58 protein-coding genes (1 of these 58 running past the window's edge) are annotated in these 57370 nt (G+C 27.9%); 57 read left to right on the top strand and 1 reads right to left on the bottom strand.

Annotated elements, in window-relative coordinates; all coding sequences use genetic code 11:
- The 16 genes from BUA90_RS03940 to BUA90_RS03865 form a co-directional block, all read left to right on the top strand.
- On the top strand, nucleotides 1–423 hold a 423-nt coding region (locus BUA90_RS03940), incomplete at its 5' end, for a zinc ribbon domain-containing protein (RefSeq protein WP_143146265.1).
- A gap of 94 nt (nucleotides 424–517) precedes the next feature.
- Nucleotides 518–1195: a response regulator gene (locus BUA90_RS03935; protein ID WP_072966091.1), complete on the top strand. Its 678-nt coding sequence runs from the start codon at nucleotides 518–520 to the stop codon at nucleotides 1193–1195.
- 163 nt (nucleotides 1196–1358) lie between these two features.
- Nucleotides 1359–2525, top strand: coding sequence for an NAD(P)-dependent malic enzyme (locus tag BUA90_RS03930; RefSeq protein WP_072966090.1), 1167 nt, complete (start codon nucleotides 1359–1361; stop codon nucleotides 2523–2525).
- Nucleotides 2526–2578: 53 nt separating this feature from the next.
- The gene (locus tag BUA90_RS03925; protein WP_072966089.1) at nucleotides 2579–3892 is read left to right on the top strand and encodes a 2-hydroxycarboxylate transporter family protein; all 1314 of its coding nucleotides are present in this window, start codon (nucleotides 2579–2581) and stop codon (nucleotides 3890–3892) included.
- Between the two features lie 220 nt (nucleotides 3893–4112).
- Nucleotides 4113–5261 carry an MGDG synthase family glycosyltransferase gene (locus BUA90_RS03920; RefSeq protein WP_072966088.1) on the top strand — a complete coding sequence of 383 codons (1149 nt, stop codon included), beginning with the start codon at nucleotides 4113–4115 and terminating at the stop codon, nucleotides 5259–5261.
- 209 nt (nucleotides 5262–5470) lie between these two features.
- The gene (locus BUA90_RS03915) at nucleotides 5471–5875 is read left to right on the top strand and encodes a DUF7793 family protein (RefSeq protein ID WP_072966087.1); all 405 of its coding nucleotides are present in this window, start codon (nucleotides 5471–5473) and stop codon (nucleotides 5873–5875) included.
- A gap of 194 nt (nucleotides 5876–6069) precedes the next feature.
- A complete protein-coding gene (gene trmB, locus BUA90_RS03910) occupies nucleotides 6070–6714 on the top strand; it encodes a tRNA (guanosine(46)-N7)-methyltransferase TrmB (RefSeq protein WP_072966086.1) in 645 nt (214 codons plus the stop codon).
- Between the two features lie 38 nt (nucleotides 6715–6752).
- Nucleotides 6753–7253: a YqeG family HAD IIIA-type phosphatase gene (locus BUA90_RS03905; protein WP_072966085.1), complete on the top strand. Its 501-nt coding sequence runs from the start codon at nucleotides 6753–6755 to the stop codon at nucleotides 7251–7253.
- A gap of 182 nt (nucleotides 7254–7435) precedes the next feature.
- A complete protein-coding gene (locus tag BUA90_RS03900) occupies nucleotides 7436–9130 on the top strand; it encodes a phosphoenolpyruvate carboxykinase (ATP) (RefSeq protein WP_072966084.1) in 1695 nt (564 codons plus the stop codon).
- 41 nt (nucleotides 9131–9171) lie between these two features.
- Complete coding sequence (locus BUA90_RS12375; RefSeq protein WP_159429994.1) at nucleotides 9172–9459, top strand: hypothetical protein; 288 nt, start codon at nucleotides 9172–9174, stop codon at nucleotides 9457–9459.
- Between the two features lie 113 nt (nucleotides 9460–9572).
- Nucleotides 9573–9920, top strand: a complete 348-nt coding sequence (locus tag BUA90_RS03890) for a PilZ domain-containing protein (RefSeq protein ID WP_072966082.1) — start codon at nucleotides 9573–9575, stop codon at nucleotides 9918–9920.
- A gap of 57 nt (nucleotides 9921–9977) precedes the next feature.
- Nucleotides 9978–10919, top strand: coding sequence for a phosphoglycerate dehydrogenase (locus BUA90_RS03885; protein WP_072966081.1), 942 nt, complete (start codon nucleotides 9978–9980; stop codon nucleotides 10917–10919).
- Between the two features lie 17 nt (nucleotides 10920–10936).
- The gene (locus BUA90_RS03880) at nucleotides 10937–11686 is read left to right on the top strand and encodes a phosphatase (protein ID WP_072966080.1); all 750 of its coding nucleotides are present in this window, start codon (nucleotides 10937–10939) and stop codon (nucleotides 11684–11686) included.
- Nucleotides 11687–11786: 100 nt separating this feature from the next.
- Nucleotides 11787–12707: a DMT family transporter gene (locus tag BUA90_RS03875; protein ID WP_072966079.1), complete on the top strand. Its 921-nt coding sequence runs from the start codon at nucleotides 11787–11789 to the stop codon at nucleotides 12705–12707.
- A 113-nt stretch (nucleotides 12708–12820) separates the two neighbouring features.
- The gene (rlmN, locus tag BUA90_RS03870) at nucleotides 12821–13861 is read left to right on the top strand and encodes a dual-specificity RNA methyltransferase RlmN (protein WP_200793477.1); all 1041 of its coding nucleotides are present in this window, start codon (nucleotides 12821–12823) and stop codon (nucleotides 13859–13861) included.
- A gap of 140 nt (nucleotides 13862–14001) precedes the next feature.
- Nucleotides 14002–14412, top strand: a complete 411-nt coding sequence (locus BUA90_RS03865) for a hypothetical protein (RefSeq protein ID WP_072966077.1) — start codon at nucleotides 14002–14004, stop codon at nucleotides 14410–14412.
- Nucleotides 14413–14472: 60 nt separating this feature from the next.
- On the opposite strand, the gene BUA90_RS03860 is transcribed toward BUA90_RS03865, so the two are convergent.
- Entirely contained in the window at nucleotides 14473–14715 is a 243-nt protein-coding gene (locus BUA90_RS03860) for a hypothetical protein (RefSeq protein ID WP_072966076.1), read from the bottom strand.
- Between the two features lie 134 nt (nucleotides 14716–14849).
- On the opposite strand from BUA90_RS03860, the gene BUA90_RS03855 reads away from it, so the two are divergent.
- The 41 genes from BUA90_RS03855 to BUA90_RS03650 form a co-directional block, all read left to right on the top strand.
- Nucleotides 14850–16121, top strand: coding sequence for a M14 family metallopeptidase (locus BUA90_RS03855; protein ID WP_072966075.1), 1272 nt, complete (start codon nucleotides 14850–14852; stop codon nucleotides 16119–16121).
- 135 nt (nucleotides 16122–16256) lie between these two features.
- The gene (locus BUA90_RS03850) at nucleotides 16257–16670 is read left to right on the top strand and encodes a universal stress protein (RefSeq protein WP_072966101.1); all 414 of its coding nucleotides are present in this window, start codon (nucleotides 16257–16259) and stop codon (nucleotides 16668–16670) included.
- A 181-nt stretch (nucleotides 16671–16851) separates the two neighbouring features.
- Entirely contained in the window at nucleotides 16852–18567 is a 1716-nt protein-coding gene (locus BUA90_RS03845; RefSeq protein ID WP_072966074.1) for a 5'-nucleotidase C-terminal domain-containing protein, read from the top strand.
- 138 nt (nucleotides 18568–18705) lie between these two features.
- Nucleotides 18706–19671: a tRNA modification radical SAM protein MnmL/YtqA gene (gene mnmL, locus BUA90_RS03840; RefSeq protein ID WP_072966073.1), complete on the top strand. Its 966-nt coding sequence runs from the start codon at nucleotides 18706–18708 to the stop codon at nucleotides 19669–19671.
- A gap of 150 nt (nucleotides 19672–19821) precedes the next feature.
- The gene (locus BUA90_RS03835; RefSeq protein ID WP_072966072.1) at nucleotides 19822–20505 is read left to right on the top strand and encodes an HAD family hydrolase; all 684 of its coding nucleotides are present in this window, start codon (nucleotides 19822–19824) and stop codon (nucleotides 20503–20505) included.
- A gap of 43 nt (nucleotides 20506–20548) precedes the next feature.
- Nucleotides 20549–21358: a GTP diphosphokinase gene (gene yjbM, locus BUA90_RS03830; RefSeq protein WP_072966071.1), complete on the top strand. Its 810-nt coding sequence runs from the start codon at nucleotides 20549–20551 to the stop codon at nucleotides 21356–21358.
- Nucleotides 21359–21407: 49 nt separating this feature from the next.
- The gene (locus BUA90_RS03825) at nucleotides 21408–22097 is read left to right on the top strand and encodes a metallophosphoesterase (protein WP_072966070.1); all 690 of its coding nucleotides are present in this window, start codon (nucleotides 21408–21410) and stop codon (nucleotides 22095–22097) included.
- 116 nt (nucleotides 22098–22213) lie between these two features.
- Nucleotides 22214–22540: a DUF1904 domain-containing protein gene (locus BUA90_RS03820; RefSeq protein WP_072966069.1), complete on the top strand. Its 327-nt coding sequence runs from the start codon at nucleotides 22214–22216 to the stop codon at nucleotides 22538–22540.
- Between the two features lie 26 nt (nucleotides 22541–22566).
- On the top strand, nucleotides 22567–23124 hold the full coding sequence (locus BUA90_RS03815) for a DUF6648 family protein (RefSeq protein WP_072966068.1): 558 nt from the start codon (nucleotides 22567–22569) through the stop codon (nucleotides 23122–23124).
- 181 nt (nucleotides 23125–23305) lie between these two features.
- Nucleotides 23306–23866, top strand: a complete 561-nt coding sequence (locus tag BUA90_RS03810; RefSeq protein WP_072966067.1) for a GNAT family N-acetyltransferase — start codon at nucleotides 23306–23308, stop codon at nucleotides 23864–23866.
- A gap of 48 nt (nucleotides 23867–23914) precedes the next feature.
- Nucleotides 23915–24619, top strand: a complete 705-nt coding sequence (locus BUA90_RS03805; RefSeq protein WP_072966066.1) for a PrsW family intramembrane metalloprotease — start codon at nucleotides 23915–23917, stop codon at nucleotides 24617–24619.
- A 265-nt stretch (nucleotides 24620–24884) separates the two neighbouring features.
- The gene (locus tag BUA90_RS03800; RefSeq protein WP_072966065.1) at nucleotides 24885–25529 is read left to right on the top strand and encodes an HAD family hydrolase; all 645 of its coding nucleotides are present in this window, start codon (nucleotides 24885–24887) and stop codon (nucleotides 25527–25529) included.
- A gap of 130 nt (nucleotides 25530–25659) precedes the next feature.
- Entirely contained in the window at nucleotides 25660–27021 is a 1362-nt protein-coding gene (rlmD, locus tag BUA90_RS03795) for a 23S rRNA (uracil(1939)-C(5))-methyltransferase RlmD (protein ID WP_072966064.1), read from the top strand.
- A gap of 226 nt (nucleotides 27022–27247) precedes the next feature.
- Nucleotides 27248–27841 carry a helix-turn-helix domain-containing protein gene (locus tag BUA90_RS03790; RefSeq protein ID WP_072966063.1) on the top strand — a complete coding sequence of 198 codons (594 nt, stop codon included), beginning with the start codon at nucleotides 27248–27250 and terminating at the stop codon, nucleotides 27839–27841.
- Nucleotides 27842–27867: 26 nt separating this feature from the next.
- A complete protein-coding gene (locus tag BUA90_RS03785) occupies nucleotides 27868–29385 on the top strand; it encodes a class I SAM-dependent DNA methyltransferase (RefSeq protein ID WP_072966062.1) in 1518 nt (505 codons plus the stop codon).
- Nucleotides 29375–30592 carry a restriction endonuclease subunit S gene (locus BUA90_RS03780; protein WP_159429993.1) on the top strand — a complete coding sequence of 406 codons (1218 nt, stop codon included), beginning with the start codon at nucleotides 29375–29377 and terminating at the stop codon, nucleotides 30590–30592. Before BUA90_RS03785 ends, BUA90_RS03780 begins: the two co-directional genes overlap by 11 nt.
- A 113-nt stretch (nucleotides 30593–30705) precedes the next feature.
- Nucleotides 30706–33963: a type I restriction endonuclease subunit R gene (locus BUA90_RS03775; RefSeq protein ID WP_200793476.1), complete on the top strand. Its 3258-nt coding sequence runs from the start codon at nucleotides 30706–30708 to the stop codon at nucleotides 33961–33963.
- Nucleotides 33964–34013: 50 nt separating this feature from the next.
- Nucleotides 34014–34724 (top strand): hypothetical protein, encoded by a 711-nt coding sequence (locus BUA90_RS03770; protein WP_072966060.1) that lies wholly within the window; start codon nucleotides 34014–34016, stop codon nucleotides 34722–34724.
- Between the two features lie 176 nt (nucleotides 34725–34900).
- A complete protein-coding gene (locus BUA90_RS12225; RefSeq protein WP_120240133.1) occupies nucleotides 34901–35059 on the top strand; it encodes a DUF3800 domain-containing protein in 159 nt (52 codons plus the stop codon).
- Between the two features lie 99 nt (nucleotides 35060–35158).
- Nucleotides 35159–35422, top strand: a complete 264-nt coding sequence (locus BUA90_RS03760; protein ID WP_072966059.1) for a hypothetical protein — start codon at nucleotides 35159–35161, stop codon at nucleotides 35420–35422.
- Between the two features lie 218 nt (nucleotides 35423–35640).
- Nucleotides 35641–36927 (top strand): DUF4830 domain-containing protein, encoded by a 1287-nt coding sequence (locus BUA90_RS03755; RefSeq protein ID WP_094756711.1) that lies wholly within the window; start codon nucleotides 35641–35643, stop codon nucleotides 36925–36927.
- 175 nt (nucleotides 36928–37102) lie between these two features.
- On the top strand, nucleotides 37103–37267 hold the full coding sequence (locus tag BUA90_RS12370) for a hypothetical protein (RefSeq protein ID WP_159429992.1): 165 nt from the start codon (nucleotides 37103–37105) through the stop codon (nucleotides 37265–37267).
- A gap of 112 nt (nucleotides 37268–37379) precedes the next feature.
- Complete coding sequence (locus BUA90_RS03750; RefSeq protein WP_072966057.1) at nucleotides 37380–37727, top strand: hypothetical protein; 348 nt, start codon at nucleotides 37380–37382, stop codon at nucleotides 37725–37727.
- 230 nt (nucleotides 37728–37957) lie between these two features.
- Nucleotides 37958–38149: a hypothetical protein gene (locus BUA90_RS03745; RefSeq protein WP_242945029.1), complete on the top strand. Its 192-nt coding sequence runs from the start codon at nucleotides 37958–37960 to the stop codon at nucleotides 38147–38149.
- A gap of 1542 nt (nucleotides 38150–39691) precedes the next feature.
- Nucleotides 39692–39958 carry a hypothetical protein gene (locus BUA90_RS03730; RefSeq protein ID WP_072966054.1) on the top strand — a complete coding sequence of 89 codons (267 nt, stop codon included), beginning with the start codon at nucleotides 39692–39694 and terminating at the stop codon, nucleotides 39956–39958.
- 152 nt (nucleotides 39959–40110) lie between these two features.
- Entirely contained in the window at nucleotides 40111–41847 is a 1737-nt protein-coding gene (locus BUA90_RS03725) for a glycoside hydrolase family 13 protein (RefSeq protein WP_072966053.1), read from the top strand.
- A gap of 133 nt (nucleotides 41848–41980) precedes the next feature.
- Nucleotides 41981–43270 carry a maltose ABC transporter substrate-binding protein gene (locus BUA90_RS03720; protein ID WP_072966052.1) on the top strand — a complete coding sequence of 430 codons (1290 nt, stop codon included), beginning with the start codon at nucleotides 41981–41983 and terminating at the stop codon, nucleotides 43268–43270.
- Between the two features lie 89 nt (nucleotides 43271–43359).
- Nucleotides 43360–44649 carry a carbohydrate ABC transporter permease gene (locus BUA90_RS03715; RefSeq protein ID WP_072966051.1) on the top strand — a complete coding sequence of 430 codons (1290 nt, stop codon included), beginning with the start codon at nucleotides 43360–43362 and terminating at the stop codon, nucleotides 44647–44649.
- On the top strand, nucleotides 44649–45518 hold the full coding sequence (locus BUA90_RS03710) for a sugar ABC transporter permease (protein WP_072966050.1): 870 nt from the start codon (nucleotides 44649–44651) through the stop codon (nucleotides 45516–45518). The genes BUA90_RS03715 and BUA90_RS03710 overlap by 1 nt, the downstream gene beginning before the upstream one ends.
- Nucleotides 45519–45597: 79 nt before the next feature.
- The gene (locus tag BUA90_RS03705; protein WP_072966049.1) at nucleotides 45598–46602 is read left to right on the top strand and encodes a LacI family DNA-binding transcriptional regulator; all 1005 of its coding nucleotides are present in this window, start codon (nucleotides 45598–45600) and stop codon (nucleotides 46600–46602) included.
- 120 nt (nucleotides 46603–46722) lie between these two features.
- Entirely contained in the window at nucleotides 46723–48681 is a 1959-nt protein-coding gene (locus BUA90_RS03700) for an amylo-alpha-1,6-glucosidase (protein ID WP_072966048.1), read from the top strand.
- A gap of 41 nt (nucleotides 48682–48722) precedes the next feature.
- Nucleotides 48723–49454: a site-2 protease family protein gene (locus tag BUA90_RS03695; protein ID WP_072966047.1), complete on the top strand. Its 732-nt coding sequence runs from the start codon at nucleotides 48723–48725 to the stop codon at nucleotides 49452–49454.
- Nucleotides 49455–49508: 54 nt separating this feature from the next.
- Nucleotides 49509–49964 carry an ankyrin repeat domain-containing protein gene (locus BUA90_RS03690; protein ID WP_072966046.1) on the top strand — a complete coding sequence of 152 codons (456 nt, stop codon included), beginning with the start codon at nucleotides 49509–49511 and terminating at the stop codon, nucleotides 49962–49964.
- Between the two features lie 311 nt (nucleotides 49965–50275).
- Nucleotides 50276–50629 carry a hypothetical protein gene (locus tag BUA90_RS03685; RefSeq protein WP_072966045.1) on the top strand — a complete coding sequence of 118 codons (354 nt, stop codon included), beginning with the start codon at nucleotides 50276–50278 and terminating at the stop codon, nucleotides 50627–50629.
- A gap of 20 nt (nucleotides 50630–50649) precedes the next feature.
- Nucleotides 50650–51096: a hypothetical protein gene (locus BUA90_RS03680; protein WP_072966044.1), complete on the top strand. Its 447-nt coding sequence runs from the start codon at nucleotides 50650–50652 to the stop codon at nucleotides 51094–51096.
- Between the two features lie 317 nt (nucleotides 51097–51413).
- The gene (locus tag BUA90_RS03675) at nucleotides 51414–51668 is read left to right on the top strand and encodes a TM1266 family iron-only hydrogenase system putative regulator (RefSeq protein ID WP_072966043.1); all 255 of its coding nucleotides are present in this window, start codon (nucleotides 51414–51416) and stop codon (nucleotides 51666–51668) included.
- Between the two features lie 59 nt (nucleotides 51669–51727).
- Nucleotides 51728–53224, top strand: coding sequence for a [FeFe] hydrogenase H-cluster radical SAM maturase HydG (gene hydG, locus BUA90_RS03670; protein WP_072966042.1), 1497 nt, complete (start codon nucleotides 51728–51730; stop codon nucleotides 53222–53224).
- Complete coding sequence (locus tag BUA90_RS03665) at nucleotides 53199–53507, top strand: hypothetical protein (protein WP_072966041.1); 309 nt, start codon at nucleotides 53199–53201, stop codon at nucleotides 53505–53507. The genes hydG and BUA90_RS03665 overlap by 26 nt, the downstream gene beginning before the upstream one ends.
- Before the next feature lie 259 nt (nucleotides 53508–53766).
- Nucleotides 53767–55020 (top strand): serine/threonine transporter SstT, encoded by a 1254-nt coding sequence (gene sstT / locus BUA90_RS03660; protein WP_072966040.1) that lies wholly within the window; start codon nucleotides 53767–53769, stop codon nucleotides 55018–55020.
- A gap of 532 nt (nucleotides 55021–55552) precedes the next feature.
- The gene (locus BUA90_RS03655; RefSeq protein WP_207647559.1) at nucleotides 55553–56884 is read left to right on the top strand and encodes a M14 family zinc carboxypeptidase; all 1332 of its coding nucleotides are present in this window, start codon (nucleotides 55553–55555) and stop codon (nucleotides 56882–56884) included.
- 34 nt (nucleotides 56885–56918) lie between these two features.
- Nucleotides 56919–57370, top strand: the 5' portion of a protein-coding gene (locus BUA90_RS03650) for a flavodoxin family protein (protein ID WP_072966038.1). It continues 34 nt past the right edge of the window; the window shows 452 of its 486 coding nt (coding positions 1–452); the start codon lies at nucleotides 56919–56921; its stop codon lies beyond the right edge, outside the window.

Raw genomic sequence — 57370 nt, 5'->3', positions numbered from 1 at the left:
AAATTAAATAAAGCTAACAAACAAAACTTCATACAAATACCATTTGGGAAGCTAATAAGGTATATAGAATACAAAGCAAAAGACTATGGAATAAAAGTAAAATATGTAGATGAAAGTTATACTTCTAAAGTAAGTTGTTTTACAGAAGATATAAAAGTAATACAAGAGCTTTTACAATATAACCTTGATTTAACTAATGCATTGGGTGGGAAGCGAGTTAAACGAGGTTTATTCAAAGATAAAGTTATAAATAAAATAATCAATGCAGATTTAAACGGAGCAAGGAATATATGTTTACTAGGCAGTAAAAAAGCACAGCAGAAATACAAAGTAGGAGGTGAAAACCGTTGGCTTAATTTAAAGCTGTGCAATCCCATAAAAGTAGAAAGCGACTTCGAGTTATGCAGGTTTATAGCCTCATAATAGAAGTATCGGATAAGATCTATAAATCTATAAAGATTTATAGGTATGCGTTGCTTTCTATAAGGTTTTTATAGATATAAGTCAACGGTTTAAGATGATTAAAGTTTTAATAGTAGAAGATGACCCAATGGTAGCTGAATTAAATAAGAGATATGTTGAGAGTGTTGATGGTTTTAGTGTTGTCGGTATAGTATCAGATGGTGAAGAAGCTATGGATTTTTGCAAAAAAAATAAAATTGATTTGATTATATTAGATATATATATGCCGAGGCTTGACGGTATTAATTTTTTAAAGGAACTCAGAAAAAAATTTATGATGATAGATGTTATATTAGTTACAGCTTCAAGGGAAACTCAAAATATTGATGCAGCACTTAAATTAGGTGCTGTAGATTATTTGATTAAGCCTTTTGAATATGAGAGATTAAAAAAAGCATTAGAAAATTATGTTGAGAGATGTAAAGTTTTACATGGTACTAAGGCAGTTAAACAGGAAGAAATAGATGTTATAACTAAGGCCTGTAAAAAGAGTGAAAACAATAGTTTAAAAAAAGGATTACATAAAAAAACACTTCAAAGAATTCGTGAATTTATGAAAAAACATCAAAATGAATATCTTACAAGTGAAATTATCGCTGAAGATATAGCTTTATCGAAAGTTACAATTAGAAGATATTTGGAATATATGGAAAGTATTGGTGAAGTTGAGATTGAAGTGGAATATGGGTCTGTAGGTCGTCCGTCGCATTTATATAGATATATTGGAGAATAATTTATAGGCTGAATAAATATGTATTTGTAAAAATTGTTAAAAAAAAGTCATAAATATTTTTATTTACAAAAACATTTAGAATAATTTCTAAATGTTTTTGTTTTTTTAATATAGGTTAAAATTTTCATATAAGATAGTCAAAAATTAGAAAGGATGATATTAGATGAGTTATTCAGAAAAAAGTTTAAAGATGCATGAAGAAAAAAGGGGTAAGATAGAAGTTATATCTAAGGTAAAAGTTACAAATAAAGATGAGTTAAGTACAGCATATACACCTGGCGTTGCAGAACCTTGTAGAAAAATTCATGAAAATAAAGAAAATGTTTATAAATATACTTCTAAAGGAAATTTAGTTGCGGTAGTTTCTGATGGAACAGCAGTATTAGGTTTAGGAGATATTGGACCTGAAGCAGCGATGCCTGTAATGGAGGGAAAGGCAATATTATTTAAAGAATTTGCAGGTATAGATGCATTTCCTATTTGTTTAGATACTAAAGATGTAGATGAAATAGTAAAGACAGTAAAATATTTAGCACCTACTTTTGGAGGAATAAATTTAGAAGATATATCATCACCTAGATGTTTTGAAATAGAGAAAAGATTAAAAAGAGAATTAAACATACCAGTATTTCACGATGATCAGCATGGTACTGCAATAGTTGTTTCAGCAGGACTTATAAATGCATTAAAAGTAACCAATAAAAATATGGAAGATATTACTATAGTAGTTAATGGACCAGGTGCAGCAGGTACAGCTATTGTAAAAATGCTTATAAATCTTGGTGCAAGAGACATCATTGTATGTGACAGAGAAGGTATAATTTATGAGGGAAATGATAAGTTGAAAGGACATAAAAAAGAGCTTTCTAAGATAACAAATAAAAATAAGAGAAAAGGAACTTTAAAAGATGCTATGAATGGAGCAGATGTATTTATAGGTGTATCTGCTGCAAATATTGTAAGTGAAGATATGATAAAGTCAATGAACAAAGATGCAATAGTGTTTGCAATGGCTAATCCAGTACCGGAAATAATGCCTGATTTAGCTAAAAAGGCTGGAGCAAGAGTAGTTGGTACAGGGCGTTCAGATTTTCCAAATCAGATAAATAATGTCATAGCTTTTCCAGGAATTTTTAAAGGGGCGTTAGATGTTAGAGCTAGACAAATAAATGAAGAAATGAAAGTAGCAGCAGCTTATGCAATAGCAGGGATAATAAGTGATGAAGAACTTAATGAGGACTATGTTATACCAAATCCATTTGATAAGAGAATAGTAGAGAGAGTAGCTAAGGCAGTAGCAAGAGCAGCAAAAGAAAGTGGTGTATGTTAAAAAATTTGAAAGCTGTATTTTAGAAGCCGAAAACATTTAAAGGAGGAAGAAAAATGGTTGGTGCAGTACAGAGGAAAAAAGATATTAATAACTTGGAAAATCAAGGATATAAAATTATGGGAATGTCAATACCAGTATTTGCACTTGTTACATTTGTAGTTTTATTGGCAACTTATATGGGTGTGCTTCCTAAGGGAATGATTGGAGCATATCCAATTATGATGGTAATAGGAGCTATATTTAATGAAATAGGTAATCACACGCCTATAATAAAAGATTATTTAGGTGGAGGACCAATTGTAGTTATATTTGGTTCAGCTGCTTTAATTACCTATGGTATATTACCTAAAGCTACTGGTGAAATTGTAACAAACTTTATGAAAGGACAAGGATTTTTGAGTTTTTATATAGCAGCACTTATTACTGGAAGTATATTAGGTATGGATAGAAAATTATTAATAAAAGCAGCTATAAGATATTTACCAGCTATTATTGCTGGAGTGGCAGCTGCATTAGGATTAGTTGGATTAGTTGGTGGATTAATAGGATTTGGTGCTAAAAAGGCAATACTTTATATAGGATTACCTATAATGGGTGGAGGTATGGGAGCTGGTGCTGTACCGTTATCAAAAATATTTGGAGAAGCTTTAAAAGTAGACCCAAAGGAAATGCTGTCTGTAATGATTCCAGCTCTTGCACTTGGAAATGCATTATCTATAGTTGTTGCAGGTTTATTAGATAAAATAGGTAAAGTTAAAACAAATCTTACTGGAAATGGGAAATTATTAAAAGGAAATGTTGAAGAAGTTAAACAAGAAGAAAAGATAGAAAAAATAGATTATAGAAATTTAGGAATTGGACTTTTATTATCAACTACTTTCTTTGTTTGGGGCAAAATATTAGCTAAATTTATTCCTATACATTCATATGCTTTAATGATAATATCTGTTGCTGTAGTTAAAGCTATAGGTATAGTTCCAAGAAAATATGAAGTAGGAGCTTTTCAATGGTTTAGATTTATAATGGTTAATTTGACTCCAGCACTATTAGTTGGTATAGGTATAGCATATACAGATTTAAATGCAGTTATCGGCTCATTTAATTTACAATATATTTTATTAGTTACAGTTACAGTAATAGGTGCAGTACTTGGTTCTGGTATTGTTGGAAGCTTGCTTGGATTCTATCCAATTGAATCAGCAATTACAGCTGGATTATGTATGGCAAATATGGGAGGAACAGGAGATGTAGCTGTTTTATCTGCATCAAAACGTATGAATTTAATGCCGTTTGCTCAGATTTCATCTCGTATAGGAGGAGCTTTTATGCTTATACTTGCAACTGCCTTACTAAGTTTATTTGGATAAATCCCTCTTTAATATAGATTTTGAAAAGAACTAACAGATATTTTAGGTGCTGTTAGTTCTTCATTTTTTGCTTAAAAAGATTAATAAAAATTTTTTTATCAAATATTAACCAAATTATATAATTAAAGGTGTATAATATATATTAGCTAGAAATAAAAATGAGAAAAAAAGGAAACCCTGTTTTAAATATATAAATATACATTAGAGAGGGGTAAGCATAGTGCGTAAGATACTTATATTTACAGCATCAACAGGAGGAGGACATAATCAGGCAGCTGCTTCATTAGAAGAATTATTAAAATCAAATGGATATAGTGTGGTAAAGTTAGATGCTTTAAAAGAGACGAATAAATTATTGGATTCTTTTATATCAGATGGATATAGAATATTGGTAAAAAAATTTCCTAAAACTTATAGGGAATTATATAAGTTGAGTGATAGGAGAAAGGTAAATTTTAAAATAACTCGTATAATTACTAAGTTTTTACGTAATAAAATATATCAAATCATACAAAAACATAATCCAGAAGTGATTATTGCTACACATCCTTTTTTGGTTAATGTAATTGGTGAATTAAAAGAAGAAGGGAAGATTTGTATTCCATTTATATCAGTAGTTACAGATTATAAAATTCATCAAACATATGTGCATAGTAGTGTAGATGCATATATTACAGGAAGTTATTATACAAAACTTAGCATGATGGAAAGGGGAATACCAAAAGAAAAAATATACCATTATGGTATTCCAATAAGAAAAGAATTTTTTGTTTCATCAATAGATAAGAAGAAAAATAAAAAAGATGATTTTACTATACTTTTAATGTGTGGTAGTATAGGACTTAAAGCGATGGAAAAAGTTTTAAAGAGGCTAGTTAAGAGTAAAAATAGAATTAAGATAATTGCAGTATGTGGAAATGATGTAGATTTAAGAATTAGAATAGAACAAAAATATATGGATAAATATGAGGATAAAGAAATAATAGTATATGGATTTACTAATAAAATACCAGAATTAATGGATATATCCGATATTATTATTTCTAAACCAGGAGGACTGACAGTTTCGGAGTCAATAGCTAAGAATATTCCTATGGTAATACCATATGTAATACCTGGACAGGAGGAAGAAAATGCAGATTTTCTAGTTCATACAGGAGCAGGTATAAGAGTGAAAAAAATAAAAGAAATAACAGATGTTATAGACAATTTAATTGAAAATCCGAGTTTATTAAGAGAAATGAAAAAGAATATAAAGAAATTGTCTAAGACTTATTCAATGGAAAGTATAGTAGAGATAGTAAATAAACTTATAGAAGAAAACAAATATAATACTAAAAATTATAAAAAAGAGAGAGTTATATCTTAAAATGGCAAGTCTCCTATGGTAGCAAGTTACTGTAGGAGATTTATTTTTTATTTTATAAGAAATATTAAAAATGATTTAAGAAAAATTTAAGATAAATTACTTAGGTGTTTTATAGAAAGCTATTAAAAATTATTGTAAAATATTAATAAAATATTAACAGACATTCTTCGACAAATTACAACATTACAGTATATAAAAGGTGATGTGTTATGGAAATAAAAGATATAAAAGGAAAATATATTATAAGATTAAATCCAAAAAGAAATTTAGTTTATGAAACTTGTATAGGGTATTGGAAACCTGAGGATGTAGAAAGATTACATAGAGAATATATTAAAAAAATTATTCCCATATTTAAAGGAAAGCAGTGGGCAAAATGTTGTGATTTAAAAGCTTATAAAACTTCGATGATTACTCAAGATATAAAAAAATATGCTAATTTGTGGACTAAGAATGGATATGTTGCTTGTGCAGTAATAATAGATGATTCAGATATTTATAAATCAGTAATAGAGCTTCAAATGAAATTGAGTGTAAAAAATATGCCATTTAAATTGAAATTTTTTACAAATATTAAAGAAGCTGATAAATGGCTGAAAAGTGAAGGTTTTTAGAAAGAGATAAAAAGCAGTAAAACGCTTTTTTTTTTAGTTATAGGAAAAAATATTTGTAAGATTTAATGCATAAAAAGTATAATATAGATATGTGATTGCAAAACTTAATATTGGATTTTTTGTTATATTTGAATGTAAAATTTAATTTGATAAAGTTAATAGAAGATTAAAATATATTGAGAGGATGACATGTATTGAGGTTAAGATATATAAAAAATGCAAAAGAAAAGATGGAAATGCATGATAAAGTTATAACAAACCCCGAACAATATAGATATAGCTGGAATGATATATTTGGTAATGACAATCCTATTCACGTAGAATTTGGAGCAGGGCGTGGAGGATTTATTGTAAAAATGGCAGAAAAATATCATGATATAAATTATCTAGCTTTTGAAAGAAATTCAAAAGTAATAATAAAAGGATTAAATAAACTGCCGGAAAAAGTGCCATCAAATTTTTATTTTGTTCATTCTGATATTAGAAAAATAGAAGATATTTTTAATGAAAGTTTTATAGAGAGAATATATCTTAATTTTTCTGACCCGTGGCCAAAAGAAAGACATAGTAAGAGAAGACTTACTCATAGAAGATTTTTAGAATTATATAAAAAGATATTAGTTCCAAAAGGAGAAATTCACTTAAAAACTGATAATGATATGCTTTTTGATTTTTCGTTAGATGAATTTAAAGAGATGGGCTGGGAAATAGTTATGGTTACAAGAGATTTGCATAATAGTAAGTTTGTGGATGGGAATATTATGACAGAGTATGAAGAAAAATTTGTTAAGAAAGGTCAGCATATAAATAAATTGATAGCAATTTCACCTAAGAAATAATAATAAAAATTTAAATTACTGGATTGAGGTGGCACAAGATGAAAAATTTATTAATTCCTAAATTATACGTAGATTCAATATTTGATATAAATTTAGATGAATTGAAAAAAAGGGGAATAAAAAATTTAATAGTAGATATAGATAATACTTTAGTAGCATGGGACAAAAAAACTGCACCTAGAAGTGTTATACAATGGTTTGATGAAGTTAAGAAAAAGGGATTTAATATTTGCTTAGTTTCTAATAATACTGAAGATAGAGTTGTCAAGTTTACTGAAAATATAGAAATAGCAGCATTTCACAGAGCTAAAAAACCTTTTAAAACTACATTTTATAAAGCTATGAATTATATGAAAGCAAATAAGGAAAATACTGCTGTAATAGGTGATCAAATTTTTACTGATATTCTTGGAGGGAATAGAGTTGGACTCTATACTATTTTAGTAGTGCCTATTGAGAGCAAAGAATTTTGGTGGACACAGCTTGTTAGGAAAATAGAAAGATTTATTCTAAAAAAAATAAAAAAAGGTTATAATTAAAAAATATTTATTTGGCTAGGAGAATTGTCCTAGCTTTTATTTTTTTGCAATAAAAGTATAACACATATATTAATAATATGTAATATTACTTTTTGAATACAAAAAAATATGTTAAAATATAGCTGCTAAAGGTCAATAAGTATGTTATAAATAATTCATTATTTTGTTGGGGGGATTTTTAAATGGCAACTGTAGGTGCTTTTAATAGCTTGAAAATAGGGAGCACAAATCCAATTTTTTCACAAATTAGAACGACCATTGAGACAGCATTTTATAGAAATAATGTAGCATATATAAATACTGTTAAAGAAGCATATAATCTTGCTGTCAATTCGCCAGGTACAATAATAACTGATATGTCAATTTTTAAGCCTGAAAAAATAGGACTTGATAAAGATGCTAAAGTACTTTTGTTTAATGATGGAGAAGTAACTGGAAGATATGCAGCTGCTAGAAAAATAATTAGACAGACAGATACAAATAAAGATGAATATGCTGCTTTATTAAGAGAAGCAGTATATAATACAAGATATAAGAAAATGTATCATGCTACTGCTGTAGTAGGACTTGATAGGGATTTTATGGTAAGAGCTCATTTGCTAATTCCTAAGGGACATGAAAATATATTATATAATTGGCTTTTAAACTTTCAGTATTTTAATGAAGAATATATTGAAATGTATAAACATTCTAAACTTATACAGGGTGAAGGTGATATATACATTTTTTCAGACCCTGATTGGAGAGATGAAAGACATCCTTTAGGACTTACATTGTTTGAGCCACAGAAAAATTGTGCTGCAATCCTTGGGATGAGGTATTTTGGAGAACATAAAAAGGGAACTTTAACATTGGCATGGAGTATTGCAAATAGAAACGGATATATATGCTGTCATGGAGGACTTAAAAGATATAATTTAGATAATGGTAAAAAATTTATAGTAGGTGTATTTGGACTGTCGGGTTCTGGAAAATCGACATTGACTCATGAAAGACATAATGATAAATTTGACATATCTATACTTCATGATGATGCATTTATAATTTCTACTGAAAATAAAACTTCTATAGCTCTTGAACCTTCATATTTTGATAAAACACAGGATTATCCAAGCTCATGCAAAGATAATAAATATTTACTGACTGTACAAAATTGTGGAGCAACTATGGATGAAAATGGAAAAATAGTATTGGTTACGGAAGATATTAGAAATGGAAATGGAAGAGCAATAAAATCAAAATTATGGACAAAAAACAGATTAAATAAATTTGATGAACCTATAAATGCAATAATATGGTTAATGAAAGACCCTAGTTTACCACCAGTACTTAAAATCAATAATCCGATACTTGCAGCTACAATGGGAGCTACACTTGCTACAAAAAGAACATCAGCTGAAAGATTGGCTAAGGGAGTAAATAAAGATTCTTTAGTAATAGAACCATACGCTAATCCATTTAGAACTTATCCATTGGCTGAGGATTATGAGAAATTTAAAGATTTGTTTAAAAATAAAAAAGTTAACTGTTATATATTTAATACTGGTTTTTTTATGGATAAAAAAATATCAAAGGAAATTACTATTGAGCTGTTAGATAGTATAGTAGAAGGGAAAGCTGATTTTGAGAAATGGGGTAATTTTTCAGGTATAGAGATTGTTAAAATTAAAGGTTTTATACCAAATTTATTAGATGAAAATTATGTAAGTGAATTAATAAAAGGAATAAAATATAGAATTAATTTTATTTCAGATTTGAATTATAAGGATAATGGAGTTGATAAATTACCTGAGGAAGCGATAGATTGTTTAAATAATTTAATTAAAGAAATAATTGAGGTTAATAAAGTTGAGTATAAATTAAAAGTTGCATTATAAATTAGCCATTAAATATGTTTCCACCGGTTTCTAATTTAATTATGAAATCAATTGTAGTAGTAGGATTAATATATATAACGAGTTTGATGTTTTCAATTGTGCGTCTTGTGCCAGGTGAAAATGACAAGTCAAATGGGATTTCAGATTTAATAAGTATATTGAGTAGAGAATATAATTCAGCTAGTTTTACTGATTTGGAGCATAATAAATTGATGAAAATTTCTGATGCCAATAGAGTATGTATATTTTTAGAAAATTTAGACATATTCATCCCTCTTTATATCTTTATAATATATTTTATGATAAATTTTACATTGTTGATATTTTAATAGTAGATAAAAGCATTTAAAACTTATCTATATAATTTATAGTTTGTTTATTTTCTTGATAAAATGTATAATTATATAATAATAGTAAATTGGAGTAAATAAGGGGGAGTATAATGGAGGATAAAAGAAAGTTTAAAAGATTACCTGTAAATATTAATTTAAATATTAAGTCATTATATAAGTGCGGAGATAAGACTTTAAATGATATTAATGAAGATGTTACAGTTATAAATATTTCTAGGTCGGGTATAGGATTTATTAGCAAGAGAGAATTTCCTATTGGATACTATTTTAATGCTAAAGTTACAATTGATGAAGAAAAAATATTTTATAGTGTACTCAAAATAGTGAGATGTCAGAGAATAAATAATGGTTTTACAGTTGGCTGTGAATTTGTCGGATTAGCTGATATATTGAGTGAAGTTGTTGAAGATTATGAACATGAAATTTTTAGTAAATAAAGTTACTGCTTTGCAGTAACTTTATTTTTAAAAAAATTAACTGAAAGGAAGTTTATTATGAAAGTACTTTTTACATATGATTACGGCACAGAAAAAATGAATTCTATAAAAAAATTGGGTTATGATGTAAAATATATCTATGAAAGAGAAATAATAAATTCAAAAGAAATAGAAGACATAGATATATTAGTTTGTTATAATCCATTTAATAGATTAGATATTACAAAACTTTTAAATTTAAAATGGATACAATTATCAAGTATAGGTATAGATCAAGCACCTATTGATTATATAAAAAAGAAGGGAATTATTTTAACAAATAATAAGGGTGGGTACAGTATTCCAATGGGTGAATGGATTGTACTAAAAATATTGGAAATTTATAAAGATAGCAGATATTTTTATGAAAGACAAAAAGAAAAGAAATGGAAAATTAATACTGGTTTATTAGAATTATATGGTAAAGTAGTAGGTTTTTTAGGAACAGGAACTATTTCTATAGAAGCAGCTAAAAGACTTCAAGGATTTGGAGTTAAAATTTATGGTTTGAATACAAATGGTAGGAATATAAAATATTTTGATAAATGTTTTTCTTTATCTAATCTTGACGATTTTTTAGCAATATGTGATATTATTATTTGTGCAATACCATATACAGAAAAAACACATCATTTAATGAATGGAGAAAGATTGAGCAAAATGAAAAAGAATTCTGTTTTAATCAATGTTTCTAGAGGAAGCATATTAGATGAAAGAGATTTAATTGAAAAATTGAAAGAAGGCTGGTTCATGGGGGTTGCTTTAGATGTTTTTGAAAATGAACCGCTATCGGAAGATAGTCCTTTATGGGATTTTAAAAATGTCTATATTACTCCGCATAATTCATGGGTATCAGAAAAAAGAAATGAAAGAAGGTTTGAAGTTATATATGAAAATTTAAAAAGATACAAAAACAATGAAAAATTATTAAATGTAGTGGATTTAGAAAAGGGTTATTAATTTTGAGGGGTGATTTTGTGAAACTTATATTAGATACACATATACATACTATTTCTAGTGGACATGCATATAGCAGTGTACACGATTATGTAAAGGCTGCAATTCAAAGGGGGATTGAATTATTTGCTATTACTGACCATGGACCAGCAATGCCGGGTGGACCTCATATCTTTCATATAGGTAATCAAAGAGTAATACCTAGAGAAATTGATGGAATAGAAATATTAAGAGGTGTAGAAGCAAATATTATAAATTATGATGGGAAAATTGATATAGAAGAAAGATATTTAAAAAGACTTGACTTAGTTTTAGCAAGTTTACATGATGTTTGCATAAAGCCGGGTAGTGTAGAGGAAAATACAATGGCTTTTATTAATGTTATGAAAAATAAGTATGTAGATATAATAGCTCATCCGGGAAATCCGAAATTTCCTATAGATATTGATAAATTTGTTAAAGCTGCTAAAGAAAATGATGTAATAATAGAAATAAACAATAGTTCTTTTACTAATCCGGGTCGAAAAGGGAGTAGAGAAAATTGCATAGAAATTGCTAAAAAAGCTAAAGAGCTTGGAGTTAAAATAATAGCAGGAAGTGATGCTCATATTTCTTTTGATTTAGGTAAATTTGATAAAGTAATTGAAGTTTTTAAATTAGTTCAAATGCCTGAAGAATTAATTATGAATATCTCAAAGGAAAAGCTTAAAAGATATTTAAAAAATAAAGGCAAAGCATTATCTGAAAAAACTTCTGTTCCTTTTAAGTAGAAACTAATGATAGTATATTTTTTATAGAAAAGGGTTGTTTTAAAGATATATTTTTTGTAGTATTTATTTTTATTCAAAAATATAAAAGGAAGGTAGAGTTATGGCAGAGAAGGAAAAATATTTACCTTATTTAGCTGGAGTAGGAATGTCTTTAATATTTGGTTTTTCATTTTTATTTACGAAAGAAGCTTTATCTGGAATAGGACCTTTTCATCTTTTAGGATTTAGATTTGGAATAGCAGCGTTGACTTTGAGCCTATTAAAAATATTTAAAATTATAAATGTTGATTATAGAGGGAAAGGTTTACATAAACTTATTGCTATTGCTTTGGCACAGCCGGTAACGTATTTTATATTTGAAGTTTTTGGAATAAAAATGACTACTGCATCGGAGTCAGGTATGATGATAGCTTTGATACCTGTTGTTGTAACAGTATTTGCAGCTATATTTTTAAAAGAATATCCTTCTAAAATTCAGATTATCTTTGTTGGATTATCTGTTGTGGGCACTATTTTTATAATAATTATGAAAAGTAGTGAAATAGGTTCAAATATAAGTGGTATTATTGTACTGCTTATGGCTGTTTTATGTGCTTCAATTTTCAATATTTTATCTAGAAAGTATTCAGCAGAATTTAAACCTGTAGAAATAACATTTGCAATGATGTGGATAGGGGCAATAGCATTTAACTTTATAGCTGTGCTAGAACATCTCTTAAAAGGAGAAATAACTAGATATTTTGAACCTTTATTAAATTATAAAGTGCTATCATCAATACTATATTTAGGTATTCTTTCTTCAGTAATAGCTTTTTTTCTAGTAAATTATACTCTATCAAAGCTAGAGGCTTCAAGGTCTGCAGTTTTTGCAAATCTATCTAGTGTAGTGTCTATTATAGCAGGTGTTTTGATAAGACATGAACCTTTTTATTGGTATCAATTTGTGGGAGCAGTTATGATACTTACAGGAGTTTGGGGAACGAATTATTTTGGAAGTAAATTTCATAAAAAAGCATTGTAAATGCGTGTAATAATTATATGATGTCAGTATTTAATTGACATCTTTAATTTTACTTTGAGATTTTATATTTTGAGATTTTATATATAGATAAAATTAAAATGAGGAGAGATAATGTGAAAAAACAAGTTGATTTGAGAAGTTTAACTATAAAAGAGCTTGAGGAGTTGGTGGTTGAGCTTAGTGAAAAGAGATTTAGAGGGAAACAAATTTTTGAATGGATATATAAGGGCATAGAAGATATAGAGGAGATGACTAATATATCTAAAAAATTTAGAAATAAACTTAAAGAAGTATCATATTTGAAAAATATGGATATATTAAAAGTATTAAAGTCAAAAAATGATGGAAATAGAAAATATCTTTTTTTATTAAAAGATGGAAATGTAATTGAAAGTGTTTTAATGAGATATAAATATGGAAATTCTGTATGTGTATCAACACAAGTAGGATGTAAAATGGGCTGTAGTTTTTGTGCATCGACTATAGACGGCATGGTTAGAAATTTAACTGCAGGAGAGATTATTGGGCAAATTTTATCTATTAGTAAAGATATTGGTGAAAAAATATCAAATGTGGTTTTAATGGGCAGTGGGGAACCTTTAGATAATTATGATGAAGTATTGAAATTTTTAGAAATAATTAATCATCCTTCTGGATTAAATATAAGTATGAGAAATATAACTTTATCTACATGTGGAATTGTTCCTAAGATATTGGACCTTGCAGAGAGAAAATTACAATTAACCCTTGCTATATCACTACATGCTCCTAATGATGAAATTAGAAATAAGATTATGCCTATAAATAAAGTTTATAATATGGACAAACTTTTGAAAGCATGTAAAAAATATATAAAAATTACGAATCGAAGGATAACATTTGAATATTCTTTAATAAAGGGAGTTAATGATAAAATAGAACATGCATTTGAACTCTCCAGAAGATTAAAAGGCATGTTGTGTCATGTAAATCTCATCCCTTTAAATGAAATAAAAGAGAAAAATTATACTACATCAAATCAGGATAGAGTGATTGAATTTCAAAAAATACTTAAAGAAAAAGGTATTAATGCAACTATAAGAAGAGAAATTGGCAGTGATATAGATGCAGCTTGTGGTCAATTGAGAAAAAATTATATAGATAAGATAAAATAAAAAACACGAATATTATAGATGTAAATTAGTTAAATGTTTTTGAAGGAATTTATGAAGATTTGTAGAAGTTCTAGTAAAGAATATTTTGAATATTCTTTAACAGAGTTCTTTCTCTAATATATTAAAGGGAGGAGATTAAAATGATAAGTATTATTGCTGGTCCAAAGGGCAGTGGAAAGACAAAAAAATTGATTAATATGGCAAATAAAGATGTTGAAAGTTCAAAAGGAAATGTAATATTTGTTGATGATGATAAAAGACATATGTACGATTTAAGACATGATTTGAGATTTATAAGTATGGATGAATATCCATTGAAAAATGCAGATGAATTCTTTGGCTTTTTATGTGGAATTCTTTCAAATGATTACGACATCAACAAGATTTATATAGATGGTCTGTTTAAAGTAATGCAGGCAAATCATGATGATATACCTAAGTTTATTGATAAATTAAAAAGTATTTCAGAGTCTTATAATATAGATTTTATTATGACTATAAGCTGTACAAAAAATGAACTCAATGAAGATATGCATCAATATCTAATATAAAAGAACAATAAATTTTTAAAGTAGAAAAGGTGAAGAAAGAAAATTTTCTTCACTCTTTTTTTATGGCAAGAAAGATTTTCCTAAATACTTCATTATATCATCAGGATTGCTATTTATATTTAACAAAATTTCTTTTCCAGTTTCCTCAAAGACAACTAAGACTTCAGCAGAACCTTCTAAGAAAAATTTAGCTACTGTATCTTCTTTTACTTCCCTGAGTTTATTTTTATGGTGCTTTTTCTTCTTATATTCTCGTATAAAACAAGAACCAGTAAGACCTATAATTTTTGTATATCTTTCCATATGCAACCTCCCAATTTTAATTCAATAAATATTATAACACATAACTATACAATTAAAACTTTTTAAGATTAAATCACATTATATAAATGAGAGTATAAGATGATAATAAAAGGTATTTTTAGGAGGTAAATGATTTGAGAATTTTAAAGTTAGGTTCAAAAGGAACTGATGTAATGGAAATACAATCATTGTTAAAAAAGATAGGATATAATCCCGGGGCAATAGATGGTTTGTTTGGATGGCAAACTAGACAGGCAGTCATAAATTTTCAGAAAAACAATAACTTAACTCCTGATGGTATAATAGGACCTCAAACATATAAAGTATTAAAACCTCTTTTGTTAGGCTATGATATTTATTATATAAAGAGTGGAGATACATTTTGGGATATAGCTAAAAGGTATTATACTACAGTAAATAAGATAGTTGCTGCTAATCCGGGTTTAAATCCTTATGAACTTCAAGTAGGACAAAAAATTGTTGTACCGTATGGTATAGATGTAGTAGATACAAATATAGATTATACTTATGAAATAATGGAAAGAGATATAGAAGGGTTAAAAGCGAGGTATCCTTTTATTGAAGTAGGAGTGGCAGGTAAGAGTGTATTGGGAAAAAATTTATATTATATAAGACTGGGAAAAGGGTCAAATCAAGTTTTTTATAATGCTTCACATCATGCCTTAGAGTGGATTACTACACCGCTATTGATGAAGTTTACTGAAAATTTCTTAAAAAGTTTTACAGATGGAAAGAATATCAGAGGATATGATTTACAGCAAATATGGAATAAAAGCAGTATATATATAATTCCAATGGTCAATCCTGATGGGGTAGATTTAGTACTTAATGGCTTAAGTCCGGATAATCCATATTATGAGCAGTTGTTAAAATGGAATGATACAGGACTTCCTTTTTCTAAAGTTTGGTCGGCTAATATAAGAGGAGTAGATTTAAATCACAATTATGATGCTTTATGGGAGGAATATAAAAAGATTGCAGAAAAATTAGGTTATGATAAACCCGGACCTAGAAGGTATCCAGGAGAATATCCGGAATCTGAACCAGAATCTAAAGCAGTTGCAGATTTTACGAGAAAACATAATTTTAAACTGACATTATCATATCACAGTCAAGGTCAGGTTATATATTGGAACTTTCAAAACATGGCACCGCCAGTTGCAAGGACAATAGGCGAAATGTTTTCTAGGGCTAGTGGTTATAGATTAGAAGAAACATACGGTACAGCTTCTTATTCAGGATATAAAGATTGGTTTATCAAGGAATATAGAAGACCGGGATATACTATAGAAGTAGGTAAAGGTACAAATCCATTGCCAATATCGCAATTTCCTATGATATATAATAACAACGAGGAAATACTTTTACTTGCTGCTATAGTATAATAAGTTAACAAAATGTAATAGATGTTTAAATAGAATTAAATTGTAGTATAATAATTAATAGGGGGAATATACAGAGTTAATAAGTATATGTTTGAACCCAATAAAACGGTAAAATTAACCGGAAAGGGGTTTGAAATGAGAAAAACAGTAAAAAATATAATGGTCTGTGTTACTCAACAAAAATCTTGTGAAAGGTTGATAAGAAGAGGAGCAGAAATTAAGAAACAATTAAATGGAGAACTGCATGTTATTCATGTAGTAAAAGAGGGCTGGAAGTATTTTGGAAAACTAAAAGAGTCTGATGCTTTAGAATATCTTTTTGATAAATCAAAATCATATGGAGCTGATTTAACAGTTATAAAAGCACCAGACATTGAAGAAACTTTGAGAAATTTTGCAGAAAAAAATAATATAGATATTATAGTTATGGGTGAATCTTTTGAAAAGTCAGAACAGCAAAATATGATTAAAAGATTAAAAAACAAATTAAGTTATGAAGTTATTATAGATGTGGTTCCTCTTGAAGAAGTGAATGAACAAGCTGTTTAAAAGCAGGTATGGTTTATTTCCATACCTGTTTTAATTTTTACTAAAAATATTGCAAAACTAAATTATTTTGCAGGAAAAATCTTTTTATATGTAGAATAATAAAAATATACAAAACTTTTGAAAAAGATGCAATACAAACAAAAAAGTTTAAAAGAAGATGATTTTAGAGAGGAGAATGTAAATGAAAAAGTTTTTTAAATTGAGTTTTGTACTTGTATTTATGTTAATTTTTACATCTCTTTTTACAACAGGTACATTTATTGTAAATGCTGAATCAAATGATAGTATTAATTTAACAATTGTACATACTAATGATACTCATGCCAGAGTTGAAGAAGGTAAATATGCAGGAATGGGATTTGCCAAAATTGCTGCTAAGATAAATGAATTGAGAAAAAATAATAAAAATGTATTAGTTTTAGATGCAGGAGATACATTTCATGGACAAACTATTGCTACTATATCAAAAGGTGAAAGTATAGTTAAAATAATGAATACTATAGGCTATGATGCTATGGTTGTGGGTAATCACGATTTTAACTATGGACAAAAGAGACTTTTAGAATTAGCAGAAAAAGCGAAATTTCCACTTTTAGCGGCTAATGTTGAAAGAGAAGATGGAACAAAGTTATTAAAACCTTATATTATTAAAAAAATTGGTGGATTAAATGTTGGAATATTTGGACTTGCAACTCCAGAGACAGTATATAAAACTCATCCTAAAAATGTAAAAGGCTTAGTATTTAAAGATCCTGTAACAGTAGCTAAACAAGTAGTTGCTGAGTTAAAAGACAAAACTGATATAATTATAGCTTTAACACATTTAGGTATGGATGAAAGCAGTAAAGATACTAGTATTAAAGTTGCTAAAGAAGTAGATGGAATAGATATTATTGTAGATGGACATAGTCATACTATGTTGCCAGAAGGAATGAAAGTAAATGGTACTTTAATAGTACAGACAGGTGAATATGATAAAAATTTAGGTATAGTTAATCTTACTTATAAAGATGGGAAAATAACTTCAATGTCAGCAAAGTTGTTTACAAAAGAAGAAGCAGCAAATCTTCCTAAAGATGAAAAAGTAGTAAAAGTTATAAATGAAGTAAAATCTGAAAATGAAAAGATTACTTCAGTTGTGGTTGGAAATACAGATATTAAGCTTGATGGAGAAAGAGCACATGTTAGAACTAGAGAGACAAATCTTGGTAATCTTATAGCAACTGCAATGCTTAAAGCTACAAATGCAGATGTAGCTTTGACTAATGGTGGAGGAATAAGAGCATCTATAGAACCGGGTGAAATAACTCAAGGAGAAATAATTACAGTTTTACCATTTGGCAATTATGTAGTAGTTAAGGAAGTAAAAGGTTCAGATTTAGTTTCAGCTATTGAACATGGTATAAGTTCGTATCCAGAACCTAAAGGTGCTTTTCCACATGTTGCTGGAATGACATTTAAGTTTGACCCTGCTAAAAAGCCTGGGAATAGACTTATCGAGGTTAAAGTTGCTGGGCAGCCAATAGATTTAAATAAAACATATAAACTTGCTACTAATGATTTCTTAGCAGCAGGTGGAGATGACTATAAAATGTTTGCAGATGATAAAATTTTAGGAGAATATCCAGCTCTTGATGAAATATTAGTAGCACATATACAAAAATATGGGGTATCAGATGCAAAAGTTGATGGAAGAATAGCTGTAGCCAAAAAAGATGTAGTAAAAAAAGAAAAAGTTTCAAATAATGAGAAAGTATATGTAGTTGTATCAGGTGATGTTTTATGGAAAATAGCAGAAAAATTTAATTTATCATGGCAAGATTTAGCTAAATATAATAAATTAAAAAATCCTCACTTTATATTGCCTGGACAAAAATTGTTGATTCCTGTACAATAAATAAAAGTAGCCGATTTGGCTACTTTTTCAATGTTTATTGAAAAAAATAATATATAAATTATGTATATGTTATACTATTATTAGGATAAAAAAATGTGAAAAAACTTGATAATATTATACAAGAGTGAGGAAGTAGATATGACAGAAAATATTAGATATAGGAAGTATTCTGTTTATTTAAGAGAAAAATACGGTCAAAAAGTTTATAAAATTCCAATAAATATTCCTGTAACATGTCCTAATAGAGATGGTGTATTAGGGCGAGGAGGTTGTATTTTTTGCGGTGATATAGGTGCTGGATTTGAAAATTTGAGTAATAGTTTGTCGGTTAAAGAACAATTACATAAAAATATAAATTATATAAGTAGTAAATATAAAGCAAAAAAATTCATAGCATATTTTCAAAATTTTACAAATACTTATCTTCCAATTGACAAATTTAAAGATTTTATCAGAGAGGCAGCAGATTTTGAAGATGTTGTCGAAATTTATATTTCAACTCGTCCAGATTGTATAAGTGATGAATATCTTCAAGTATTAGATGAGATACAAAAAATATATCAAAAAGAAATAACGCTTGAATTGGGGCTTCAAACAGTAAATTATAAGACTTTAAAGAAAATTAATAGAGGACATACTTTAGCAGAATTTATTGATGCCATGATGAATATAAATAAATATCAATTTGGAAGTTGCTGTCATATAATATTAAATTTGCCGTGGGACGATTTTGAAGATGTTATAGAAGCTTCTAAGATAATATCGGTTTTAGGGGTAAAACAAGTCAAAATTCATTCACTATATATATTAAGAAATACTGTCTTGGGAAATATGTATGAAAATAATGAATTTCAGATAATAACTGTAGAAGAATATGTAGATAGAGTAGTGAATTTTATAAGATATTTAAGTCCGGATATAGTTATTCAAAGATTAGTTGCAAGAGCACCTAAAGAAGAAACTTTATTTTGCAATTGGAATATGAGCTGGTGGAAAGTACAGGATATGATTGATGAAAGATTGGAAAAACTAGATATTTATCAAGGTGACAGATATGATTATGTAGGTGGAAAGGCACTGAGGCGATTTAAAAACTTCCTGTGATTAGCAGGAAGTTTTTAATATAATTTAATTATATTAAGCAGATATAATAAAAAGAATTTAAAAATAATAGATTATCTTAGACACGTTGACTTTAAAAATATACTTAAATATTATAATATAATTGTAGAGTATGCCTTTAAGGAGGACAGTATGAAAAAGATACTTTTGATATGGGATATTGATGGAACATTAATAAACAGCATGGGAAGTGGAAGAAAAGCAATGGAAAAAGCTTTTTTTCACAAGTATAATATAAAAGAGGGATTTAAAAATGTAAGCATGGCAGGCAGATTAGATTGGCATATTGTAAGAGATGCTTTAAACAATAATAAAATTGTTGAAGAAAATATAAATGATTTTTTTAATGTATACGGTAAAATGTTGAAAGAAGAATTAAAAAATAATTCTTCGCCAGAAATTTTACCGGGAATTAAAGAATTTCTTGAATATACTTATAAAAATGAAAATATATATCATGTTGTTGGAACTGGAAATTGTGAAATAGGAGCGAGATTAAAACTGTCTCATTTAGGATTAAATCATTATTTTGAAATTGGTGGATTTGGCGATGAAGATTTAAAAAGATGGGAACTGATTGATAAAGTTATTGATAGAGCTAAAAAATATTATAATATTGATTTTAAAAAAGAAGATATATATGTAATAGGAGATACACCAAGAGATATAAAATCGAGTAAAAAAGTAGGAGTAAAATCAGTTGCAGTGGCTACTGGACCTTATGGATTTGATGAACTTTTGAAATACAAACCTGATTATATATATCATGATTTTAAGGATTTTAGACATTTTTTAGAAATTATGAAAATAAACTAAGAAAATTAGTAAAAATTGTTTTCAACTGTCAGGAGGGGTGTTGATGCAAAAAATAAGACGCTGGAAAGAGATATTAATCCCCTATGAGCAAGCTGTGGAAGAATTAAAGGTTAAATTTAAGTCTATAAGAAATGAACTTAGGGATATGAACGAATATTCTCCAATAGAGTTTGTTACAGGAAGAGTAAAAAAGATTTCTAGCATATTAGAGAAGGCAAAGAGATATAATATACCAGAAGATAAAATAGAAGAAAAAATAGAAGATATAGCTGGAATTAGAATAATGTGTCAATTTGAAGATGATATTTACAAAGTAGTTGATTTAATAAGAAAAAGAGATGGAAAAGATTTAAAGATAGTATATGAAAAAGATTATATAAAAAATAAAAAGGACAGCGGTTATAGAAGCTATCATGTTATAATTAAATATCCTGTTCAAACTGCATTGGGCGAAAAAGAAATATTTGCAGAATTGCAAATTCGTACTCTAGCTATGAATTTTTGGGCAACTATAGAACATTCATTAAACTATAAATATAAAAAGAATATACCGGAAAATATTAAAGTTCGTCTTAGAAAGGCAGCAGAAGCAGCATATTTGTTAGACCAAGAAATGCGTGAAATAAGAGATGAAATAATTAGAGCACAGAAGATGTTTGAAGAAAAATCAAATAATGTAACAGATATAGTGAATAATATTCAACTGTTAAATTTAATAGGATATGAAAAAGAAGCAAGAGAATTTCAGGATAAATTTGATGAAATTTGGGAAAAAGGCAGTTTAGCAGAACTAGAAAACCTTTCTGAAACGATAAGACGGACAGTAAGAAGGTATCAGACGTATAATCTATAATTTTTATAGTAAATAAAATGGAAGCAGAGAAAGAATAGTTGGTGATTAAATGGCTCTTTTTGCTATAGGAGATTTACATTTGAGTTTTAGTTCAAATAAACCAATGGATGTGTTTGGTGAAAATTGGATTAATCATACTGAAAAAATTAAAAATAATTGGATTAAAAATATAAAAGGCGAAGATACCATATTAATTCCCGGTGATATATCATGGGCAATGAAGTTAAAAGAAGCTATTTATGATTTGAATTGGATTAACAATCTTCCGGGAAAAAAAATACTTATAAGGGGAAATCATGATTATTGGTGGACATCATTGAGTAAGATGAATAGTTTGTTTGAAAATATGATGTTTTTACAAAATAATTATTTTACATATGAAGATTATGCTATTTGTGGTACAAGAGGATGGATTTGTCCTAATGAAAATAAATTTGATGAACATGATAAAAAGATATATGAAAGAGAACTTCACAGATTAAGATTGTCTTTAAATGCAGCTGTAAAAGATGGATATGATAAATTTATAGTCATGACGCATTATCCACCTACTAATGAAAAATTTGAAAAATCTGGTTTTATAGAAATATATGAAGAATATAAAGTAGAGAAAGTAGTATACGGGCATTTACATGATTTGGATTCATTTGAAGCTGGACTTAAAGGGGTATTAAATGGAGTGGAGTATATTTTGACTTCTTGTGATTATTTAAATTTTAATCCCATTAGAATATTATAAATATGAATTTTGGTATTAATTTGAATAAAATGTTATAATCAAATTAATTAAAAAGTTAATAGTATTAAATTTTAAGATAAATAATAATTTTATGAATTAACAAGGAGGAAGAAAATATGCCGCAGCTAAAGATAAGGGGTATAGAAGCTGAAAAAATAAAGAGAATTAGTAAGGAGCTAATAGATGAATTGACTGAGGTGGTAGGCTGTCCGAGAGATTATTTTACAATTGAATGTTTTAATACTACTTCGATATTTGATGGAGAAATAGTACAGACATATCCATTTATAGAAGTAGCATGGTTTGATAGAGGGCAAGAAGTTCAAGATAAAGTTGCAAAAATAATAACAAAATACATTCATTCATTAAATATCGAAAGTTTAGATATAGCATTTACTGTATTTAACAAAAACAGTTACTATGAAAATGGAGAACATTTTTAAAATTTAAGTTTAGATTGGGTGTAAAAATGTTTAATTTTAGAGTTGATGACAACGTTTTTGATAAGTTTTTTGCAAATAGAAATTCACTTATAATTCAGTTTCATAATGGAGATATTTCAAAGAGAGAATTTATAGAAGAACATTATCATTTTATGCAGAGATTAAATTTAAAACCGTTTAAAAATGGTATAGATTCATTTGAAAAGGGAATTTATAACTATCAATATTACAATATGTATGCAAAATACTGCTATATGAAATCTAAAGATAGAAAGTTAATAGAAAAGCATCCTAAAGTAGCAAGGGAATATGGAAGGAAAGCAGGTTACTACTATCATCAAAAAGATAAATCAACTTTGAAACTTCTTGAATATATTGATTTTAAGAATGTAGAAGCTTATTATATAAAAGTTAAGTCTAAAGTATTAAGAAATAAACTTTATGAAATTGTTTTAAAAGATTACGATAATATAATATTACATTCAAAAAGTGAATATATGCTTAAAAGATTAAAAGAAGAAGGCGTCTTTAAAAATGAAGTAAGAAAATCTCTAATAGATAGTTATATAAATACTAAGTACTAATATAGATAGCAATAACAAAAAGTAAATTTTGTTATTGCTAATTCTTTAATCAGTTCATATTATTTTTGTATAAATTTGTCTTTTTTAAAAAATAATAGGGTATTTGAATTTTGTAAGACTATAAAATAAAATCTATTGCCCAGGAAATATGTCATTTTTAGAAGAAAATGAGGGGGAGAATATGCCAAGATTATATGGAAATAGAATAATGCTTAGAGAATATAAAAAAGAAGATTTGTCATATATTAGAGAATGGGTAAATAATTCAAAAATAACGGATATGCTTTCAGATATTTTTTTGTTTCCTCATTCTTTAAGAACAACTGAAAAATTTTTAGATATGATGATAGAATCAGAAAGAAAAGACATGTGTGGCTTTGTTATAGCTGATAAAAGAACTGAAGAATATATTGGTCAAATCGATTTGATAAAGATAGATTGGAAAAATAGAAAAGCTATAATGGGTATTATTATAGGCAGAGAAGAAAATCATTCAAAAGGATATGGAACAGAAGCTATAAATCTTTTGCTAGAATTTTGTTTTCAAAGACTTGGATTAAATAAGCTTGAGCTTGAAGTGAGAGAGTATAATAAAAAAGCAATAAGATGTTATGAAAAATGCGGTTTTAAAGTAGAAGGAATTTTCAAAGAAGACAGGTATATATATGGAAGATTTACAGATACATACAGAATGGCAATTTTAAGAAAAGAATGGGAAGAATTAAATAAAATAAAAAGATAAAAATTACAGATAATATTCTTATAAGCAACTTTTAAAGGAGTGCTTATAATGAATACGAGATTATTTATCATAGCAGTCACACCAGGTATTGCTTTAGCTCTTTCTGTATATTTTACTGATAGATATGATAAAGAGCCTTTATCACTTTTGCTTAAAGTATTTATTTTAGGAGCACTTTCAGTAATACCAGTAGCTATTGTTGAAAATTTTTTAGTGTCATTAAATATTTTTACGGGGTATATAGGAGCTGCTTATACAGCTTTTGTTGTTGCAGGATTGACTGAAGAATTTTTTAAAAGAGGAGTAGTATTGCGAACAGCTTTTAAACATGAGGCATTTGATGAAAAATTAGACGGTATAGTTTATGCTATATTTTCAGCATTAGGATTTGCAACAGTTGAAAATATAATGTATGTAGTATTTAGATTTACAACTAATCCTCATATAGGATTATATAGAGGAGTTTTTTCAGTACCAGCTCATATGCTCTTTGCAGTTACTATGGGATACTATCTATCTTTAGCAAAATTTGCTACAGAAAGTAAAATGAGAAAAAAGTATTTAAAAAAATCTCTATTTATTCCAATGGTTTTACATGGAATATTTAATTTTATTTTAATGGTTAATATTTCTTTTGTATTTGTCATTTTTATTCCATATGTTATATATTTATGGATTGTTAATTTGAGAAAACTTAATGAGTATTATACAGAATCTAAGATTTTATTTAAAAGACAAATTGATATGAAATAGATTGTTTTAAATGACACCTTTTTATAGGTGTGTTTTTTTTACTTATTTTAAGTTTGAATATTTTTTATAAGAAGCGGTAGTGTAGTAACTTAAAAGTAGATTAAAAATTAAAGATTTTAAAGATTTGATACTAAAGCTTGTAACTCGGAATGTGTAATTATAAATTATATGATAGTTGATAAAAATCAAGCTGTTTTTATGTTTGACTATATAAAAAATAAATATTAGAATATATCTATAACTTTTAATTTATTTGGAGGGTGTTATGTTAGATTCAATAAAAGCAGTTATTTTTGATTTAGATGGTACCATAATAGATTCGATGTGGATATGGGAAAAGCTGGATAGGGAATTTTTACAAAAAAGAGGTATAGATGTTCCAAATGACTTAAATAAAGATATAGAAGGAATGAGTTTTACTGAAACAGTAGTATATTTTAAAAATAGGTTCAAATTAAATGAAGATGTTGAAGATATTAAATCAGAGTTTATAAAAATGGCTTATGATTATTATAAGAATAAAATAGAACTGAAGGAAGGCGTACGAGAGTTTATTGAATTTTTAAAGTCAAAAAATATTAAGCTTGGTATAGGAACTAGTAATTTAAAAGAATTAGTAGTAGAAGTATTAAAGCGACATGATATTATTGATTATTTTGATACGATAAGAACATCATGCGAAGTTAAGAGAGGTAAACCATTTCCAGATATATTTTTAAAAGTAGCACAAGATTTAAAAGTTGAGCCAAAAGATTGTTTGGTATTTGAAGATACTTATGCTGGAGTTTTAGCTGCTAAAAGAGCTGGAATGAAAGTGATTGCAGTTTCTGATGAACTGTCACTTCCAAATAAAGAAGAAATTTGTCAAATTGCAGATAAATATGTTGAAAATTATTTAGATATAGCATAAAGTCGGAATTATTTCCGATTTTATTTTTGCTAATAAATTTAAATGTTTTTTGGAGAGATTATAGTCGTATATTATGTCTTTAATAAAGAAAAATTATAAATATGAAAGAAATATTTAGGGAGTGTAGTATATGAAAAGAGGTCAAATAATAGAACTTCAGATACAAGATATGGAGTTCCCTTCAAAGGGTATTTCATATGTAGATGATAAAAAAGTATATGTAAAAAATACGCTGAAAGGACAGAAAGTAAAGGTAAAAATAATAAAAAACAAAAGAGAATATGCTGAAGGAAAACTTATTGACATTATTGAAAGGTCGCCATTAGAGGCTGAATTTGTCTGTCCGCATTTTGAAAAATGTGGAGGATGTTTACGTCAAAATGTACCATATGAAATTCAATTGCAAATTAAGTCTGAACTTGTAAAAAAGCTATTGGATGAGGCAGGAATTGAGGATTATGAATTTTTAGGCATAAAGCCTAGTCCAAATATGTATGGCTATAGAAATAAAATGGAATATTCTTTTGGCGATGAAATTAAAGGTGGAGAAATGACATTAGGTATGCATCAGAGAGGAAAATTTTATTCCATAATAACAGTCAATCAATGTAAACTTGTAGAAGATGATTTTAATGTCATTTTAGATGCTACATTAAATTATTTTAAGGATAAAAATATACCGGCATATAATAATAAAACCCATGAAGGATATTTAAGACATTTAGTAGTTAGAAAAGGCATAAAAACAGGAGAAATACTTATTAGTTTAGTTACTTCAACACAGCTGAGTTTGGATTTATCTGAATTTGTTGCTAAATTAAAAACTTTAGATTTAGACGGGGAAATAAAGGGAATATTGCACATATTTAATGATAAGTTAGCTGATGCAGTCCAAGCTGATAAAATAGAAATTCTTTGGGGACAGGATTATTTTTATGAAGAAATATTGGGATTGAAATTCAAAATATCGCCTTTTTCATTTTTTCAAACAAATTCATTAGGAGCAGAAGTATTATACAATACGGCTCTTGAATTTATTGAAAGTGCAGATGATAAGACTATATTTGACCTTTATTGTGGAACGGGAACAATAGGACAGATAGCAGCTAAAAAGGCTAAAAAAGTAATAGGCATAGAAATAGTAAAAGAAGCAGTTGATGCTGCCAATGAAAATGCAAAAATGAATGGGCTTAATAACTGTGAATTTATTGCAGGTGACGTTTTGGAAAAAATAAATGAGTTAAAAGATAGACCAGATATAATAATACTTGACCCGCCAAGAGCTGGAGTAAATCCAAAGGCATTAGAAAAAATATTAAAATATAAAGCAAAAGAAATAATATACATATCATGTAATCCTAAAACTTTAGCAGAAAATTTAAAACAAGTAAAAAAAGCAGGATATAAAGTAGAAAAAGTAGTATGTGTAGACATGTTTCCGCATACGGCTCATGTGGAGTCGGTAGTATTGATTAAAAGAAAACACAGCTAGGAGATGTTGAAATTTCAATGATAACAGAGGTTTTACAAAAAATGTATATATTCCCTTGAACGAGGATAGAAAACAGTAAGCCCACAATAAAAATGTGGGTTTTTTATTTTGTAAAATTCACATAAAAATCCCAAATTATGAAAATACAGATTGAATATTTATTAAAGAAAAGATATAATAAAAATATATTGACTAAGACAATAATAAAAAATTGGGAGGTGAATTATTGATAGGTCTAGAATATATACTTAGCTTATACAATATGCAGCATGTAGAACTTGCAAAGAAGCTGGGAATAAAGAAGCAAAATATAAACCTATGGATTAAGAAAAAGCAAAATATACCTAAAAAATATCTCCCAATTTTAGAAGAAACCTTTGGCATAAAAAAAGAGTACTTTAATAAAGAAATAGATGAAATAGATAAACTGGAGATTCAAAAAGAAAAATTAAAAAGGGATTTAAAACCTGTTATAAAAAAGTATGAACAACAGTTTATGATAGGTGAAGTAAATGATATTGTAGAAGTTCCTATATATGACAAAGAAGAAATAAATTCTATTGAAAGAAATATAGAAAAAGCTAAACTTTTAAAGAGATTTAAAAAGGCATTGGATATTGTAGATAAAAATCCATATATGGATACATTTAAACTTATTGTTGAACTTGTAGAAAAAGCTCAGCATGAGATTATATTACATAAAACTATAGAAGCCCTTGCTCATTATTTAGAAGTATTACCTGACTGGGTATCCTCAGGACCGGAGCAGGATGAATTTGAAAGTGAAATATTTGAAGTTTTTGATGATTATAACTATTAATCACAATAAAAGAGGAGGAATTCGTTATGTCAACAGCAAAAATAGGATTTGAAGAAACCCTATGGAAAGCAGCAGATAAGTTAAGGGGAAGTATGGATGCCAGTGAGTATAAACACGTTGTCTTAGGACTTTTATTTTTAAAATACATATCCGATAAATTTGAAATGAAATACAATGAACTTGTGGAAGAAGGAGAAGGATTTGAAGAAGATAGGGATGAATACGAAGCAGAGAATATTTTCTGGGTTCCAAAGGAAGCAAGGTGGGAACATATAAAGAATAATGCAAAAGATCCAAAAATCGGCCAGATTATTGATGATGCAATGATATTAATAGAAAAAGAAAATCCAAGCTTAAAGGGTGTACTTGATAAAAGATATGCAAGACCTGAACTAGATAAAAGAAGACTAGGAGAGCTTATAGATTTAATTTCGACAATAAAGCTACATAAAGATGGAGAAAAAGATTTGCTTGGTAGAGTATATGAATATTTCCTAGGCAAATTTGCTAGTGCAGAAGGTAAAGGTGGTGGAGAATTCTATACTCCAACTTGTGTAGTAAAGACATTAGTTGAAATGATAGAGCCTTACAAAGGAAGAATATACGACCCTTGCTGTGGTAGTGGTGGCATGTTTATTCAAAGTGAAAAGTTCGTTGAAGAGCATCAAGGCAGGATAGATAATCTTTCTATCTATGGTCAAGAACTAAATGCAACAACTTGGAAACTATGTAAAATGAATTTAGCTATTAGAGGATTAGACGGAAATATAGGTCCCCATCATGCAGATACATTCCATAATGACCTACATAAGACACTTAAGGCTGACTATATTCTTGCAAATCCACCTTTTAATGTTAGTGATTGGGGTGGAGACAAATTAACTGATGACGTGAGATGGAAATATGGAATACCACCAGCAAGTAACGCCAATTATGCATGGCTTCAGCACATAATATATCATCTCGCTCCAAATGGAGTAGCAGGAGTTGTACTAGCTAATGGTTCTTTAAGTTCAAATACATCAAATGAAGGCAATATAAGAAAAAATTTAATAGAAGCAGATTTAGTAGATGCTATCGTTGCACTATCTGATAAGCTATTTTATTCAACAAGTATTCCTGTTTCACTATGGATTCTTAATCGAAACAAGAAGAATAATCCTAAATATAGAAGTAGAGAACATGAAATATTGTTTATAGATGCAAGACATCTTGGTGAAATGATAGATAGAAGACATAGAGAATTAAAGGATGAAGACATCAAAAAAATTGCCGATACTTATCATAATTGGAGAAACATTGATGGTAAATATGAGGATATTAAAGGATTCTGCAAATCAGCCACTATTGAAGAAGTAAGGGAACATGAGTATGTATTAACCCCTGGTAGATATGTAGGCATAGAAGAAACAGAAGACGATGGCATCCCCTTTGAAGAAAAGATGGAGAATTTAACAAGTGAATTAAGTGAGTTATTTGCAAAGTCAAGAAGGCTAGAGGATGAGATAAGAAAGAACTTAGGGGGGATTGGGTTTGAAATATAAGATTTGTGATATTTGTGAAATAAATAGAGAAAATTTAAGTAAAAATGACAGATGGGAATATATTAATTATTTAGATACGTCAAATCTTAATAAGGGAATTATTAATGAAATACACTATTTAGTAGTAGGTAAAGATAAAGTACCTAGTAGGGCAAAACGTAAAGTAAAAGAAAACGATATTTTAATATCGACTGTTAGACCAAATCAAAAACATTATGGAATATTAAAAAAAACAGTTAACAACATGATTGTTTCAACTGGATTTGCAGTATTAACTCCCAATTCAGAAATAGTAACTCCAGAATACTTATATAGATTTTTAACACAAGATGGTATTACTAATTATCTTCAGGCAGTAGCAGAAACAAGTACATCTGCTTACCCTTCAATAAAGCCAAGTGTTATAGGAGAACTAGAGATTGATTTACCACCACTCGAAGAACAAAAAGCTATTGTTCATATTCTTTCAACTTTAGATGAAAAAATAGAAGTCAATAACAAAATCAATAAAACCATTGAAAAAATGGCTCAGGCTATCTTTAAACACTGGTTTATAGATTTTGAATTTCCAAATGAAAATGGAGAACCCTATAAATCTAGCGGTGGAGAAATGGTTGAAAGTGAACTTGGAATGATTCCTAAGGGGTGGGAGGTTATTGATTTAGGAAAGATAATCAAATTCAAAAAGGGAAAGAAGCCTAAAGAAATCAAAGAAACATTTTTTCAAAATTATAAAAAATATTTAACTATTGATGTATTAAATAGAAATTCAACATTGTATGCAAATAGTGAAAAGATGATAATAGCTGATGAATTTGATACTTTAATGGTAATGGATGGAGCAAGTTCAGGAACGGTCTATTATGGTCAAAATGGAATTGTAGCTTCAACTCTTGCAAGAGTTGATATACAAGATAAAACTTTAGGTAAAGATTTTATCTATTATGTTCTAAAATATTTTGAAGATGATATTAAAGCGAATACTACAGGTTCAGCGATACCACATACGGATAAAGAATATGTATACAGTATCAAAATCTGTATTCCAAATGATTTTGAAATACTTGAAAGATTCAATAGTATTGTTAGAAAATTAAGGGAGACAGTAATTAATAATGAAGAAGAGTCAGCCAAATTATCTTCAATTCGTGATACCTTACTCCCAAAACTTATGTCAGGTGAAATAAGAGTACCATTAGATAATTGAGAATTAAGAATTGAGAATGGAAAATAAATAATTGAGAATGACGAAAAAAGGATTTTAATTCTCAATTCTCAATTTTCAATTCTCAATTGTTCAGGTTGAAAGGGGGAGCTATATTGATTTCATACATAAATTTCAATGAATCAGCATTGGAAGAAGCCTTTATAGAGCTATTAATGGAGTTAGGATACGAATATAAATATGGTCCTGATATTGCTTACGATGGAGATTCTCCAGAAAGAAAAGATTATCGTGATGTAATACTAGAGCAAAGGGTAAGGGATGCATTATTTAGACTAAATAGAGATTTGCCTGATGATGCTATAGAAGAAGCCTATAGAAAAATAATAACTTTCAACAGTCCATTACTAGAAGAAAACAATCGATATTTTCATAAACTTCTTGTAGAGGGAATAGAAGTTCCAATTAGGGAAAAGGGATTAAACAGAACAAAAAATGCACAGATTATAGATTTTAAAAATCCTGATAGAAATGAGTTCTTAGTAGTAAATCAATTTACTGTATTTGAAAATGAAGAAAGAAGACCTGATATTATTATATTTATAAATGGTATACCCTTTGTAGTGGTTGAGCTGAAATCAGCTTCAGATGAAAATGTAGGTATTGAAAACGCTTATAATCAAATACAAACATATAAAAGGGATATTCCTTCATTATTTAATTATAATGCTTTTTGTATTCTTTCCGATGGAATTAATGCTAAAGCAGGAACAATAACTTCAAACTTTGAAAGGTTTATGAATTGGAGGAGTATAGACGGTGAAAAAATTGAACCATTAGATGTTCCCCAATATGAAGTTATGATAAAAGGTATGCTTAGTAAAGAAAGGCTACTTGATATAATAGAAAACTTTATATTGTTTCAAGAATCCAAGGAAGATGATTATGACAGGGACGGTAATAAAATAGGACAAAAAAAGACTATTATAAAAATTCTTGCAGCATATCATCAGTATTTTGCCGTAAAAAAAGCTGTTGAAAAGACAAAAGTTGCAATTAGTGAAGAGGGAGATAGAAAAATAGGGGTAATATGGCATACACAAGGTTCTGGAAAAAGCCTTACAATGGTATTTTATGCTGCTCAGCTGGTAAAACACTTTAATAATCCAACTATTGTAGTCATTACTGATAGAAATGATTTGGATGACCAGTTATATACAACCTTTAGCAAATCTTCGGATATATTGAGGCAAACTCCTGTACAGGCTGATGTAAGAAAACTTACAGAAGAACAGAAAGAAAGAAATGCCAAGTCTAATTCTAAAGTGATTAATGGATTGTTTGATTTATTAAATGAAAGGGAATCCGGTGGAATAATATTTACCACTATTCAAAAGTTTAAGCCTGAAGAAGGAGATATGCCATGTTTAACCGATAGAAGAAACGTTATAGTTATAGCTGACGAAGCCCATAGAAGTCAATATGGTTTGCAAGCTAAAACAAATACAAAAACAGGAGATGTAAAATACGGATTTGCCAAATATGTAAGAGACGCTCTTCCTAACGCCTCTTTTATAGGATTTACAGGAACTCCAATAGAATTTGAAGATAAGTCAACTCCTGCAGTATTTGGAGATTATATTGATATATATGATATGACAAGGGCTGTCGAAGATGGAGCTACTGTTAAAATTTATTATGAAAATAGAATTATAAAGCTAGAAACCGATGATGAAGAACTTAAAAAAATAGATGAAGAATTTGAAGAGATAACTGAAGGACAGGAACAGGAAGAAAAGGAAAAATATAAAAGTAAATGGTCGAGACTTGAAGCAATAGTAGGTTCTCCAAATAGAATAAAAAAGCTTGCTGAGGACATTGTTAATCACTTTGAAGAAAAATCTAAAACTATTGATGGTAAAGCTATGATTGTATGTATGAGCCGTAGAATTTGTGTAGATTTATACGATGAGATTGTAAAGCTAAGACCTGAGTGGCATAGTGATGATGTAAATAAAGGGAAAATAAAAGTTGTCATTACTGGTGGAGCCGGTGATAATGAAAAACTTCAAAAACATATAGGTGGAAAACAAAGAAGGGATACTCTAGCTAAAAGAATGAAGGATGTAAATGATGAACTAAAAATCGTGATAGTTAGAGATATGTGGCTTACAGGTTTTGATGTTCCTTCTATGCATACTATGTATATAGATAAACCTATGAAGGGTCATAATCTAATGCAGGCAATAGCAAGGGTAAACAGGGTATTTAAAGACAAGTCAGGTGGAGTAGTAGTTGATTACATAGGTATTCTTGAAAGTTTAAAGAAGGCTTTAAAAGAATATACAGACAGTGATAAAAAGAATACAGGTATTGATACATCTGTAGCTATTTCTATTATGCTTGAAAAGCTTGAAATTTTACGTGACATGCTACATGGTCTTAACTACTCAGGTTATATGGGAAGCTCTCAAGCTGAAAGGATTAGAGCTATTACAAGTGGAATGAATTTTGTACTAGGTTTACCAGAAAAAGAACAAAAGAGATTTAAAAAAGTTGCTACAGAATTGGCAAAGGCCCATGCTTTATGTGCTGCTACCGATGAAGGGAAAAAACATGCCCTTGAAGTAAGTTATTTTAAAGCAGTAAAGGTAAGTTTGGCAAAGTTAGATGTTAAAGGTAAAAAGTCTCTTTCTAAAAAAGAAATTGATATGAGAGTAAATCAGATGTTTGAAAGGTCAATCATATCTCAAGAAGTTATAGATGTATTTGATGCATTAGGACTTCAAAGGCCTGAGGTTTCTATTTTATCTGAAGAATTTTTAGAAGAAGTGCGTCAAATAAAATATAAAAATCTTGCGGTTGAAATACTTAAAAGACTTCTTGAAGGTAATATCAAAACAATGGAGAAACGAAATCTTGTTAAATCAGAGAAGTTCTCTGAAAAGCTAAAGAAGGCATTAAATAAATATAGAAACCAAGCAATAACAAACGCAGAAGTTATCGAAGAGCTTATTAGAATGGCTAAAGAAATGAAAGAGATGCGTGAGCAAGAAAAAGATTTAGGACTTACAGAAGATGAAATAGCTTTTTATGATGCACTAACTGTAGATGATGCAGTAAGAAAATTTATAAATGATGAAACCCTTAAAAAAATTGCCCATGAACTAACAGTAGCCATTAGAAAGAATATTACAATTGACTGGAGCATTAAAAAAAGTGCTCAAGCTGGGATGAGAAGAATCATAAAAAGATTACTTAAAAAATACAATTATCCACCAGAACAAACAAAACATGCTCTTGAAGTAGTTATGAAACAAGCAGAATTAATGTGTGGAAATATAAGTGCTTATGATATAAATGATAAAGAATATGAAATAGCAGCTGAAGAAAAGGAAGATTATAAGGCTTAAGAAGTATTTAATTAAATATGTTGAGATTGAACTAAACGGGGGGATAAACCATGGAATTAAAATATTTTATTGAAAAAATAAAAGAAGAATGTCCAGATAAGGCTATCGATATATCAGAAAGTTTGGAATTGCTTAGGACAGTTATTAACGATACAATAGAAGTATTTGGAGATAAAATGAATTCAGCTGTCTCAAATAGAGATTTTCAAAGAGTAAATATCTATAAAGATATAGCAGAAAATGCTCATTACTATGAAAATAAGATAGAGGAAATAATATCTTTACTTGAAGTAGAGGAAATTCAAATAAATGAAGAAACAGATGAAGAAATTGAAAGAAGAACAATACCTAACTATAATGAATATTTAGTAGATAATAAAATTGAACATACCTTATATGAAAATTTTACCCATAAAAGACCATTTGGTTTTAAACTGAATGAAAATCATGTTATTGAAGCTAGTACGTGGAAGGATGTATTAGTAAAAACTTGTGAACTGCTTATGGCTATAGATGAAAAGAAATTTATGTCTTTTGAGAATAATGATACAATGAACGGCAAAAAGAAAAAATATTTTTCTGTTAATCCTAATTCAATGAGAAAGCCTAGAAAAATTGGAGATAAGATTTATATAGAAACTAATCAAAGTGGAAACGCTATACGAAATTTAATAATAAAACTTCTTAAAGAGTATGATTTTAAAATTAGTGATTACAAAGTTTATTTTAGAGCAGATTATACCAACTTGAATAATAGATGACTGAATGAAAAGTTAAATAATAAAATACTATTAAAAGTAATCTCTGTTTTTTCATATAGAGATTACTTTTATGTTGGAAAAAATAATAATTTGTCAAATTCATAAGTGATTATATTGGAAATATATACAATATATGGTATAATATGAATTGAGATTTACTAAAGGAGAGATAAAATTTGTATTACGTATATTGTGATGAAAGTTGTCATTTGCCTAGAGATAATTCAGATGTCATGGTATTAGGTGCATTGCAATGTCCAAAAGAAAAAAAGAAAGATATATATGAAGATATTAGAAATATTATAAGAGAAGGTATAGCATTAATTCAAAAATAGAAAGAAGTTAAGTGGACTAAAATTTCAAATGCTAAAATAAAGTTATATGAAGATTTAAATGAGTTTTTCAATGATATATATAGCATTTTTCAAATAGAGTTGAATTATAAGGATAATAGACCTAATTTATTTAATAAATTTATTTATTTTGATGCAAAACCAAGTTATGATAATAAAGCTAAAGCATTTTGGCATATTGCAAGTATAGGGGAGGATGATCTTAAAAATGAAAATAATCAAAAATATGATATGGATCCGTGTTGTAATGATGTAGCTAATGGTATAAGAAGATTTTTAAAATACAAAATTACTATACTGATTAACAAAGAAAATTTTACTTGGGAACTATTGTTTAGTGGATAAAATAGAAATATTTTGATTCCATATAAATCCAAAATCATTCCCCTGCGGGGATTTTTTAACCATATTCATTGGTATAATATTCCATAATGTATTTTTTTATTATTACCAGTTTAGAACATCTTATAGTTTAAAAGTCAATGAAAAGTCAATGGAAATATTTTTAAATTAATGAACACTAGTGATAATTTGTATAATTTTACGAGAGGAGTGGGATTTGTTTGAATAGGAAAATATGTTTTTTTATAATATGTATCATATTTTCATTAATAGTTGCAGGCTGTGAAGTTCAGAAAGTAGAAAAAAGAGAGATGCCTTTAGAAAATTTTGATGAAAGTCAATATAGAAATGGTGAATTGAATATTGAAAAACTTTTAAAGAATGTAGAGAAACTTGAGATATTATGTAGAGATAAAAAGATGTTTGTTTCTAGTGATAAGAGAATTATACAGTCTATTGTTTCAATGGTTGCTAAAAGCAAAGAATCTAATACTGAAGAGATGGTAGAAAGATGTGGACAATACAAAGATAATAAAATTCTTTTATATAAAGTAAATGGAGAGGTGAAAGAATTATTATATGATTATGACTATGTTCAAGAAGTTGGATATATAGATATTAATGGTAAAAAATTAGCTCCTAGTTTTGATTTGTTTAGGTATATAGATAATCTGCTCCGGTATGAAAATTATGATACAAATATTGAAGCAAAAGTTAACGAATTATTTAATAAATACAATTGGACTGTTGACTATAAAATTAATACTTTAACTGAAACGTTACCTGACAATTTAAAACATCAGGCAGGAGAATTTCCTATAAAAATATATTGGGCATATAATAATGAATTATCTAAGGAAATAGGTTTAGATTTTAGCAAATATTTAGGAAAAACAATTAAAGTAGAAATATACAGATTGAGGGAACCTCTTCCTGAGTTTTTGAAACCGAGAATGGATGCAAGGGGAATAATTTTAAAGTATCAAGATAAAATTATAGGAGCATATATAGATGCAGGAAGGCATGACTCGTTTGCATGTTCATTAAATAGAAAAAGTATTGAAGATATAACTAATATGGAGTGGGATGATTGGATAAAAAATTATATTGACTATAATGATGAATTAGATATTTATTTATCAAAAAAAGAACCAGAAGAAATTATTGAGGAATATTTTAAGGCGTTGAATGAACATGATAAAAAAATGATATATGCTTGTATGACTAGAAAATCATTATGTAAATATCTTTCATCAAATATGGATAATCATAAATTATTTAATGATGGATTTAGCGATAATAATATTAAAAGTGTAAAGCTTAAGAAAATAAAGAAAATGGAAGGGGAATTTATCCCTGAAGGGACATTAGAATATATGGTAATTGTAGATTTTAATTTTAAAAAAGAAATAACTCATGATAATGGAAATCAGCCTAGATTTATTAGTCTGAAAAAAGAAGTTGAAGCTATAGGTTGGAGAATTAGTGGAATAGGAACTGGACCATAGAGTTTTAAAACTAAGAATAAAGTAAGTAAAATAAATTTTTGGTATTTGCTAATTTAGCAAGTGTCTTTTTTTAAGTGTGCCGGGCATGCACAGCAACTAGGTGGTGAAAGTCTATTGTGGGAGGGTGACTGTGCCAACTACTAGCCAAAGGCAATGCTCTACATCGTGAGGTTTTATGAGCACATTATCAAAAGAAGTATTAAGACAAATGATAACAGGAGAAGAATTAAAGACAGCAGATGATCTTTACTTATATTTAAAGGATATGTTTAAGATATTCTTCAAGAAATGTTTAAAGGTGAAGTATGGTTTCAAGTGTATAAATATGATGAAATATTAGATGCTGATTTTGTAATAATTACAAATAAAGATTATCTTAATAGAAAATGAAGTGTTAGTAGGATGAGTAGATGAAAACTTTTAGATAAGATTTCTATCAAGGAGGTGATAGATTGACTCCTATTGAATTTGGAATTATTGACAAGATAGATAAGAATAAGGAATATATCAAATATGAACCAGAAAAATATAATTGTGTAACAATTGATGATGATATTTATATTGATGATTGGTGGGAAGAATTAAGTAAAATGAAAACATATTTTGGTGACCTGAACAGTCCTAATATGTCTTTAGCTCGACATGGAGTTACATTAATACCACCCGAATCATTATCAATATTAGAAACTATAGTTTCTAATGATCCCAGAATTAAACAAGATTATAGCCTTATGGAGTTGTTAAAACTAATCAGAAAAGCAAAACTGGAGAATAAATATATGATTCATTTTGGTGTCTAGTGCTAATTGGATTTATGTCAGTAATTAGACAAAGATTAAGCTTATTATATTTATTACCTGTTGCTGAGCAGAAACAAAAAAATACTATAAATATTTTATGTTAATAAGAAGGGGATTTAAAGGGGATACTATTATACAAAACCCCATTATTTTGAATATTAATATCATATCTTCGCCACAACATATGTGGAGACAGTCGTGTTGATGGAGAAGAAAATGCAGGAAAACAAATGTTAAATGTAGCTTTGCAAAGGCAATATTCTTTAGCACTTATCTTTAATGAAGAGTTTTTAGAAAATGATGTTTTAGAAAGTGGGAAAGAAAAATTGGAAAATATGTTTAATAAAAGTACAGAAGTGTATAATTATTTTATTAGAATGATAGAACTTATAAAGTGTGATAATAAAAATCAGAATACTTAGTATAGAAACACATAAAATGTTTTCTATTGGAGAAAAAGGTTATAAACTTCTATTCTAAATGTATAGGGAGTAAATATTAAAATACACTCTTTAAGCAATTTAGGAAGAAAATTAGAAGAAGAATTTAAATATAGAGAAAGAAAAGGAAGAGAAGAAGGGCTAATAAAAGGGAGAATAGAAGGGAAATATGAAGTAGTAAAAAATCTAATAAAAATGGGAGTAGATTTAAAAATAGTTGTAGAGGGAGCAGGTATAAGTTATGAAGAAGTAATGAAGATAAAGGAAGAAGTTGAAAAAGAAAAACATTAGAGGATTTTAACCAGTGGAAAAGTATTATAGATGAAAAACTTTCGACAAAAATAGTGTTTTTTTGACGAAGGTTTTTATTTTTTTATGAAGAAAATATTTATTATCTGTAAAAATTTTACTATTTAGACGACACATTCAGACCAAACACTCCTATGAAAGCATGTGAATTTGTATCTTAAGTATTAAAAATAAAAAGAACAAAATACCTATATAGTATGAAGGACTTTTAAACAAAACTATTCAAGAAGGTTTACTAGACAAAAACGATTTAAAAAGTTTCAGCAGTGACCTTATTATAAGAGGTCAAATGGCTAAAAAAGGAGTAAAGGCTTTAGGATTATCGCCCTTATAGGAACTGTTATTAAGAAAGGATTTTTTATTTAAATAAAAGTGTCACAGAAATTAATATAAAAATAATCGTACCTAAAATATATTCCTAAATGGCTCTTGACTAAACCTAAGCCGTACCTGTGACATGATTTAATTGGAAAATTTTAGGTTTTTAAAAAGAATGACTATCCTGTTTTTTATGTAATAATTATAAATAATGTTTAATTATGTTAAAGAAGGGGATTTTTTTATGTTAATAAACGATTTAATTATTAATGCATTACTTACAATTATAATCATGTTCTTTATTAAACTACCACTAACATATTTTGCCAAAACATTCATGTCAAGATTTAATTTTTACAAGCAAGTTATTTTTAGCTTAATTATATATATTTTTGTTATGTATATGCTTTTCTTCGTAATTCCCAAAACTTTCTTTATGATAATACCTTATTATAATCAAATTAAGTTTTATATATCTTTTTGGACTTTTTTTTCTTTAGCACAGTATTTAACATCACAATTAAGTAGGAGATAGATGATTAATTAGTTTACTGACTTCTCACATCACCGTACGTGGTTCTTTTCAAAGTTAGTTGAAACTGGTGTTTGATGTTAGTCTAATATTGTAGACACAAAAATCCGAACTCTATAAAGTATAAATAATAGAAGATATAATATTAATAGACAAAGAATTTATACAAGAAGACTTCAAAGTAAAAGAAGCAATCTTATAATTACAAATAAATTCATAGGATTTAAAGTAGAGTGTTCGGAAAAAATATGTCCAAAAAAGTGTTGACATATCACAATTCCAAAGAATGAAAAGTTTTTGAGCTGAAATAATATGATGCAAATAAAGAACATGGAGTTAGTCCAGATAGTGGTATCTTGATTTATGTGGAAAACGATGAGACAGAACAAATTTATGTTTTTGGGCAGAGTGGGAAAATATCTGTTGGAACTCCAAACTGTGAGAAAAAAGATTTTATTACAGATAATGGGACTAAAGGAATTCTATTTATAACAGAAACTGACGACAGATATATGATACATCTTGTTTTAGATGATAGTTTCTATGGTGCTGCATTAAATTTAAGTAAAGATTGCTATAATAGGAATAAGAACCGAATTATTAGAATTTTAAAAAGCGTAAGGATATTATAGTTTTTTATCATCGATATTTTTTATATTTGTAAAAAATTAGAAAACTTAAAACTCATATTGACATTTTAATAACAAAGGGGTATAATGTTTATGCAAACGTTTGCATAAATTTTGATAAATTTTAAATTATGTTGTTTTTTAAGAGGTGAAATATGAATTTACAAGCAATTTATCATAAGCCGAAAAGCAATTTTTGTTATGCATATAATGAGAATGTTATTCATATAAGGTTAAGAGCAGAAAAAGGTGATATAAAAAAAGTTTTTTTAGTGTATGGAGACAAATATAATTGGAATGAAAAACAAGAATTAGTTATGAAATTAACATGTTCTGATGACCTTTATGATTATTTTACAATAGAGGTTACCCCTAAAAGTAAAAGGTTAGCATATTATTTTAAGATTGAAGGAGATAATGAGACTTTTTACTTTACTGAATGGGGATTAATAAATGATATTAATGAAAAAGAAGTATATTTGCATTTTTTCCAATATCCATATTTGAATAAAGAAGATATTCATATAGTACCGGAATGGGTTAAAGATACAGTCTTTTATCAGATATTTCCTGAAAGATTTTTTAATGGTGATACTTCAAACGATCCAGATAAATTAACAAAGTGGGGGGAGTTGCCTACTTCTGATAGTTTTTATGGTGGAGATTTAAAAGGAATTATTAATAAACTTGATTATTTAGAGGAATTAGGTATAAATGGTATTTATCTTACTCCAATATTTGAAGCACCAACTAATCATAAATATGATACTAAAGATTATTTTAAAGTAGATTCTCATTTTGGAGATTTGGAAATTTTAAAGGAATTAGTTTCTAAATGTCATGAAAGAGGTATAAAGGTTATTTTAGATGCAGTATTTAATCATTGTGGTTATTTTTTTGAGCCTTTTCAAGATGTTATAAAAAGGGGAGAAAAATCACCTTATTATGATTGGTTTCATATACACAAATGGCCAATAGAAACAAATCCTCCAAGTTATGATACATTTGCATTTACATATTACATGCCTAAATTAAATACTGCTAATCCAGAAGTAAGAGATTATCTATTAAAAGTTGCTAGGTATTGGATAGATGAAGCAGATATTGATGGCTGGAGATTAGATGTTTCAGATGAAGTGAGTCATGCTTTTTGGAGAGAATTTAGAAGAGTTGTAAAGGAAGCTAAGGAAGATGCATATATAATAGGAGAACTTTGGCTCGATGCTTATCCTTGGCTGAAAGGAGACCAATTTGATGCAGTAATGAATTATCCTCTTATGAGGGCTTTATTGCAGTATTTTGCTTATGAAAACATTTCTAACAATCAGTTTAAAGAACTAATTAATAAAATCATAATGCGAAATACTATGCAAGTTAATGAAGTTATGTTTAATTTAATTGAAAGTCATGATACTTCAAGATTTTTAACAGAATGTAATAAAAATGTAAAAAAATTAATGATGGCAGCTACATTTTTATTTACTTATATTGGAACACCTTGCATATATTATGGAACTGAAATTGGTATGGAAGGTGGATATGACCCAGATTGTAGAAGGCCAATGGAATGGGATAAAAGGGCTTGGAATTTAGAATTATTTAATTATTATAAAAAATTAATTAAAATAAGAAAACAGAATAAAGTATTGAGAAGAGGGAGTTTTGAATGGATTAATGATTTAGAAGAAATAATAGGGTTTATTAGAAAATATGAAGAAGAAAAAGTATTTGTTTTAATTAACAATTATAATTTTGACAAAAAAGTAACATTAAAAATTGATGGTAAATATATTGATGTTTTGACAGGTGAAATTTTCAAATCAGATAATAATTTAGATATTGATATACCTATGTATTCGGCTAGAATACTCATTTCTTACAATAATAAATAAGTTTGACATATTTTTGAAAAAGATTTATAATGAATTGTGCAAACGATTGCAGGGGATTTGATTATAAAGTAGGGTATTGTCAAAAATTATAGTGATTTTTTTGACAATACAAAAAGGAAAGAGGGGGATTTATATGAAAAAAATTTTAAGTTTTTTACTTATTGCAGTATTAGTATTTTCGTTAGTAGGATGTGGTTCTAAACATGAGCCAGTACAAAATAATCAAGATAATAATCAGGGAAATGCAAATCAAAAAAATGTATCAGGGGAGTTAATTCCTGAACCGGGTGCAAAATTAGTTGTTTGGGAAAGTGAAGGTCCAGAGTCAGATTGGATAAAATATGCAGCTGAAAAGTTTAAAGAAAAATATGGTGTAGAGGTTATTTATGAAGCAGTTGCTAATACAGATGCAAAAAATAAATTAGCAACTGATGGACCTGCAGGAGTAGGTGCAGATGTATTTGTTGCTCCACATGATCATACTGGAGAATTAGTAGCTTCAGGTTTAGTGCAAGTTAATGATGTAACTGCTAATAGAGTAAAAAATGATTTTATAAAAGCTGCTGCAGATAGTGTTACTTTTGAAGGGCAAGTATATGGCTATCCACTAGCTATAGAAACTTATGCTTTGTTTTATAATAAAGATTTAGTATCAAAAGTACCTGAAACTTATGAAGAAATTATAGAATTTGCAAAGAAATATAATAATCCAAAAGAAAATAAGTATGCTTTAATGTGGGATGTTGCAAATGCTTATTTTTCACATAGTTTTGTAGCTGGTAATGGGGGTTATGTTTTTGGCAATGGTGGAACAAATAAAGATGATATAGGTTTAAATAATGAAGCTGCTGTTGAAGGTGCTAAATTTATGGTGTCATTAAAGGAAATATTACCATTAAATTCAGCTGATACTAATTCTCAAATTGTAGATGGTTTATTTTCAGAAGGTAAAGCAGCTATGATAATAAATGGACCTTGGGCAGTTAAAGGTTATCAGGAAGCAGGTGTTAATTTTGGCATAGTACCACTTCCAAAATTGCCGGGCGAAAAGCATCCAGCCAGTTTTTCAGGAATTAGAGCAATGTTTGTAAGTGCATATACAAAATATCCAAATGCCGCTAAATTATTTGCTAAATTTGCAACTTCAGATGAAATGTTATTAAAAAGATTTGAAATGACTAAGCAGATACCACCTGTTAAATCTCTTATGAATGAAGATGTCATCAAAAATGATAAAATTGTTGCACCATTTTTAGCTCAAGCTCAATATGCAGTTCCAATGCCTTCTATTCCACAAATGCAAGTTGTATGGGAACCATATGGGGCAGCATTTGCATCAATGTGGGATGATGGAGTAGATGTAAAAGAGGCGTTAGATAATGCAGTTCAAACTATTAAGGAAGCAATAGAATCACAGGAATAAATTTGAATAAAATAGTAAAAATCTAGTCGTTTACGATAATGTAAATGACTGGATTTTTTTTAAAGAAGATTTGTGGTAGGAGGGAAAAAATGAAAAAATCTACTAAAGCTGCAATATTATCTACTTTATTTATGGGATTAGGACAATTTTATAATAGAGAAATTATAAAAGGTATAATTTTTTCTGTATTTGAACTTATTATACTTATTTTTACTATTCCATATTTTAAACATTCTATTTGGGGACTAATTACTTTGGGAGATAAACCTTTACATTTTGTAAATGGTATAGCACAAGGGGATCATTCAATTATTTTATTAATACAAGGTATTATTTCTTTGTTAGTTATAATGTTGTTTATATTAATTTACTTTATAAATATAAAAGATGCTAAAAATACGGCAGAAATTATTCAAAAAGGAGAAGAAAAAAGAACATTTAGAGAGTTTTTGAAGTATATTTGGGATAAATATTTTCCTATGTTTATGCTTACACCGACTATTTTAGCAGTTATTTTTGTAACATTACTACCTATAATCTTTACTTTTTGTATTGCATTTACTAATTATTCAAGTCCATATCATTTACCGCCCAAAAATTTGGTAGATTGGGTAGGACTAAAAAACTTTCGGAATTTAGTTAGATTAAAAATTTGGAGTTCAACATTTTTTGGAGTAGCTAAATGGACAATTATTTGGGCAACTTTAGCAACTATTACGACATATTTTGGAGGATTATTTTTAGCATTATTGACTAATGCAAAAGGTATTAAATTTAAAAGAGTTTGGAGGAGTATATTTATACTACCATATGCTATACCTGGTTTTTTATCTTTATTAGTAATGCGTTTAATGTTTAGTGGACCCGGACCAATAAATAATTTATTAGCTAAGTTTGACATAGCTCGTATTTCTTGGCTTACAGACCCTACTTTAGCTAAAATTGTTATATTACTTGTAAATATGTGGTTAGGTTCGCCGTATTTTATGGTATTGATGTCTGGTATTTTGACTAATATTCCTAAAGATTTATATGAAGCTGCGGATATAGATGGAGCTACAAACAGACAAAAATTTTATAAAATAACTTTGCCAATGATATTTTATCAGACAGCACCTTATTTAATACTATCTTTTGCCTATAATTTTAACAATTTTAATAATATATACTTGTTAACGGATGGAGGACCTGTAAATTCTGCATATAAATATGCAGGTCATACTGATATTTTAGTTTCGTGGATTTATAAATTAACTTTAAATCAAAATCAATATCATATGGCTGCAGTAATATCAATAATAATATTTTTTATAGTGGCTAGTATTTCATCATATAGTTTTATAAAAACGAAATCTTTTAAAGAGGAGGACATGTTATAATGATTTTATCAGCAGAAAAAAAAATAGCAGATAATAGTCGTAAAATATCAAAGTATTTGTCAAAAATTATATTATATGCTATTTTACTGATTTTAGCGTTTGTTGTACTTGCACCAGTTATATGGATAGTAGGTTCATCGTTAAATCCTGGAAATAGTTTATATGGTTCTACTTTAATACCTAAAAATCCAACTTTGATACATTATAAAGAATTATTTACAAAGACAAAATTTGTAATATGGTATTTAAATACTTTGAAAATTGCAACAATAAATATGATATTATCAGTTGTATTCACTACTATAACAGCTTATGTATTTTCAAGGTTTAAATTTAAAGGTAAAAAAATGGGATTAGTAAGTATGCTTATTTTGCAGATGTTTCCAAGCTTTTTATCTATGACTGCTATATATGTACTGTTAATGCAAATAGGTCTTTTAAACACTCATTTAGGCTTAATACTTGTATATGCTGGTGGACAAATACCCTATAATGCTTGGCTGGTTAAAGGGTATTTTGATGGTATACCAAAGAGTTTAGATGAAGCTGCTAGAATAGATGGAGCTTCAAACTTGACTATATTTAGAAAAATTATTTTGCCAATAGCAAGACCAATAATTACTTTTATTGCATTAACTCAGTTTACTGCACCTTGGATGGATTATATTCTGCCAAGATTAATATTAAGAAGTGCTGATAAAAAGACTTTGGCTATGGCTCTATATGAAATGGTAACTGGACAACAAAATACTAAATTTACTATGTTTGCAGCAGGTTCTATATTAGTTGCTATACCAATAACTTTATTGTTTATTTATTTACAAAAACATATAGTAGAAGGTTTATCATCTGGAGCTACAAAGAGTTAAGATAAAATTTGAAAAAATATGAAATTTATATTAATTTAAAATATTGATTAGGAAAAATAAAAATTGGGAAGTGAATAATATGCCTGTTACAATAAAAGATGTTGCTAAATTGGCAAAAGTATCTCCATCGACTGTTTCTAGAGTTATTTCTGATAATCCAAAAATAAGCAATGAAACGAAGAAAAAAGTGTTTGAGGCAATGAAAAAATTAAATTATTATCCTAACGCAATTGCAAGAAGTTTGGCAAATAAATCAACAAAAACTTTAGGGCTGATATTACCAAATACTGAAGAAGATTTATTTATAAATCCATTTTTTATTCAAGCAATGAGAGGAATAAGTGTTTATGCTCAAAAAAAAGGTTATTATATAATGTATACATATAGTAATAATGAAAAAGAAGAAATAAATTTCATTAAAAATTATATTTACAGTAAATGGGTAGACGGTATAATTCTTTTAACTGTGAGAGAAAACGATAAATGTATTGAATATTTAAAAGATAGTGAAAAATATCCATTTGTAGTAGTTGGTAGACCGGAAAAATCAGATGGAATATTATGGGTAGATAATGATAATTTTAAAGCTATGTATGATGTAGTTAATTACTTAATTAATAAAGGGCATAGAGATATAGCATTTATTGGTGGACCGCATACTCTTAATGTTACTAGAGATAGATTGGATGGATATTTAAGAGCATTAAAGGTACATGGAATTTCTGTTAATGAAAAATTTATCTATGAACAAGTAGACTTTACAGAAATAAAAGGTTATGAAGCTATGATGGAGATTTTAGATTATAAAGAACCTTCTGCTGTTGTTACGACAGATGATTTAATAGCTTTTGGTGCTTTAAAAGCTATAAGAGAGAAAGCAATAAATAAAATAGCTGTTGTTGGGTTTAATAATACGCCTTTAGCTGAATACCAACAGCCAAAACTTACTTCAGTAGATATTAAAGCTGAAAAATTGGGATATTATGCAGCAAAACTATTAATTGGAAAACTTGAAAATAAAAATATAGAAACAAATCATTATATAATCGATACAGAGTTAATAGAAAGAGAATCTACCTTATAATTAAACGAAAATGATATAGAAATGAAAAAATAATTCGATTTGTTAAAAAAACAACAAAGAGAGAGTTGATTAGTACTAGCAATGTTTTAACATTATAATAAGGAACGAGAAGGTGGAAAAGTGGAACTAGGGTATTCAAATTGGAAGACTTTTGATGATGGAATACAAAAAGAATATTTAATTACAAATGGGCTTGGCAGTTTTTGTTCATCTACTATAATTGGAGCAAATATCAGAAAATATCATGGGTTGCTTAATGCTTCATTAGAGCATCCAATAAAGAGATACTTATTATTATCGAAAATAGATGAAACATTAAAAATAGAAGGTGAAGAATATAAATTATTTTCCAATCAGTTTATTGAAAAGATAGATGACGGATATTTACAATTAAGAAGATTTAATAGTTATCCTATTCCAAAGTTTATTTATGGAGTAAAAGATGTTATTATTAGCAAAGAATTGGCAATGGAGTATGAGAAAAATACTGTAGCTGTTGTATACAAAATAAATACCGGGAGTAAAAAAGTAAAAATGACATTTACTCCATATATAAACTTTAGGAATCATCATGATGTTAGTAAAAAAGGTAGTTTTAAATATAACCAAAGTTATGAAAGAAGAGCTTTAAAATTAATTGAAAAGAGTACAGGTTTAAACTTGAAAATAATTTCAAATTGTATATACGAGGCAAATGAAGAGTGGTCTTTACCTATGTTCTATGAAAATGAAAATTATAGAGGGCTTGAAAGTATTGATTTTCATTTTATACCGGGTATTTTTTATTATGAAATGGAACCACATAAGAAGTACACTATAACTTTTTTAGCTACAATAGAGGATAGTGCTGAATATACAGCAGAAGAAATAATCGAGAATGAAAAGAAAAGGCGTATAGAACTAATAGATAGAGCAGGGTATACAAATCGTTTTTTAAATAATTTAGTATTGGCAAGTGACAGTTTTATAGTTAGAAGGTCATCGACAAAAACTAAAACGATAATCGCAGGTTATCCTTGGTTTACAGACTGGGGAAGAGATACGATGATAGCATTTACTGGGCTTACTCTTACCACTAAAAGATTTGATGATGCAAAAAATATTTTATTAACATTTATAAAATATATTAAGTATGGAATAATACCGAATATGTTTCCAGATGAGAATACTCCGCCTTTATATAATACAGCGGATGGGTCACTGTGGTTTTTTTATGCAGTATATAAATATCTTAAGTATACTAACGATTTAAAAACTATCAAAGATGAGATATATCCACATCTTGAAGATATGATAAAGCATCATGTAAAAGGTACGATAAACAATATTTATATGGATGATGATGGACTTTTATCTGCTGGAGATGAAGGTACGCAGTTAACTTGGATGGATGTTAAAGTTGGAGATTGGGTAGTTACTCCAAGACATGGAAAGGCAGTTGAAATTAATGCTCTTTGGTATAATGCTTTAAAAATCATGGAAGAAATATCTAATAGATTAGGATACGATGGTAGTGAATATGGAAAATTAGCAGAAAAGGCTAAAAAAAGTTTTGTAGAGAAGTTTTGGAACGATAAGGGTAAATATTTATATGATGTTATACAAGATAAAAAGCCGGTAGATATGATTAGACCTAATCAGATATTGGCTGTGAGTTTACCATTTTCAATTCTTGATAGAGAAAAGGAAAAGTTAATAGTAGAGAAAGTACATGAAGAATTATATACTCCATTTGGATTAAGGAGTTTATCGAAAAGACATAAAGAATATATAGGGAAATATGGTGGAGATGTTCTAAAGAGAGATGGGGCATATCATCAAGGAACAGTTTGGGCTTGGTTGATAGGACCTTTTGTTGAAGCATATGTAAAAGTAAATAATTATTCTAAAGAAAGTAAACTTAGTGCAAAATATATGCTTGAAGAGTTTTATTATCATATGAAAGATGCTTGTATTAGCAATATATCAGAAATATTTGATGGAGATAAACCTCATTATCCAAGAGGCTGTGTAGCTCAAGCATGGTCAGTTGGTGAGGTTTTAAGAACATATGTAGAAGTAGTTTTAAACTTTAAATAAAAACTTTTAATAATAATATTTGGAAAAGGAAGTTAAAAGACATGAAAGGTAGTATAGATTTAGCAAAAAAACTAAGCTTTAAAAAGGTAATATTTAATGTTTTGATAATTCTTTTAACAGTAGTAATATTAGGAGGGGCTATTAATTTTTATTACGCAGTAGGATATATTTTCATTTTAATTGTACATGAATTAGGACACTGCTTTGCAGCAAAATTTTTAAATCGAAAAGTTATTTTTGGAGGATTTACCCCTTTTGGAGCATATATAGTTCATGAGAAAGTTGAAAATTGTAAAGAAAATGCGATTATTGCAATAGGAGGTCCTTTGTTTGGAGGACTACTTGCTCTTTTTTATTATATAATTTATTGGATTACAGGAGAGACTACATTTTTTGTATTAAGTTTTACTTCAATAGTGATAAATTTAATAAATTTAATTCCTGTAAAACCTTTTGATGGAGGACATATAGCAGAAACAGCATCTCCTATCATATGTTACATAGGATTGCCATTTTTATTATATTTGTGTATATCAGCAGAAAGGTTAAAATCAAAAGTTATATTGTGGATTAGTTTTGCAATAGGCATATATCAAACTTATGATTTTACTAAAAAATATAAAAATAAATCTTATTTTAAACTTAAAAAAAATGACAAAATGAAAATTATAAGTATATATAGTATATTATTATTGTTATTAATTTTTAGTGCATTATATTTTAAAAGTATAACTAACTATCGTGAATTAATTAAAAGTATTTCAAAATCTTAGTAGTTATTAATGTTTAGTAAATAATTAAATGTAATTTTCTAAAGGATGGTAGAAATGATAAAAAGAAGATTAAAATTTCTTATGATATTTTCATTAATTTCAGCTATTATTGTTTCGATTTTGATATTTAGCAGTAAATCTACTACAAAACAAGTTGAGATTACTGAAAATAAAGACAAAAATTTTGTTTTAAATTTTGCTAATAAACAAAATGATAAAAAAGTACATTATACTATTGATGAGTTAACAAAAAGGATTTTAGAAAATGATATTGATTTAGTAAGAGCAATAGTTATGAGCAAATCGGTAGATATAAATCAAAAAGATTCTAAAGGGAAATATCCCTTAGAAATTGTTTTTATTATGAATAATTGCGATATGGCAAAGATACTTTTAGAGGCAGGTGCAGACCCTTATATAATTATTTCAAATGGTGAAACAATATATGATAAAGCTATGAAAAGTGATAGTGAATATTTAAAAAAAATATTTAAAAATTACTGTAAATAAGTATTTTTAGTGTTTTATATAAAATATGAGAAAAAAATTTCAAAAGAATTTAAAAATTAAAATAAAGAAAAAATAAATTTCTGGCATTTGCTAATTTAGCAAGTGTCTTTTTTGTTGTGATATAAAAATTATTATGTTATAATGATAACGAAACATAAATGATAAAGATAATCATTATTATTTACGCTTTGATGTTTTAAAAAGGAGGCGCTTAAAGTTGTATTCTTGTTCAAAAAATTTTAGTTACTGAAATGTATTGTTGAAAAATAAAAGTAAATAGGTGTTTATGATTATCTATTGGAGGGGTAATGATGACAAGTGAAATACTTATATCAAGTATTGCTTTTGGTTTATTTATTGTTTGTCCGAGGATGGCAGGGATGATACATATTATTAATAAGCACTCAAATGTTTCGATATTGAGAACAGTTTTAGTAGGAACTTTAATATCTATACCTTTATTATTATTGATGTTAATAATGTTTGAATATCTTGGAATATGGGGTGCTATTGTTATTTGTGTATTAACTGATTTTATTGCTACTTTAATTATGAAAGAAATTAGTAAGAAAGCTGCTATAGAAACATTTATTATTGCTTTATTTGTTATATTAGGTGTAAAAATAGCACCAGCAGTATCAAATTTTATAGTTGAATTATTATAAATTTACAGAAGGTGATAACTGTGGAAAGTAAATTAGGATTTACAAAAGAAAATATAATAGCAAGTATTGGTTTTGCATTTTTTGTAGTATGTCCAAGGATGGCAGGAATGATGCATGTTATAAGTAAACATTCAAGTACTTCTATGTTATATACTATCTTATTGGGAATAGTAATATCAATTCCTTTACTGATGATAATGGTATATGTTTTTGATAAGGCAGGAGTATGGGGGACACTTGGTTTTTGTGTAATGACAGATTTTATTTCTGCCTTAATTATGAAAAGTATAAGCATTAGAGCAGGAATAGAAACTTTTATTATAGCAATATTTGTTATTATAGGCGTAAAATTAACACCATATATTTCTTCAAAAATAATTTTTAAAGAACAAGAAACTGGGCAAGAAATTACAAAGTCAAATGTTTTAGAAGATAATAAAGAATATAATACTGAAGATGATAAATAGATTTATACATATAGTTAAAAAGTGTTAGGTTGATATGGGCTTTTTTAATTTTAAATGTAAAATTTTTATTGAGATTTTATGTCTTTCCTAATATTGACATGGAAAATAAAAACTATTAAAATAAAAATGTATATAAAATTAAAAAAATTCAAATCTTTTGAGAGTAATCTTAAAAGATTTGAAAAATATATATAAAACCTTACAGAAAAGAGTTTTCTAATCTGTGGAGGGAATTTTTTAAACTTTCCTTTCATGGAAAGTTTTTTGTTTTGTTAGGATAAATATTTTTAATTTTGAATTTTTAGGGGGAATGAAAATTGAAAAGAAGAATAGCAGTTATAAGTGCAATTTTGGAAAATCCAACGGAAACTCAAGGAGAATTTAATAGAATAGTATCTAACTTTAAAGATATAATAAAGGGGCGGATGGGTATTCCTTATGATGAATTAGGAATATCAGTAATATCAATAGTTGTTATGGGTACGATTAATGATATAAATAGTTTAACGGGAAAGCTAGGAAATATAAAAGGGGTGACAGTTAAAACTTCTATTTCAAAAAAAGAGATATAATTTGTGAAAAAAAGTTTGTTAACAAACAAACTTTAAAATATTAAAGGGGGAGGAAGTTAATGTCAATATTAAAAGCTGACGAGTGGGCAGCAAAAGTAATAAAGCAAGAGGAAATTGATAAGTATTTGGTAAACGGGAGAGATTTTATCGATGAAGAAGTGATTTATAATAAGTTATACAGCAATCGAAAGCCAGATAAACAGTTTATAAGAGATATTATACAAAAATCTCTTTCAATAACTAGATTAGAACCTGATGAAACGGCTGCATTATTAAATGTGAAAGATGAAGATTTATGGGAAGAACTTTATGAAGCTGCTGATAAAGTAAAGCGTAAAGTTTATGATAATAGAATAGTTTTCTTTGCACCACTATATTGCAGTAATCTTTGTGTTAATAATTGTTTGTATTGTGGTTTTAGAAAAGAAAATAGCGAAGAAAAAAGAAGAATTTTAAATATGGAGGAAATAAAGAAGGAAACAGAAGCTGTTATTAATGAGGGACATAAAAGAATGATTGTAGTATATGGAGAACACCCTCTTTCTGATGCTAATTATATAGCAGAGTCAATTAAAGCAATATATAGTGTTAAGAAAAAAGCAAAGCATGGATATGGAAATATTAGAAGAGTAAATGTGAATGCTGCTCCAATGTCAATAGCAGATTTACGTAAGTTGTGGGAAGTGGGCATTGGGACTTATCAAGTTTTTCAAGAAACGTATAATCATGAGTTATATAAAAAATTGCATCCGTCAGGTCCGAAATCAAATTATTTATGGAGGTTATACTCACTGCATAGAGCAATGGATGCAGGGATTGATGATGTAGCGATAGGTGCATTATTTGGATTATATGATTGGCGTTTTGAAGTTATGGGACTTTTATATCATACTATTGATTTAGAAAGACAATTTAATATTGGTCCGCATACTATTTCTTTTCCTAGGTTGACTCCTGCTGCTGGGTCAAAGCTTAGTACAAATTCAGAGTATTTGGTTAAGGATGAAGAATTTAAAAAATTAGTTACGGTATTACGGTTGTCAGTTCCCTATACGGGATTAATTATAACTGCTAGAGAAAAACCTGAAATAAGAAGAGAAGTAATAAAAGTTGGATGTACTCAAACAGATGCATCAACTAAGATAGATATTGGAGGATATAGTGAAAATACTAATTTACAGCAAAAAGATAAGCAGCAATTCATGCTTGGAGATACGAGAAGTTTAGATGAAGTAATAAGAGAACTTGCAGAAATGGGATTGATAACGTCTTTTTGCACAGCAGGATATAGATGTGGAAGAACTGGAGATAAAATAATGGGATTATTAAAAGAGTGCATTGAAGGAAAATTTTGCAAATTAAATGCTGTGCTTACTTTTAGAGAATATCTTGATGATTATGCTTCAGAAGAAACAAAGATAGCAGGTGAAAAAGTATTATTAAAAGAAATTGAAGAAATTAAAACGATACCATTTTTTCAACAGCATAATTTGGTAGAAAAATTTAATCAATATTATGAGAGGGTTTCAAATGGAGAGAGAGACTTATATTTATAAAAAATTGAAAGATTTTGATAAGAGCAGCACATTGAAAGATAAACTTAATGATGTTGCAGATTATTTATATAAAAATTATAATATCAAGGTAAATTTTTGTGAGATATTTGGCAATCGCCGTTCTTTTTATGCTGGAGTAAATGATTTGTTCATAGTAGAAGATAGTATAAGATTAACAGATAAATTTGAATTGATAGTTGAAAATAATAATAATTTAGATGAATTTATTTGGAATAAGTTAATATCAGATATAAAAAGTTTAATAATTAAAGAAATAGATTAATAAAAAAATATATACCTCTTTTAATACATAAAGGGGTATTTTTTTATATTTTGCTGTATAAAATCTTAAGGTAGTTCATTTTGAAATAAATAATTTTAAATACTTGTAATAAATTAAAAGTTATGCTAAACTTTTAGTTGAGTTTAAATTTTAAAATTTAGTAACATTTTAGGAAATCGTTTGTTGTATGTTTTTGTTTCATTTATTGAAAATTGATTTTTATATTTAACAAAGATTATACCAAAAAAGGAGGAAAGAAATGGCAAGTTTATTGAAGAAATGGACTGAATTGAGTTTGGTTAAACGAATTATTATAGGTTTAATCATTGGCATTATTTTAGCTAATACTATTCCAAATGCGGCAAAACCAATTTCTATTTTTGGTTCATTGTTTGTAGGGGCTTTAAAAGCTGTTGCACCTATATTGGTATTTTTCTTAGTAATGTCAGCTATTTCTCAGCACAAGAGTGGTCAAAAAACTAATATGAAGTCAATTATAGTTCTTTATCTTTTAGGAACTTTTTTAGCAGGGCTTGTTGCTGTTATAGCTAGTTTTATGTTTCCTGTAACGTTAAAACTTGGACTTGGAACAGGGACTGGAAACTTTTCACCACCTGGAGGAGTTACTGAAGTATTAAAAACATTACTTATGAATATAGTTGATAATCCTATAAAAGCACTTTCAAATGCAAATTATATTGGCATTTTAGCTTGGGCACTACTTCTTGGTCTTGCACTTAAAAATGCTCCTGAAACTACTAAAATAGTAATTAGTAATATAGCAGATGCATTATCTCAAATAGTAAAATGGGTGATTAATTTTGCACCATTTGGTATTATGGGATTAGTGTTTAATACAATAGCTGTAAATGGTATGGCAGCTTTAGTAAATTATGCACAATTACTTGTATTATTAGTTGGTAGTATGCTTTTTATAGCACTTGTTGTAAATCCTATTATTGCATTTATTAGTATTCGTCAAAATCCGTATCCACTTGTATTTAAATGTTTAAAAGATAGTGGAATTACAGCATTTTTTACACGTAGTTCAGCTGCAAATATTCCAGTGAATATGGCATTATGTGAAGAATTGGGACTAGATAAAGATACTTATTCAGTATCAATTCCACTTGGTGCAACTATAAATATGGCTGGTGCTGCAGTTACAATATCAGTATTAACACTTGCTGCAGTAAATACTTTAGGTATTGATGTAGATATTGGGACAGCATTGATATTGAGTTTGCTTTCAGCTGTTAGTGCATGTGGAGCTTCTGGGGTAGCAGGTGGTTCACTACTATTAATTCCTCTTGCATGTAGTTTGTTTGGTATTCCAAATGATGTAGCAATGCAGGTAGTTGGAGTAGGTTTTGTTGTAGGAGTAATTCAAGATTCTTGTGAAACTGCACTTAATTCATCAACAGATGTACTTTTTACTGCTGTTGCTGAATTTGCACAGTGGAGAAAAGAAGGAAGAAAAATTAGTATATTAAAAAAAGGTAAAAATAAATGATTTTTGTTTAAAAAATATTAAAAACCAGAAAGAGTAGATGAATAATTAATATCTGTCTTTCTGGTTTTTATTTATTGACCATATAAAAAATAATAATTAAATTTTTTATAACAAATCATTTCCATTAAAAATATTTATATACTTTATATCGGTAAAAATAAAAAATTGTATATATTTGTATTAAATTTTGTTATTAAAATATATTATTAAATTAAAAAGTAATTTAAAACTATTTTTGGTTAATAATGCAAATTACTATTTTATGCTATAATATATATTGTGAAATAGTTATAATTTACTAATTTACTTATAGAGTATGAATAAAATAAAGATAGGAAAGGAGGGAAAACCGTTACAGATACCTTTAAATTAAAGATAAAGAACTAAAACAATTAAATATCTACTTTCTTAAAAGTTAAATTATATTAAAAATTGTAAATGGCATAGTGAAAAAATAAAAAACTATTAGAGAATAGATATTAAATCCTATGAAATTATAAATTTTATAGGTATTTGGTAACGGGCAAGGGGTTTGAGGTTTAAGGGGATACTTTATTTTTTAATAGTTTATATGATTATAGGTGTGTTTTCTGTCTATGCCGATGATTTAATAAAAGAAGATATAGATTATACAGAACTTACAAAACAACTTAAAATGTTTGAGAAAGAATATAGTGATATTTTGTCAGTTTATAGTATAGGAAAAAGTTGTGATAATAGAGATTTGTGGGTAGCCAAACTAGGAAAAAGTAATATTGGGATAATTATAATAGGTGCGATTCATGCAAGGGAAAGGATAACTGCTAAAGTTTTACTGCAGAATATAAAAGATTATTGTAAAGCATATAAAGAAGGAGTTAGTTTTGAAGGATACAATTTAAAAGAACTTTTAGATAAAGCTTCAATTTATTTTATTCCAATGACAAATCCCGATGGAGTAGATTATACATTTTATGGTAAAAAAGCAGTTAGAGATAAAAACTTACTTAAAAATTTAAAAAATATAAGAGTAAAAAAAGATCCTAGTTGGAAATCAAATATAATGGATTGGAAAGCAAATATACGAGGAATTGATTTAAATCGTCAATGGAATGTATTATGGGGTATACCAAGTAGATTTATTAGAAGAAGGCCTTCAAATGATCATTTTCAAGGTTTTAAACCTCATTCAGAGCCGGAGGTTAAAGCACTTGAACAATTTACATTAAATACTCCATGTTTAGGATATTATGCATATCATACGCAAGGAAGTGTATTATTTTGGTATAAAAATCAAAAAGGTATTTATTTAGATGAAGTTTATGATATTACTAGAGGTTTAAAAAATATAACAGGTTTTAAACCAATTCCTAAGTTAAGTAAATCATTAAGATACTGGGATACAAGAATGGGATATGCGGACTGGACAGCATATAAATTAAAAAAGCCATCAATAACACTCGAACTTGCATGGAATGGATACGATGAAAAAAGAGATTTTAAAAAAATTTATTTGTCAGTAAAAAAAGTTCCTCTTTATCTTCTTAAAAAGGCTATAGATTATAGTAAATTTTATAATGTAGAAGTTTATAAAGAGGATAAACTTGTTCAATTATTTAGAGATTTAAATGATGCTAAAATCTATATAGAAAAATTTATTAAAGATAAATTTGATAGAGAAGTTAAAGTATTTGAGAATGGAGCACTTGTTTTAACATTAAATGAGAAAAAACAAAATTTAAAAGTAAATTTAAATATAGTTAAAGAAAAAATAAATAAGATAGAAGATGATATGAATGTTTTGATAATGAAACCAGAAGATTTTGCAAAAATAAAGCATCAGATAATGGTAATTAAAATACTTTTTAGTTTTGGAAAGATGTAACCGTAAGAAAAAATTTAAAGGAGTTGATATAAAAATGAAAATAGCAATAATCTATCATAGTGAAACAGGAAATACTCAAAAAGTAGCAAATCTCATTGCAAAGGGAGTAGAAAAAATAGAAGGCGTTGAGGCAAAATGTATGTCAATTGATAACGTTGATAAAGAATTTATTGAAGATGCTAAAGCAGTATTTTTTGGAACTCCTACATATGCAGGTTCATATTCTTGGCAAATGAAAAAATGGTTAGATACGTGTAAACTTAAATTGGCAGGAAAAGTAGGTTGTGTATTTGCTACTGAAAATTATCTTGGCGGTGGAGCAGATAATGCAGAATTGGCATTGTTAAGTGAGTTGTTAGTAAAGGGAATGTTTGTATATTCAGTAGGTTCTAGTGAAGGAAAACCGTATACTCATTTTGGTGCTGTATGCATAAAAGATGGAGATGAAGACCAAAAGAAAAGAGTTGAAATATTTGCAGAAAGAGT

It is taken from the genome of Caminicella sporogenes DSM 14501 (assembly GCF_900142285.1).
Classification (GTDB): Bacteria; Bacillota; Clostridia; order Peptostreptococcales; family Caminicellaceae; genus Caminicella; species Caminicella sporogenes.
The sequence above is the reverse complement of the archived record's forward strand: the minus strand, read 5'-3'. Positions and strand labels throughout refer to the sequence as shown.

Coding starts and splice junctions, on each gene's coding strand:
- BUA90_RS03745 (WP_242945029.1), top strand. CDS start 37,958: ATGTTAAATGTAGCTTTGCAAAGGCAATATTCTTTAGCACTTATCTTT.
- BUA90_RS03935 (WP_072966091.1), top strand. CDS start 518: ATGATTAAAGTTTTAATAGTAGAAGATGACCCAATGGTAGCTGAATTA.
- BUA90_RS03810 (WP_072966067.1), top strand. CDS start 23,306: ATGCCAAGATTATATGGAAATAGAATAATGCTTAGAGAATATAAAAAA.
- BUA90_RS03710 (WP_072966050.1), top strand. CDS start 44,649: ATGATTTTATCAGCAGAAAAAAAAATAGCAGATAATAGTCGTAAAATA.
- BUA90_RS03865 (WP_072966077.1), top strand. CDS start 14,002: ATGATAAGTATTATTGCTGGTCCAAAGGGCAGTGGAAAGACAAAAAAA.
- BUA90_RS03900 (WP_072966084.1), top strand. CDS start 7,436: ATGGCAACTGTAGGTGCTTTTAATAGCTTGAAAATAGGGAGCACAAAT.
- BUA90_RS03860 (WP_072966076.1), bottom strand. CDS start 14,715: ATGGAAAGATATACAAAAATTATAGGTCTTACTGGTTCTTGTTTTATA.
- BUA90_RS03800 (WP_072966065.1), top strand. CDS start 24,885: ATGTTAGATTCAATAAAAGCAGTTATTTTTGATTTAGATGGTACCATA.
- sstT (WP_072966040.1), top strand. CDS start 53,767: ATGGCAAGTTTATTGAAGAAATGGACTGAATTGAGTTTGGTTAAACGA.
- BUA90_RS03785 (WP_072966062.1), top strand. CDS start 27,868: ATGTCAACAGCAAAAATAGGATTTGAAGAAACCCTATGGAAAGCAGCA.
- BUA90_RS03720 (WP_072966052.1), top strand. CDS start 41,981: ATGAAAAAAATTTTAAGTTTTTTACTTATTGCAGTATTAGTATTTTCG.
- rlmD (WP_072966064.1), top strand. CDS start 25,660: ATGAAAAGAGGTCAAATAATAGAACTTCAGATACAAGATATGGAGTTC.
- BUA90_RS03835 (WP_072966072.1), top strand. CDS start 19,822: ATGAAAAAGATACTTTTGATATGGGATATTGATGGAACATTAATAAAC.
- BUA90_RS03925 (WP_072966089.1), top strand. CDS start 2,579: ATGGTTGGTGCAGTACAGAGGAAAAAAGATATTAATAACTTGGAAAAT.
- BUA90_RS03715 (WP_072966051.1), top strand. CDS start 43,360: ATGAAAAAATCTACTAAAGCTGCAATATTATCTACTTTATTTATGGGA.
- BUA90_RS03905 (WP_072966085.1), top strand. CDS start 6,753: ATGAAAAATTTATTAATTCCTAAATTATACGTAGATTCAATATTTGAT.
- BUA90_RS03685 (WP_072966045.1), top strand. CDS start 50,276: ATGACAAGTGAAATACTTATATCAAGTATTGCTTTTGGTTTATTTATT.
- BUA90_RS03845 (WP_072966074.1), top strand. CDS start 16,852: ATGAAAAAGTTTTTTAAATTGAGTTTTGTACTTGTATTTATGTTAATT.
- BUA90_RS03890 (WP_072966082.1), top strand. CDS start 9,573: ATGGAGGATAAAAGAAAGTTTAAAAGATTACCTGTAAATATTAATTTA.
- BUA90_RS03805 (WP_072966066.1), top strand. CDS start 23,915: ATGAATACGAGATTATTTATCATAGCAGTCACACCAGGTATTGCTTTA.
- BUA90_RS12370 (WP_159429992.1), top strand. CDS start 37,103: ATGAGCACATTATCAAAAGAAGTATTAAGACAAATGATAACAGGAGAA.
- BUA90_RS03885 (WP_072966081.1), top strand. CDS start 9,978: ATGAAAGTACTTTTTACATATGATTACGGCACAGAAAAAATGAATTCT.
- hydG (WP_072966042.1), top strand. CDS start 51,728: ATGTCAATATTAAAAGCTGACGAGTGGGCAGCAAAAGTAATAAAGCAA.
- BUA90_RS03705 (WP_072966049.1), top strand. CDS start 45,598: ATGCCTGTTACAATAAAAGATGTTGCTAAATTGGCAAAAGTATCTCCA.
- BUA90_RS03665 (WP_072966041.1), top strand. CDS start 53,199: ATGGAGAGAGAGACTTATATTTATAAAAAATTGAAAGATTTTGATAAG.
- BUA90_RS03770 (WP_072966060.1), top strand. CDS start 34,014: ATGGAATTAAAATATTTTATTGAAAAAATAAAAGAAGAATGTCCAGAT.
- BUA90_RS03825 (WP_072966070.1), top strand. CDS start 21,408: ATGGCTCTTTTTGCTATAGGAGATTTACATTTGAGTTTTAGTTCAAAT.
- BUA90_RS12375 (WP_159429994.1), top strand. CDS start 9,172: ATGAAATCAATTGTAGTAGTAGGATTAATATATATAACGAGTTTGATG.
- BUA90_RS03915 (WP_072966087.1), top strand. CDS start 5,471: ATGGAAATAAAAGATATAAAAGGAAAATATATTATAAGATTAAATCCA.
- BUA90_RS03690 (WP_072966046.1), top strand. CDS start 49,509: ATGATAAAAAGAAGATTAAAATTTCTTATGATATTTTCATTAATTTCA.
- BUA90_RS03695 (WP_072966047.1), top strand. CDS start 48,723: ATGAAAGGTAGTATAGATTTAGCAAAAAAACTAAGCTTTAAAAAGGTA.
- BUA90_RS03820 (WP_072966069.1), top strand. CDS start 22,214: ATGCCGCAGCTAAAGATAAGGGGTATAGAAGCTGAAAAAATAAAGAGA.
- BUA90_RS03850 (WP_072966101.1), top strand. CDS start 16,257: ATGAGAAAAACAGTAAAAAATATAATGGTCTGTGTTACTCAACAAAAA.
- BUA90_RS03725 (WP_072966053.1), top strand. CDS start 40,111: ATGAATTTACAAGCAATTTATCATAAGCCGAAAAGCAATTTTTGTTAT.
- BUA90_RS03930 (WP_072966090.1), top strand. CDS start 1,359: ATGAGTTATTCAGAAAAAAGTTTAAAGATGCATGAAGAAAAAAGGGGT.
- mnmL (WP_072966073.1), top strand. CDS start 18,706: ATGACAGAAAATATTAGATATAGGAAGTATTCTGTTTATTTAAGAGAA.
- yjbM (WP_072966071.1), top strand. CDS start 20,549: ATGCAAAAAATAAGACGCTGGAAAGAGATATTAATCCCCTATGAGCAA.
- BUA90_RS03815 (WP_072966068.1), top strand. CDS start 22,567: ATGTTTAATTTTAGAGTTGATGACAACGTTTTTGATAAGTTTTTTGCA.
- BUA90_RS03875 (WP_072966079.1), top strand. CDS start 11,787: ATGGCAGAGAAGGAAAAATATTTACCTTATTTAGCTGGAGTAGGAATG.